Source organism: Allobosea vaviloviae (assembly GCF_001298265.1).
GTDB lineage: Bacteria > Pseudomonadota > Alphaproteobacteria > Rhizobiales > Beijerinckiaceae > Allobosea > Allobosea vaviloviae_B.
This window is the reverse complement of sequence record NZ_LGSZ01000015.1, coordinates 1-42,956: the sequence shown is the minus strand read 5'-3', so window position 1 is coordinate 42,956 and position 42,956 is coordinate 1. Positions and strand designations below refer to the sequence as shown.

The following is a 42,956-nucleotide window of genomic DNA, read 5'->3' as shown; positions in this document are numbered from 1 at the left end:
GCGCAGCGAGAATGGGCAACAAACTATCCAGCGCAGCGGGAGGTGAGCCCCCCTCCCTCTGCCCACTGGAGGGTGGGGGAAGGGGGGGGGGTGGGGGGCCGCAAAGCCAGAGCCCTGTCCTTGATCGTCGCGCCGAGCGGCACTGCCCCCCACCCCAGCCCTCCCCACCGCAAGCGGGGGGAGGGAGAAGAAAGACCCACGCTCGACAAGCGCCGCCATCTCCTGTATGGCCCGCGCACTCAACTGAAAACAGCGTGCCGAACGCCCGCGCAGCCAAGCGCGACAGCGGCAATTGGAGATACCCGTGAACATCATCGAACAGCTCGACAAAGAGCAGATCGCCAAGCTCAGCGAAGGTCGCGAGATCCCGCACTTCCAGCCCGGCGACACCGTCCAGGTCAATGTGAAGGTCAAGGAAGGCGAGCGCAGCCGCGTTCAGGCCTATGAAGGCGTCTGCATCGCCCGCAACGGCGGCGGCCTCAACCAGAGCTTCACCGTTCGCAAGATCAGCTATGGCGAGGGCGTCGAGCGCGTCTTCCCGCTGTTTTCGCCGAACCTCGATTCCATCAAGGTCATCCGCAAGGGCAAGGTGCGCCGCGCCAAGCTGTATTACCTGCGCGATCGCCGCGGCAAGTCGGCCCGCATCGCCGAGCGCGTCGAGGCCCGTCCGGCCAAGGGCGCCAAGGGCGCTGCCAAGTAAGCTTCGGCTTCAGGCGAGAGAGTTTTCAAACGCGGTCCTTCGGGGCCGCGTTTTTTTGTCGTTGCTCCTGGCGTTCATCATGAGCCGCGCCGTCATCCCGGACGCAGCGCAGCGGAGATCCGGGATCCATTCCGGAACGGGTCCGGCATGGATCCCGGATCGGCGCGGCTTCGCCGCTTGTCCGGGATGACGTTGGAGGGAAGCGCGAGCACGGCTCCCGGTCGCGAAAAGAACCGCCCTACTCCTGCCGGTCGAAGGTCATGTCGCGCCGCGCCGTCAGGATGCTGATCGAGTAGCCCGCGACGACATCGACCAGCGCCATCAGCGTGATGATCAGGAAGGTGCCGGTGCCGAAGGCCGGAACCAGCAGGAAGCCGACGAAGCAGCCGATGAAGACCAGCATCGACAGGCCGTGATTCAGGATCGAGTTCGACTTCGCGCTGGCGGCGTTCATGATCTCGAAGAACAGCACGATGGTCGAGACCGCGAGCAGGAGTTCGCTGACCGTCACGGAAAAGCGCGCGCCCGATGGCAAGGCGAAGCCGAGCAATTCGGCTCCCAGTGACAGCCCCATGACCGAGATGGCGACGGCATAGGCGGCGATCGCCAGCACCATGAAGGGAAAGAACCTCAGCATCGCGTCACCGTCCCGTTGCAGGCGCTTTGCACGCCGCCTCCTGCATAGCAGCCGCGCGGGACGCACGCACGCGGCACGCATCGGCTTCGTTGCCGCCGCAGTCTGGAACTGGTAGAGACAGCGCCATGATCGCAGTCCGCGCCGTCGAGGATGGGAGGCTTTGCATCGTTCGCCGTGAGGTGAACATGCGTCGCATTCCCACGACGCAAAGCTTTGCCGCGCTGCACGACCATGCCCGCCTGCCCTGGCGCTTCTTCGGCCGCTTCACGGCCTCGCTCGCAGGCCTTGTTCGCGCCTGAGACATGCGCTCGCGCAGGCGACAGGCCGACGCCAGACCACGCCCGGTTGCCGACGCGCCGGGCCTTGCCAGATTTACCGTTCCGCTTTCGAGACCCCAAAAGGCTTCACGCCATGACCGCGACCTCCGCCCCCCGCACGCTCTACGACAAGATCTTCGACGACCACATCATCGACAAGCAGGATGACGGCACCTGCCTGCTCTATATCGACCGCCACCTCGTCCATGAGGTGACGAGCCCGCAGGCCTTCGAGGGCCTGCGCATGACCGGCCGCACCGTCCACGCGCCGGAAAAGACGCTGGCCGTCGTCGACCACAACATCCAGACGACCGACCGCTCCAAGGGCATCGTCGAGGAGGAAAGCCGTATCCAGGTCGAGGCACTCGCGAAGAACGCCAAGGAGTTCGGCGTCGAGTATTTCGACGAGCTCGATATCCGCCAGGGCATCGTCCACATCATCGGCCCCGAACAGGGCTTCACCCTGCCGGGCACCACCATCGTCTGCGGCGACAGCCACACCTCGACCCATGGCGCATTCGGGGCGCTGGCGCACGGCATCGGCACCTCCGAGGTCGAGCATGTGCTGGCGACCCAGACGCTGATCCAGAAGAAGGCCAAGAACATGCTCGTCCAGGTGGACGGCACGCTGGCCAAGGGCGTCACCGCCAAGGACATCACGCTGGCGATCATCGGCGAGATCGGCACGGCAGGCGGCACCGGCTCGGTGATCGAATATGCCGGCGACGCCATCCGCGCGCTCTCGATGGAAGGGCGCATGACGCTCTGCAACATGTCGATCGAGGGCGGCGCCCGCGCCGGCATGGTCGCCCCCGACGAGAAGGCCTATGCCTATCTCAACGGCAAGCCCAAGGCGCCCAAGGGCGCCGCCTGGGACGAGGCGATGCGCTACTGGGAGACGCTCTACAGCGACGAGGGCGCGCATTTCGACCGCATCGTCAGGCTCGACGCCAACAACCTGCCGCCGATCGTCTCCTGGGGCACGTCGCCTGAGGACGTGATCTCGGTCGCAGGCAGCGTGCCCGACCCGGCGCTGATCGAGGACGAGACCAAGCGCACCTCCAAGCAGCGCGCGCTCGACTATATGGGCCTGACCGCAGGCACCAGGATGGTCGATATCCCGCTCGACGTGATCTGGATCGGCTCCTGCACCAATGGCCGCATCGAGGATCTGCGCGCGGTGGCGAAGATCGTCGAGGGCAAGAAGATCGCCGGCTCGCTCGACTACGCCATGATCGTGCCGGGCTCCGGCCTGGTGAAGCAGCAGGCAGAGGAGGAAGGGCTGGACAAGATCTTCCTAGCGGCGGGCTTTGAATGGCGCGAGCCGGGCTGCTCAATGTGCCTGGCGATGAACCCCGACCAGCTCAAGCCGGGCCAGCGCGCGGCCTCGACCTCGAACCGCAATTTCGAGGGCCGCCAGGGCTTCAAGGGCCGGACGCATCTGGTCTCGCCGTCGATGGCGGCAGCTGCCGCGCTGGCGGGCCACTTCGTCGATGTGAGGCAGTTGGGCTGACCGGTATCGCGGGGAGAGAGCGCTATGTCGAACGATCCCCGCGAAGCCGCCCGCGCCGCCGAGGCGCAAGCCGCGCTCGACCGCGTCAAGCGCGACAGCGAAAGCCTGCTCGGCTCCTCGATGGGCCGCGCCGCCGAGCATTTCTCCGGCGGCGATGCGCCTGATGGCGACAAGATCGAGCTCTGGGGCCGGCGCATCGGCCGGTCGCTCTCGCTCGTCGGTGTCATCGTGCTGGCGTGGTGGCTCGGCCATCAGTTGAAGGTCTGGTGATGGGCAGCGTTCCCGACACGCGTGCATCTGACGATGCCGGATTGCCGTCGCAGGCCTCTCCGGAGATCGACTGGGACGGCGCCAGGGCGCCCTCCGCCGAGGCCTTCGAGGTCATGGCGCAGGCGGCCTTCGACCGGCTGCCGGACGCATTCCGCGCGCTCTGCGCCGACGTGATCTTCAACGTCAGCGAATTCCCCGAGGACGATGTCTGCAAGGAGCTGGAGGCCGAGAGCCCCTTCGACATCCTCGGCCTGTTCACCGGCATTGGCCTGCCGCAGCAGGGCTATGCCCCGCAGACCGGGCAGATGCCCAACATGATCCATCTCTACCGCCGCCCGATCCTGGACTACTGGGCCGAGCATGACGAGACGCTGGGCCACATCGTCACCCATGTGCTGATCCACGAGATCGGCCACCATTTCGGCTTTTCGGACGAGGACATGGAAGCCATCGAAGCCCAGGTCGACGCTCAACTGGAAGCCGAGGCGGAGCGCTAGACGATGCTCGACGATCTGATCTGCCATCTGCCCGGTCTCGCGCTGACCTATGCCGCGTTTGTCCTGGCTGTCGCCAGTCCCGGCCCGAGCAATCTTGTGGTCATGGCGACCGCGATGGAGCGTGGCCGCCGCGCCGGTGCGACTTTGGCGCTGGGCGTCACCGCCGGCTCCCTGACCTGGGGTATCCTGGCCGCGATCGGCGTCACCGGCCTGATCGTGGCCCATCCCGAAGCGCTCTACGCCATCAAGATCGTTGGCGGCCTCTATCTGCTGTTCCTGGCCTGGCGCTCGGCGCGTTCGGCGATGCGGGTCGAGATGCCGCCGCCGAAAGCCGCCATCTCCGGCGGTCGTGCGTTCCTGCGCGGCTATCTCATGCACCTGACCAACCCCAAGGCGATCCTGAGCTGGACGGCGATCATCGCGCTGGGACTGCGCCCCGACACGCCGCCGGTCGTGGTCTACGCCATCATCGCCGGCTGCATGCTGATTTCGCTCGGCATCAACCAGTTCTACGCGGTGCTGTTCTCCACCGCCTCGATGATCTCCGGCTATCGCCGCATCCGCCGCAAGGCGGAAGCCTGCCTCGCCGCCTTCTTCGCCTTCGCCAGCTTCAAGCTGCTGACCTCGCAGCTCTAGCCGCCATCGCAGCCAACGAAACACCATTGCCAGACCGACGATTGGAGTTACCCGCCATGCAGCCCTTCACCACCCTGACCTCGACCCCCGCACCCTTGAAGGTGATCAATGTCGACACCGACATGATCATCCCCAAACAGTTCCTCAAGACGATCAAGCGCACCGGTCTCGGCACCGCGCTCTTCGCCGAGATGCGCTACAAGGAGGATGGCTCGGAGAACCCCGATTTCGTGCTGAACCAGCCGGCCTATCGCAAGTCGGAGATCCTGGTGGCCGGCGACAATTTCGGCTGCGGCTCCTCGCGCGAGCATGCGCCCTGGGCGCTGCTGGACTTCGGCATCCGCTGCGTGATCTCCACGAGCTTTGCCGACATCTTCTACAACAACTGCTTCAAGAACGGCATCCTGCCGATCGTCGTCAGCCCCGAAGACCTCGAGAAGCTCTTCGACGATGCCGATCGCGGCTCCAACGCCACCCTGACGGTCGATCTCGAGAAGCAGCAGATCACCGGCCCCGATGGCGGCACCGTGAGCTTCAACATCGACCCCTTCCGCAAGCACTGCCTGATGAACGGCCTCGACGACATCGGCCTGACCCTGGAGAAGGCTCCGAAGATCGCGGCCTTCGAAGAGAAGCTGAAGCAGCGCGCCTGGGCGTGAGTCCCTTCTCCCCTCGGGGGAGAAGGTGCCGAACGCAGTGAGGCGGATGAGGGAAGGGTCCGCAGCGGCCCTTCTTTTGTTGGGGCTGAGGCTCTTTCCCTCATCCGTCAGCGCTTCGCGCTGCCACCTTCTCCCCCGAGGGGAGAAGGAAACCCTACCCCACCAGCCCCGCCATCGGCCCGATGCCGCCGCTACCCGGAAACACCTTTTCCGCCAGCACCGGCCCCGACAGCCCGAACAGGTCGGAGACCACCCCCTTCGCCACGGCGCGGATATCGGTCGTCGGCTTCAGGTCGCGCTTCTCGTAAAGCTGCTCCGGCTTCAAGCCCGGCCAGTCGACGATCATCCGCCCGCCCTTGACCGCACCGCCGACCAGAAAGGCGACCGTGCCGGTGCCGTGATCGGTGCCGACCGTGCCATTGACCCTCGCGGTGCGGCCGAACTCGGTCACCACCATCACGACGGTGTCCTTCCAGACCGGCTTCAGCCCCTGCTCGAAGGCAGCCAGAGCGCCATCGAGACCGCCCAGCAACTGCGCCAGCCGGCCCTTGGCGCCGCCTTCATTGGCATGCGTATCCCAGCCCTCGAAGGCCAGCGCCGCGATGCGCGGTCCGTCATCGGCACCCACCAGCGCGGCGGCCCCCTCGGCGATACGCTTCATGCCGTCGGTGCTGTCGGGTCCGCCGCCGCCCTTGATCTCGCTGCCCATGCCGCGCCGCTGCGCGATCTCCTCGGTCATCTTCGCCTGCGCCAGCGCACGGGCCAGTCCGGGATCGCGCTGGCCGTAGAGGTCTTCCAGTCGCTGGATCAGATCGGTGCCCGCCCGGTCCATGCGCGGCGGCGCCCAGCCGAGGATCGGCGCGTCGCCACGCACGACGAGCGGCGGCACGACGCCGACGCCGAGCACGCCCTTGCGGCTGATCCCCTCTCCTGCGGGCAGGCTGGCCAGAAGCCGGTTCAGCCAGCCGCTGGCGGTGTGGCCCGGCCCGGCCTGCCCGCTCTCCAGCACGTCCTGCCCGTCGAAATGCGAGCGCTCGCGATAGCCGGTGGCCGCCGCATGGACGATCGCGGCCTGTCCGGAGGCATAGAGCCGCGCGAGGTTCGGCATCGCGGGATGCAGATAGAAGAAACCGTCGAGCGGCAGCGCCGCATCCGTCCCGTCTCGCGTCAGCGCGATGTCGTCACGCAGCGCGGCATAGTCGGGATCGCCGATCGGCGGCACGGCCGACAGACCATCGAGCGCACCGCGCAGCACCACCAGGAGGAAACGTGGATCGCGGGCGCCGGCCGCCGCATAGGCGAATGTCGGCACGAAGGACCAGGCGAACAGCGCGCCGGCCGCACCGAGCACGGCCCGGCGCGATGGCGTCATCCGTTCGCAATCGTCGTCGTCATCGACCATCGGGATTACCTCCGCTGGAATTCGGGCGACATCAGAAGCAGGGCGAGGGCCTGGGGCTTGCTGTCGGCCCGCGCGACCGCCTGCCGCGTCTCGGCCGAGAGCAGCGGGCCGAGAATGTCCTCGGTCAAGGCACGCGGGTCGGGCACGGTCCCCGCAGCCTGCCGACCCCAGCCTGCGGCGACGTCGATGCGGGTCTTGATGCCCTCGGGCGAGGCCCAGGCGTCGTTCGTATCGGGATAGCCATTGGGGCCCGACGGCTGCCAGAAGGGCTGGCCCATCGCATTGAGCGGCCCGGCGATCTGGCCGAAATCGGGCTTGCGGCCGAGCGCCCTGAAGGCTGCGATCAGGAACTCCTGCGGCGAGCGGATCTTGGTCGGCTCGGCCTTCCAGGCGCTGTTCGACGTGATCAACGCCCGCGAGACGGCTGCGAGATCGCCCTGTGTGCGGCGGAACTCCGCCGACAGATCGCGCACCAGTGCTGCTGGAGGATCATCCGCCACGAAATGCCGGACGAGCTTCAGCGCGATGAAATCGGCCGTGGCGGGATGGTTCGCCAGATCGCTGAACGCCGCCAGCCCCTGCGCCTTGCCGGGCTGGCCGTAATGCCTGCCGAGCATGGCCGGCGCGCCCGGCTCGTGCAGCCCGGCGTTGAAGGCAAAGGAGCCGGGAAAGCCCAGCACCGCCTCGCGTCCCACCACCGTCCAGCCGGTGATGATGCGGGCGAGGTTGGTGACGTCGACCTGGGCATAGCCGCCGGAGACGCCGAGCGTGTGCAGTTCCAGGATCTCGCGGGCGAGGTTCTCGTTCAGCCCGCGCCCGCGCCTCTTGCCGGCCGGCGAAGACGGGCCGATCGAGAGCCGGTTGTCCAGGAAGTCGAGCATCGCCGGATGGCTCTCGGCCGCAACCAGCATATCCTCGAAGCGGCCGAAGACATGCGGGCGGATGGCCTCGCGCTCATAGGCGCCGGCCATGATCCGGGTCATGTTGCTCTTGGTCGCACCGATGCAGAAGTGGTTCGACCAGAACTGGACCATGCGCTCGCCAAGGCCCGTCTCGGCCTCCAACGCGAGGCGCGTGCGCGCCAGAACCTCGTCGCGATAGGTCCGGTAGGGCAGCGCGGGCTCGTTGACAGGCTTCGCGTTGGCAGGCTTCGCATTGGCAGGGTTGGGCTGCGCCATCTGGTTCTGGCTTGTCGCAGGAACCGATGGGCCAGGCACAGGCGGCGCGGCGGCGACCTTCGTTTCGGCCGCCCGGCGCGCCTCGCGCTCGATTTTCTCGCGATCCTCGAAGGCATAAAGCGCAGACCCGATCTCGGCCGCCCCAGAAAACGGCACGCCGGCCGGCTGCGGCAGCACGCGCCGATCGATTTCGGCGAGCAATCTGTCGCGTGCGGACACCCGCAGCTCGGCACGCGCGCCCAGAGCGGAGCCCAACCCGAAGCGCTGCAATCCCACGCTGTCGCTGCGTGCGTCGGACGGGCTCGCCATGCGGTCGCCTCCGGCCCTCTTCGTCGGAGCCTGCAGAGTGGCCGCAAGACTGTGGCGAAAACCAGAAACTAAACCCGAAAATGTCGCGCTTCGGCGGATTGGCCATGAGCCACGAGCGCGGCCCACGCTCGAAAAAAACCGCCGCCTCTTGCGAGGCGGCGGCTCTCGGTTGGTCGGTCAGGATCAGGCTGGTCACATCGCCGGTAGCGCCGCGACATCACGCACCGACGCGCTCAGCCCCGTCACCTTTCCAACCATCGAGGCTTTGCCGGTGGCGAGGTCGACCTTGTGAAGGGCGCCATCCGCGAGGAGCCAACCGGTATTCGTTCCGTCTGCCGCGGTCTCGATATCGAAGGCGATGGCCTTCGGCATCACGCCGAGCTTGCCGATGGCGCCGAGCACGCCGTCATTGGGCGGCGCCTGCTTGATCAGGCCGCCGATCTTGCCGTCGATGTCGTAGAGCGCCGTTTCCTTGGTGCCCTTGACGGAGTTGCTGTAGGCGCCGGCAACAATCATCGGGGCCTCGCCCTTGTGCATGTCGGCCTCGGCGAACTTCAGCTTGCCGTCGACCGTCGTCTTGCCGTCCTCGACATTGACGCGAAGATTGGTGCCATCGGAGCCGATGACGCGCAGGCGGTCGGCGGCCGGGTTGAAATCGACGGTCGCCATCGCGCTGGCGGCGAGCACGGTGTCCATCTTGGACTTCATCGTCGCCTTGCCGTCCTTGTCGACGGTGTAGATCGTGCCATCGACGGTCAGCGCGTAGAGCATGCCGTCGGCGGGGCGGACGTCGATGCCGGCGATCTTGCCGGAGACGCCCGTGACCTTCATCGACTTGCCGGCCTTCTGGGTCGCGGTGTCGATCATGGTCAGGGTGTCGTCGCCGGTCAGCGCGGCCAGCATGCCGGCCTGGGCGGACAGCGAGGCGGAGAGGGAGGCGCCGAGGATGGTCGAGGCGATCAGTGCAAGCCGTGTTGTCCGGGTCATGTCGTTGTCCTCCGATTCGTGTAGAGCTGCCGCTCGGGCCTGTCGGGCCGCGGCGCTCGGAGGGGTTAAGCGAGGGGCTGCGGGCCGGATGCAGACTGAAAAATAAAGACAAAGGACGCATCCGGGCGGGAACCCGGCGCGTAATCCAAGGTTGCCGTTAGGGCCCCGGACAGGCGCTCGGGGCACGGATGGTGGGGGACACAAGCGTTGACGCAGACGGCTGGTGAGATCGAGGCGGCGCTGCTGGCTTGCGCGGCAGGAGATAAATCCGCGCTCCGCCGCATCTATGACGCCGAGTCGGCGCGTATGATCGGTGTGGCGCAGCGTATGCTGAAGCGCCGCGCGCTGGCCGAGGAGGCGGTGCAGGATGCCTTTGTCCTGATCTGGCGGCATGCCGCGCGGTTCGATCCGCAGCGCGGCGCCGGCCTGACCTGGATCTATGCGATCCTGCGCAACCGCTCTCTTTCGATCCTGCGTGATGAGAAGCGGACGGAAACGAGCGATGCCCCCATTGGCGAAGAGACCGCTAGCGAAGAGGACGATCCCGAGACCGTGATGTCGAAGCTGTCGGACGCCAAGGCGCTGCACGCCTGCATGGAGACCCTGCCGCCTCAGCGGCGCGGCCTCGTGCTGCTCGCCTTCGTCCAGGGCCTGACCCATGGCGAAATCGCCGGCAAGCTCGCCCTGCCGATCGGCACCGTCAAATCCTGGATCAGGCGCTCGCTGATCTCCCTGAAGGAGTGCCTCGGATGAACCCCTCGTCGGATATGAACGCGACACCGCAGGAGCGAGACGCGCTCGCAGGTGAATATGTGCTCGGCCTCGTCGAAGGCGCTGACCGCACTGCGCTGGAGCAGCGCATCGAGCGCGAGCCTGCGCTCGCGGCCTCCGTCGAGAGTTGGCGCGGGCACCTTGCCGCGATCGACGCCACCGCTCGGCCGATTCCGCCCTCGCCCGGCCTCTGGCCCCGGATCGAGGCCGAGATCGCGGCGATCCTGCCCGCAGCCGAACGCGGCCGGCTCAAGGCGCTCAAGGCTGGCAACACGCTTGCCGATTGGTGGAACAACCTGTTCATCTGGCGCGGCGCCGCGCTCGCCGGCGCGCTGGCGGCGATCCTGCTCGCCATCGGCCTGAATGGCGCGCTCGATCGCGCCAAGCGCCAGCCGGTCATGGTCGCGGTGCTGCTGACCGAGGCGAGCGTCGCGGCCGCCGTCGTCAACACTTATCCCGATGGCCGCGTCGAGATGGTGCCGCTGCAGAACATCGCGGTGCCCGAAGGCAAGGCGCTGGAAATCTGGACGCTCTGGGACCGCACTGTGGGCCCCCGCTCCGTCGGGCTGATCGACCGCGCCCGCACCACGCCTCTGCGGCTCGACCAGCTGCCGCTGGGCACCAACCAGCTCTTCGAGATCACGATCGAGAACGCGACAGGCTCGCCGACAGGCCGCCCGACCGGCCCGATCGTGGCGAAGGGGACGACGTCGCAGGCGTTGTGAGGGTCAACAGCCCCTGATCCGAGCGTCATTCTCGGGCCTGACCCGAGAATCTCATGACCAGTTAGCTGGTTTCCGAGATGGTCGGGTCAAGCCCGACCATGACGAGGCTCTCAAACCACCACGGTGATCGTCTCCGCAGCTCGCGTCAGCCCGGTATAAAGCCACCGTGCCCGGTGCTCGCGGAAGGCGAAGCTCTCGTCGAACAGAACGATGTCGTTCCACTGCGAGCCCTGCGCCTTGTGGACGGTGAGCGCGTAGCCGAAGGTGAATTCGTCGGTGTGCTTGCGCAGCTCCCAGGGGATTTCGTCCTCGGTGCCGTCGAAGAAGTTGGGCAGTACGGACACCTTGACCGGCTTGGCGGATGCATCGTCCTCCGGCGTGACCCGCATGCTGACGAGCCCCTTCTTCGAGGTCTTCAGCTCCTGCACGATCCAGGAGCCGCCATTGAGCAGCCCCTTGCTCTTGTCGTTCCGCAGGCAGACGAGCTTTTCGCCCGCGACCGGCACGGTCTCGGTCCGGCCCATGATCTGCCGCATGCGGGCATTGTAGTTGCGCCGCGTCTTGTTCATGCCGACCAGAACCTGGTCGGCGCTCATCACCAATTGCGGATCGACCTCGCTGCGGCGGATCACACGGCTGGGCCCATACTCGCCGACATCGAGCCGCCCGCCCTCGCGCACCGTCATCGACATCCGCACGATCGGGTTATCGGCCGCCTGGCGGTGAACCTCGGTGAGCATGATGTCGGGCTCGGTCTCGGTGAAGAAGCCGCCGCCTTTGACGGGCGGAAGCTGCGCCGGGTCGCCCAGCACCAGCACGGGCGTGCCGAAGGAGAGCAGGTCGCGGCCGAGATCCTCGTCGACCATCGAGCATTCGTCGATGATGATGAGCTTGGCCTTGGCCGCCGCGCTTTCGCGGTTGAGCACGAAGGTCGGGCTTTCCTCGTCGACGCCGCGCGAACGGTAGATCAGCGAGTGGATGGTCTGCGCGCCGACGCAGCCTTTGTTGCGCAGCACCAGTGCGGCCTTGCCGGTGAAGGCGGCGAAGACGACATCGCCGTCGACCGCCTCGGCGATGTGGCGCGCAAGCGTGGTCTTGCCCGTACCGGCATAGCCGAACATCCGGAACAGCTGCGGCTCGCCGGCCTGCAGCCAGCGCGCGACCGCGCTCAGCGCAGCATCCTGTTGCGGCGACCAGCTCATGCTTGAAAGGGGAAAAGCGGAATCATGCCGCAGATGGGGACGAGTCGCGCGCCGAAGGCAAGAGTGGTGACGGAAAGAGCGGTGACGGCAGGAGAGATGAAGACAGGAGAGATGACGAGAGCGATGGCGCCGACTCTGCTCACGCGGCGCGCAGTCGCCGCACGAAATCGAAGGCCTCGCGCTGCAACGTCCCGATGCGCTCGTCGAGGGCCCGCGCGCTGGCCGCCCCCATGTCGGCCTGGCTGACGCTCTGGGCGTTGGCGACCGCGATCTCCTCCATGGCGCCTGCGGCGGTTCCGGTCACGTCGGAGATGCGCGATACGGTCTCGCCGAGCGAGCCGAGCAGTTCTGCCTGGGAGCCGACCATCGTCGAAATCTCGGTACTGGTCTGCTCCACCGCGCCGACGCTGGTCGCGATCGCCGAAACCGCCCCGGCAGCATGCGACAGCGCCTCCTTGACGAGCGAGATCCGCGCGACGATCTTGGCCGTCGCCTCGCCCGTCTGGCTCGCCAGATCCTTGACCTCGTTTGCGACGACCGCAAATCCGCGACCATGGGCGCCGGCGCGCGCCGCCTCGATCGCAGCGTTGAGCGCCAGCAGATTGGTCTGGCGCGCGATCGCCTCGATGAGCCCGACCACGTCGCGGATCTGCGAAGCATTGTCGGTCAGGCGCTCGACGAGGGCGGAGGTGCCTGCCGCCTCCTGCGTCGCCGCCGTCGCCATCACCGAGACCCGCCTGACCTCGGCATTGATCTGTCCGATGACATGCTCCAGCCGCAAGGCGGCCTCGGTGCTGTTTTGCGCATCGATGCCGGCGCCTTTCACGGAGGAAGCCGCCGTCGCGGCACTTTTCGAGACCTGATGGACCCGCACGGCCGAGTCCTGCAGCGCAGCGCGCAACACCTCACTTGAATCGGCGATCTCGCCAAGCAACGCCCCCAGGCGCAGTTCGAACTCGTCCGCGATGCGTTCGAGATCCTGCGTCCGCGCCTGCCGGTGCTGCTGCGCCAGATCGGCCTCGGCCTCGCGGGTCACCAGGGTCGCCCGAACCTCGCTAAGCGTCCGGACCGTCCTGGCGAGTTGTCCGATCTCGTCGGCCCGGCCCTGATGGGGAACATCGATCAACGTATTGGACGAGGTGGCGCGGGCGATCACCGCCATCAGATCACGCAGCGGGCGGGTCAGATGCGCCCTGAGCAGGAGGAACGCCAGAAAGCCCCCGGCCAGCGGCAGCAGCAATGCGATCGCGATGGTGCGCTGCCGAACCTCATTGGCCAGATCGGTGGCCCTTCTGGTGGCGTCACGAGCCATGCGCCCGAGGTCGTCGCGCATCGTCGATGTCGTCCCGATGATCTGGCGCACGTTCTCCCGCGCAGCGTCCGCTCCCGCCTCCACCCGCGCCGCCTTGGTGGAAATGCGACGCCCGATCTCGACGATGTCGCGCTGGAAAGACATGAAGGTTTTCAGGCTCGGATCAAGTGTCGGGTTCGCGTCCACCATAGCCGCCGGCAGCGACGACATCAGGCTAGACCGCGCCGAATCGACCAGCTCCACCGCGCCGTCGAGCTGGTCGAGCGCCGCCTCGATGTCACGGGCGGTCGCGCCTTCCTCGAAGCGGCTGAGCAGTGAGGCCTGGGTCACCCGGTTGGTCAGCAACGCCGCGCGGTTGGCGAGTTCGAGCTGGTCGAGGCCTTCCCGGTCGATGCGCCGCACGGCATCGAAGCCGCTCACCGCGCTGATCAGGCCAAGACCGGCTGCCACGCTCAGAAGCGCGAAGAGCACCGTGATCTTCGCCGTCAAACCCAGTCTACGCATCGTCATGGCCGCCATCGTCGAAGAGGTCTGTTCTTTCGCAGATGCGAACGAACGCGAGGTTAACGCAGGCCACAAAAGCGATGAAACTCAATATGTTAGCCGGTTATCGACCTTGCCGCCAAGGAGCGCTCTACCAGGGAATCGTCTCGCCCTGCCAGGTCCGGAAGCTCTGGGTCTGCGCCATGCCTGACCCATCGATCGTCGCGATCAGGCCCGCCGCGCTCTCCGACGGTGCGATATCGGCGCCGCCGCCGCCCATGTCGGTGCGGACCCAACCGGGATGGAACAAGAGCACGCTGACATTACGGTCCTTCACCGCATCGCCGAACGCCACCATCGTCATGTTCACCGCCGCCTTCGACGAACGATAGGCGATGTTGCCGGCCGGGTTGCTGCCGATCGAGCCCATGCGGCTGGAGATCGTCGCGATCTTGCGGCCCGCCCCCGCCTCGACATTCGGCAGGAAGGCCTGCGCGACCCGAAGCGGCGCATAGACATTGACCTCGAAGACCTCGCGCCAGGCGTCGAAATCCATCTCGAAGGCGCTCTGCCGGTCGCGCGGACCATAGACGCCGGCATTGTTCAGGAGCACGTCGATGGGCTTGCCCGCGAGCGCCGCACTGGCCGCGGCGACGCTCTCATCGGAGGTCACGTCGAGTTCCAGCGGCGTGATGCCGCCGACACGCTCGGCCGCGAGTTCGGCCAGCGCGCCGCCCCAGGGATCGCGCGCCGCGGCGACGACATGGTCGCCCCGGCGTACCAGTTCCATCGTCAGCGCGAGCCCGATGCCGCGATTGGCGCCGGTGATCATCCAGGTCTGGGGCATGGGCCGTCTCCATGTTGGAAGGCTTTGAGCTAAGCCCGTTTCGGCAGGCTTTCCAGAGCGCCCGGTGCGCGGCCGTCATGCTCGGGCTTGACCCGAGCATCTCGTGACGAGAAATCTACGGCGCCTTCTTCGGTCCTGAGATTCTCGGGTCTGCGCTTCGCTTCGCCCGAGAATGACGCGCAACTCAGCCGTCAGCCCTTCGCCTTGCCATACCCCCCGGCCGTCGGCGTGAGCACCGTCACCGCCTCGCCGGCTTCGAGCCAGGTCTGGTCTGAGGGTTTCAGCTCTTCAACCACGCCCGTCAGACGTCGCACCGTCGTCTTGCCGACCTGCCCCGCCTCGCCACCCTTCACGCCGAAGGGCCGGACCTTGCGGTGCGAGGCCAGGATGGCGCAGTCCATCGCCTTGCGGAAACGGATGGTGCGGCTCGTGCCGTCCCCGGCGTTCCACTCGCCGCGCCCGCCCGAGCCGGCGCGGATGTGGAAATCCTCCAGCACGACGGGAAAGCGCGTCTCCAGGATCTCCGGGTCGGTCAGGCGCGAATTGGTCATGTGCACATGGACACCCGACGTGCCGTGGAAGCCCGGTCCGGCCGGCGAGCCCGAGCAGATCGTCTCGTAATACTGGTACTGGTCGTTGCCGAAGGTCAGGTTGTTCATCGTGCCCTGCGAGGCCGACATCGCCTCCAGCGCGCCAAACAGCGTGTTCGTCACGGCCTGGGAGACCTCGACATTCCCCGCCACGACGGCGGCGGGATAGCGCGGCGACAGCATCGAGCCATCGGGGATGATGATCTTGATCGGCCGCAGGCAGCCGGCATTCATCGGGATGGCATCATCGACCATGACGCGGAAGACATAGAGCACGGCGGCCCGGGTCACCGGGGCCGGCGCGTTGAAGTTGTCGGGCCGCTGCGCGGAGGTGCCGGTGAAATCCACCGTCGCCTCGCGCTTGTCGCGGTCGATGCTGATTTTGACCTTGATCGCGCAGCCCTGGTCCATCGGATAGGTGAATTCGCAATCGTGCAGCTTGGCGAGAAGCCTTGCGACACTCTCGGCCGCATTGTCCTGGACATGGCCCATATAGGCTTGCACGACATCGAGCCCGAAGGAGGCGATCATCTTCTCGAGTTCGGCGACGCCCTTCGCATTGGCTGCGATCTGCGCCTTGAGATCATTGACGTTCTGCACGACGTTGCGCACCGGATAGCGCGCGCCGGTCAGGATCGCGACCAGCTCGTCCTCGCAGAAGCGGCCCTGGTCGACGATCTTGAAGTTGTCGATATAGACTCCCTCCTCCTCGATCACGGTCGCCAGCGGCGACATCGAGCCCGGCGCCGTCCCGCCGACATCGGCATGGTGGCCGCGGCTGGCGACCCAGAACAGGATCTCCTTGTCCTGCGCATCGAAGACCGGCGTGCAGACCGTGATGTCGGGCAGATGCGTGCCGCCATTATAGGGCGCGTTCAGGCAGTAGACGTCGCCCGGCTTGATGACGGGGTTGTTCTTGATGACGGTCTCGACCGACTTGTCCATCGAGCCGAGATGCACCGGCATATGCGGCGCGTTGGCAACGAGCGAGGCGGTGGGGTCGAACACCGCGCAGGAGAAGTCGAGCCGTTCCTTGATGTTCACGGAATAGGCTGTGTTCTGCAGCGTCACGCCCATCTGCTCGGCGATCGACATGAACAGGTTGTTGAAGATCTCCAGCATCACCGGGTCGGCCCTGGTGCCGATCGCGGCGTTCTGGACCAGCGCCTTGGAGCGCACCAGCACGAGGTGGTCCTTGGCCGTGAGCTTCGCGCTCCAGCCATCCTCGACCACAACGGTCTGGTTCGGCTCGATGATGATCGCGGGTCCGGCGACGCCCTGACCGGGCTGCATCGCCTCGCGCCGGACGATGCGCGCCTCGTGCCATTGTCCCCTGGAGAAGACGCGCGTCGTCTCGGCCGCGACGGGTTCGCCCGCCGTCTCCGCCGCGGACGCCTCCTCGAACTTCGCCCCGCCGCCGATCGCCTCGACCTCGACCGCCTCGATGACGAGTGCCTTGGTCTCGTCCATGAAGCCGAAGCGCGCCTTGTGCGCGGCCTGGAAGGCGGCCTTCATCGCATCGGTCGGGCCGGCCGCCACCGCGATCGCAGTGTCCGTGCCGGCATAGCGGACATGAGCGCGGGTCAGGATGACGATGTCGCCATCCGGCACGCCCTGCCCCGACACCTCCGCCCTCGTCTCCGCGGCAAGGCCTGCCGCGAGCGCCTCGACGGCAGCCGGAGCGGCACCGTCCAGTGCGACATCGAGCGCCGCCGTCCGCGTCGAGCGGATTTCGGCGAGGCCCATGCCATAGGCCGACAGCAGCCCCGAAAACGGATGCAGCAGCACCGTCTTGATGCCGAGCGCATCGGCCACGAGGCAGGCATGCTGACCGCCCGCGCCGCCGAACGAGTTCAGCGCATAGCGCGTGATGTCGTAGCCGCGCTGCACCGAGATCTTCTTGATCGCCTCGGCCATGTTGGCGACCGCGATCTGGATGAAGCCGTCGGCGACTTCCTCAGCTGAACGGCCATCGCCGACCTCGGCTGCGAGCGCTGCAAACTTCGCCTTCACCGCCTCCACATCGAGCGGCTGATCGCGCTTCTCGCCGAAGATCGGCGGGAAATAGGCCGGGATCAGCTTGCCGACCATGACATTGGCATCGGTGACGGCGAGTGGCCCGCCGCGCCGATAGGCGGCAGGCCCCGGATTGGCGCCGGCCGAATCCGGGCCGACGCGAAACCGCGCGCCGTCGTAATGCAGGATCGAGCCGCCGCCGGCCGCGACCGTGTGGATCAGCATCATCGGCGCGCGCATCCGCACGCCGGCGACCTCGGTCTCGAAGGCGCGCTCATATTCGCCGTCGAAATGCGCGACGTCGGTCGAGGTGCCGCCCATATCGAAGCCGATCACCTTGTCGAAACCGGCCGAGCGGCCGGTCTCGGCGAGGCCGACGACGCCGCCAGCGGGGCCAGACAGGATCGCGTCCTTGCCCTGGAACAGCTCGGCTGCGGTGAGACCGCCCGAGGACATCATGAACATCAGCCGCGCGCCGGTGCGGGCGATGTCGAGTTCCTCCGAAACCTGCGCCACGTAGCGGCTGAGGATCGGCGAGAGATAGGCATCGACCACCGTGGTGTCGCCGCGCCCGACCAGCTTGATCAGCGGCGAGACCTCGTGGCTGACGGAGACCTGCGGGAAGCCGATCTCGCGCGCGATCCTGGCCGCGAGCTGTTCATGAGCGGGATAGCGATAGGCATGCATGAAGGCGATGGCGACAGCGCGGAAGCCGGCATCGTACTGCGCCTGCAGCGCCGCGCGGATCGCGGCTTCGTCCGGCGCCTGCTCGATCACCCCGTCCGACAGAACCCGCTCGTCGATCTCGACGACGTCGTCATAGAGCTGCTCGGGCTTGATGATCTCCTTGGCGAAGATATCGGGCCGCGCCTGATAGCCGATGCGCAACGCGTCGCGGAATCCCTTCGTGGTCACCAGCAGCGTGCGGTCGCCCTTGCGCTCCAGCAGCGCGTTGGTCGCGACGGTGGTGCCCATACGGACCTCGCCCACGAGTCCTGCCGGGATCGGTTCGCCGGCCTTCAGGCCGAGATGGTCGCGGATTCCCTGCACGGCCGCGTCGCGATAGGCCCCCGGATTCTCGGACAGAAGCTTTCTGGCGTGAAGTTTGCCTGAGGGATCACGGCCGATCACATCCGTGAAGGTCCCGCCCCGGTCGATCCAGAAGTCCCAACGCGAAGACGACATCCCCAGCATCCCTCTCGCTCTGCGTCAGCCAGTGGTCGCTGACGTTTCATCGATAAATTGTCGATGTGTTGTTGACAAGGAGGATTCGGGGGGTACGATCGCAATTGTGACGGGAACATGGCTGAGGGGCCGGCCTGTTATGAGACGGAGGATGCGATGATGCAACGAGTCCTGGCAACCGGCAGCGCATGGGGCGCGCCCTCTGTGGAATCGCAGGCATGATCCGCCGCGCACTCGATCTGCTGTACCTTTCCGCCGGCTATCTCGCCGGATTGTCGCTGATCACCATCTTCGTGCTGATGATGATCCTCTCCGTTGGCCGGGAGATCAATTTCAACGTGCCGTCGGGCGACGATTTCGCCGGATGGTCTCTGGTCGCGATGGCCTTCCTCGGCCTGGCGCACACCTTCAAGCGCGGCGAGATGATCCGCGTCGGCCTGCTTCTGGAGCGTCTGCATGGCCGGGCGAAGCGCGCAGCAGAGCTGTTCTCCCTCGCTGTAGCCGCCACATTCATCGCCTATTTCACCTTTCAGGCCAGCAAGCTCGCCTATGATTCCTGGCAGTATTTCGACATGTCGACCGGCGTCGTTTCGGTTCCGCTCTGGATTCCGCAGATGGGCATGGTGCTGGGCCTCGCGATCCTGCTGATCGCCATCATCGACGAGTTCGTCATCGTCGTCCGCACGGGCAAGCCGACCTATGAGCCGGAGCCGCCGAAGACCACGGAAGAGCTGATCGAGCGGATCGCTCAGGGCGGAGGCGTTTGACATGACCTTGCCGGTTCTCGCCATCGTCCTCCTCGGCTTCCTCGTCATCATCCTGGCCAGCGGCGTCTGGATATCCGTCGGCCTCGGCCTCGTCGGCCTGCTGGCGATGATTCTCGTGACCGACGTTCCCATCGGCCAGGTCCTGGCCACGACGGTCTGGAGTGCCTCCAACTCCTGGACGCTCGCCGCTTTGCCGCTGTTCATCTGGATGGGCGAGATCCTGTTTCGGACCCGACTCTCCGAGCAGATGTTCAAGGGCCTTTCTCCCTGGCTGCAATGGCTGCCCGGCCGCTTGATCCACACCAACATCATCGGCTGCGGCATCTTCGCCGCCGTCTCGGGCTCCTCGGCCGCGACCGTGGCGACGATCGGCAAGATCTCGCTGCCGGAACTGAAGAAGCGCGGATACGATGAGAAGCTAAGTCTTGGAACCTTGGCAGGCTCCGGCACGCTCGGACTGCTGATCCCGCCCTCGATCCCGATGGTGGTCTACGCGGTCACCGCCAACGTCTCGGTGCTGCAGGTCTTCCTCGGCGGCTTCCTGCCCGGCCTGCTCGTGATGGCGCTCTATATGGGCTACGTCATCATCTGGTCGCTGCTCAACCCCGACAAGACGCCGCCGCGCGACCCGGTGTTGCCCTTCATGGAGAAGGTGCGCCAGTCGGCCAAGCTGATGCCGTGCCTGATCCTGATCGCGCTGGTCTTCCTGTCGCTGGTCCTTGGTTTCGCCACGGCGACGGAATGCGCGGCCTGGGGCGTCACGGGCGCGCTCTTCTTGGCCTGGTGGAGTGGGACGCTGACGCGCGCGACGCTGTTCGAGAGCATCATGAGCGCGACGCGGCTGACCTGCATGATCATGCTGATCCTGGCGGGTGCTGCCTTCTGCACGGCGGCGATGGCCTATACCGGCATTCCGGCAGCGCTGGCCGACTGGGTCAAGGGCAAGGACCTCTCGCCGCACATGCTCGTGCTGGCCCTGACCTGCATGTACATCATCCTCGGCTGCCTGATCGACGGCATCTCGATGATCGTGCTCACCGCAGTCATCGTGCTGCCGATGGTCAAGGAGGCTGGCTTCGACCTGGTCTGGTTCGGGGTCTATCTCGTCATCCATGTCGAGATGGCGCAGATCACCCCGCCGGTCGGTTTCAACCTGTTCGTGCTTCAGAACATGAGCGGCAAGGATACGATGACGATTGCGAAGGCGGCGTTTCCGTTCTTCCTTCTGCTGAACGTCGCAGTTCTGATCATCACGACCTTTCCGCAGATCGTGCTCTACCTGCCCAAGCTCGCTTTCCCGGACTAAACCCGTCTCTACAAAGCAAACAAAGAGGGAATGACACCATGATCAATCGCAGGACCGTTACAGCCGCCGTTCTCGCCTTCGGCGTCAGCGCGCTCGCATTCGCTGCACCCGCGGCGGCGCAGACGAAATGGAATCTTCCAGCCGCATACCCGGCCGACAACCCGCACAGCGAAAACCTCTCCCTGTTCGCCAAGGACGTCGAGGCGGCCACCGGCGGCAAGCTCGCCATCACCGTCCATCCCGGCGCCTCGCTGTTCAAGGCCCCCGAGATCAAGCGCGCCGTGCAGAGCGGCCAGGCCCAGATGGGCGAGGTCCTGATCTCGATCCACGAAAACGAGGATGCGGTCTTCGGCATCGATACCGTGCCCTTCCTCGCCACGTCCTTCTCCGACGCGATGAAGCTCTACAAGGCCTCGAAGGCCGCCGTGGAGAAGAAGCTCGATGCCCAGGGCATCAAGCTGCTGTTCATGGTGCCGTGGGCGCCGCAGGGGGTCTACGCCAAGAAGGACCTGAACACGATCGACGACATGAAGGGCATGAAGTGGCGCTCCTACAATGTCGGCACGGCACGGCTGGGCGAGTTGCTCGGCATGCAGTCGGTCACCATTCAGGCCGCCGAGCTGCCGCAGGCGCTGGCCACAGGCGTCGTCAACTCCTTCATGTCCTCGGGCGGCACCGGCTATGATTCCAAGGTCTGGGAGTCGCTGACCCATTTCTACGACGTTCAGGCCTGGATCCCGAAGGACGCGACCTTCGTCAACAAGGCCGCTTTCAATGCCCTCGACAAGGCGACTCAGGATGCGATCCTGAAGGCCGCCGCCACCGCCGAGGAGCGCGGCTGGAAGATGTGGCAGGACAAGGCCGGCTGGTATCTCGATCAGCTCAAGGCCAAGGGCATGAAGGTCCAGCCTCCGAGCGCCGAGCTCGCGGCGGGCTTCAAGAAGGCCGGCGACACGCTCACCGCAGACTGGCTGAAGAAGGCCGGCGCGGATGGCCAGGCCGTCGTCGACGCCTACAAGAAGATGTGATCAGCCGCGTCATGGTCGGGCTTGACCCGACCATCTCCTGCAGGAGTTTCTCGGGTCGGCGCTCTGGCGCCGCCCGAGAATGAGGGGCGCTTCATTCATGCCAGAATCACTCCCCCCCTCCGAGGATCTCGGCCCTATTGTCTCCTCCGGCCATCTGGCCGCGGGCGCAATGCCGGCTTTGTCGGAGTTCGAATTCGCAATAAGCATGACCGTGCATGCCTTCCACCGCTGGATGGTGCGCGGCATGGCGGCCGCCGGCATGGCGGATCTGTCGCCGCTCGACGTGCTGGTGCTGCACAACGTCAACCACCGCGCCAAGCCCAAGCGCCTGGCCGATATCTGCCTCGTCCTCAACATCGAGGACACGCATCTGGTGAACTATGCGCTCAAGAAGCTGGAGCGCCTGAAGCTCCTGAAGTCCGGCCGCAAGGGCAAGGAGAAGACCGTCACGGTGACGCCCGCCGGCGAGGAGGCCTGCCGTCGCTATGCCCATATCCGCGAGCAGCTTCTGGTCAAGTCCGTGCTTGCCACGGGCCTCGACCCCGTGCGCCTGTCCGAGATCGCTGCTGCGATGCGCTCGCTCTCGGGCCAGTATGACCAGGCGGCGCGGGCCGCCGCGAGCCTGTGACGGGGAAGGCTGCAGACGGCGTCCGCGAACGATCGTCAGTCTGAAACCGCGCCGGCCACGCTCTCGGACGCGATCTTGACCACCGCCCGCGTACCCTTGGGCTGCTGCGCATACGCGATCGTGGTTGCAAGGCTCCTGGCCATTGCGCCGATGATCTTGCCGCCGAGCCCCGTCCCCGAGATCGGCCCCTGCCCCGACCAGCCGATGCCGTCATCGGCGACGACGAGGACCGTCGCGCCCTCCGCGTCGCGCGACAGCGAGACCCGGATCTCGCCCTCGCCATCGGGATAGGCGTATTTGATCGCGTTCGTGACCAATTCCGTGACGATCATGCCGATCGAGACCGCCTTGTCCGTCTTGGTCAGGATCGGCGTCGCCTCGAATCGGATGGTCGGGGTCCGCCCGGCCGACGACATCGACTGCCCGAGTTCGCCGACGAGCGATTCCAGATAGGCGGAGAGATCGACCGTCCTGACATCGTCGGAGGTGTAGAGGCTGCGATGCAGATTGCCGATCGCCGTGATCCGCGCCTGGGTTTCGGCGAGCGCGGCGCGCGCGCCGGCATCCCTGACCGCCGACGCCTGCATCCGCACCAGCGAACTGACCAGCGACAGGCTGTTGGCGACGCGGTGGTTGACCTCCGCCAGCAGCACGATCGCCCGGTCTCGCGCGGCGCGCACCTCGCGCTCGGCCGACTCCTTCGCGCGCATCAGCCGCGCCCGCTCGACTGAATGTTCCAGGGCGGAGACGAGCAGGATCTCGAAATCCTCGCCGATCGTCTTGACGACATAGTCGATCGCGCCGGCCTTCAGCGCCTGGACGGCGATCGACAGCTCGGACGAAGCGGTGACGTAGACCACGGGGGGAGAATTCTCGATGCCGCCCAGCTGCGCCAGTACGTCGAGCCCCGACATCGTGCCCAGATCATGGTCGAGGATGACCACGTCGATGCCGCCCTGGCCGATGCGGGCCAGGCCTGCCGCGGCATCGAGGACATGCTCGACCACATAGTGGCGGCGGCCGAGAATCCTCTGCACGAGACGGCCGAGCGCGGCGTCGTCGTCGATGTAGAGGACAGTGGTCGTGCTGTTGGGCATCGGTGCGGTCGCGGGGCGTCAGGGCGTCTCGGGCACTTGCATCACCGAGAAGAACAGCCCGAGCTGCCTGATCGCGTTGGCGAAGCCCTCATAGTTCACCGGCTTGGTGATATAGACATTGGCGCCGAGATCGTAGCAGCGCTGGATTTCGCGGCTGTCGTCGGTCGTGGTCAGCACCACCACCGGCGAGCGCTTCGTGTGCACATTGCTCTTGATCTTCTCGAGGATATCGACCCCTCCCATGTCGGGCAGGTTGAGGTCGAGCAGGATCAGCAACTGGCGCCCGGAACTCACAAGGCCCGAACCGTCGGCGCCGAAGAGATAGGCCAGTGCGTCCGTGCCATTGGTGAACGGGATGATCTCGTTGTTGACGCCGGCACGCCGGATGTTCTTTTCGATCAGCCGGGCATGGCCCTCATCGTCCTCGATCATCACGATCGACACCGGCTTGGCATTCGTCATGTCTGGCTGCTCCGTTTCACGGTCCTGAGATCGGCCGGCAGCAGGATCGTGAAAGTCGTTCCCACGCCGAATTCCGAGCGTACGGTGATGTCTCCGCCGAGGTTGCGCACGAGCGTGCGCACATGCGCAAGGCCGATTCCCTCGCCTGGCGTATTTTGCGTTCCCGAGCGGCGAAACAGCTCGAAGATTCGCTCGTGATCGCCGGCCGCGATGCCGCGGCCATTGTCCTCGATCTCGATCGCGACCCAGCCGGAGCGGGCGTTGCGCGTGCGTGCGACGATCGCGAGCGGACGGTCTGGCGCGCGGTACTTGATCGCATTGTCGAGCAGGTTGCCAACGATCTGGTCGAGCGAGAACTTGTCGCTGACGATGCTGTCGACCTTTGCGTCGATGGTGATGCCGCCGCCGGTCTCGCTCGCCTGATGATGCACCGCCGCAGCCGCGGCCTCGAGCTGCGCATCGAGAGCAACCCGCGCTGGCTTCAGCGTGCGGCTGCCCTCGCGCGAGATCTTGAGGATGGCGTTGATGAGCCCGTCCATCTTGCGGGTCGATGAGCGGATGAAGCCGAGCGCTTCGGGCGCATCGGCTTTCAGCGCCGTTTCCGCCTCGGCTCTCAGCACCTCGGCCTGGGCACCCTGCGCGTCGACATAGGCCTCGATCGGCTTGAAGGTCGATTCCAGCTCGCTGGTGAAGCCCATGATGTTCACCAGCGGCGCCCGCAGATCATGCGTCACGATATAGGCGAAGCGCTGGATCTCATCATTGGCCTTGACGAGAGCATCCGTGCGTTCGCGCACCCGTTCCTCGAGGCCGACATTGAGACCTTCGAGCTCCTTGCGGGCCGCCATGATTTCGGTCGTGTAGCCGAGGATCGTCCAGGTCGCCGCCCCGGCAAGCCCAAGGATGACGATCGCGCCGATGATCGTGACCCAGCGCAGCCAGAGGGACGTCCTTTCCTGCGCGGCGATAGCGGCGACGAGCGCCGCCTCGGATCGTTCGAGAATGCTGGCAAAGCCGGCACGCGCCTGATCCATCAGCGCCTTGCCGCGTCCGTCGCGGACGGCAGCGAGTGCCCCATCGAAATCTCCGCTCTCAGCCATCGCAACCGTCGCGGACAGTTCGGCCAGCTTGGCGGTGATCGCCGTCTGCAGCCGCTCGACGAAAGGTCCGATGTCGGGAAGGCCGCCGACCGCCGCCGACAAACGCCTGAAACGCTCGTCCAACCGTGCAACGGCGTCGGTATAGGGCGCCAGATAGGCGCGGTCTCGCGTGAGCAGAAAGCCTCGCTGGCCGGTTTCGGCATCCTGGACGAGCGACATCAGGTCGGCCGAGGCGCTGCGCACTTCGCGGGCTCCCACGACGTCGTCGAAATTGCGCTCGGTCGCCAGCGTCAGCCACAGCGAACTGGCGACGATCGCAATGAGGGCTGCGATGCCGGCCGCCAGCAGCAGCAGGTTGGTTCGCCGGAAGAAGGCTTGGCTGATCGGCATGGACGGTCCGGAGTGCGACGGCGTCTCGATGACCGCTCGCACGCCGGCTCGCAAGGTAAAATGACATGACAGCGAATGTCATGCTCCGGGAAATGCATGACGAACGGCCTGTGCATGCGCCCGGGACGCGCCGGGATGTCCCACGACGAGCCAGCCGCCCGCTCACCCCACGTCGCGCTGCCGCTCCACATACTCCGCCTTCAGCGCCTCATGCGCCGACCAGAAACCGCGCGGCGTCTGTCCCAGGAGCTGGTCTTCCAGCAGGCCCAGATGCAGGTGCCAGCCGCTGGAGACTATCGCCATCCGGTCCTTGGTCACCAGCCTGCGATGCGTCAGCACGAGCCGGACCTTGTCGCCAGCCTGCGACAGCACGAACTCGATATCGGAATCGGGTTCACCCATGCCGACCCAGTTGAAGGCGAAGCGGTGAGGCGGCTCGAAAGCCGTGACCGTGCCGCCCGAAAGCCAGCCCTCGTCGTTCATCTTGCGAGCGCTTTCGGGCGGTCGCTCCCCGGTGATCCGCGAATGCATGAAGAACAGGTCGAGCTTGCCGCCGGTCCGCGGCTCGGCGTCGCCGCCGCAGAACCAGGTCGCGCGCTTCTCGCCCTCGACCAGATAGGCCCAGACCCGCTCGATCGGCCCGGGCAACAGCCGCTCGAAGCGCACCGCGCCGCTCTCCAGCACGGTTCCATAAGCATTGTCGGCAATCGCTTGGATCTTATTCGCTCGCATCACGCCTCCTCGCCCGGTTCGGGCTTCAACAACGCGGCTTCGAGAGCCGCCAGACGGTCGGGCCAGAAGGCGCGCACCCGCCGCACCCAGTCATCGAAGGCGTCGATGCCCTCGGGATCGAGCGTGTAGATGCGCCGCTGGCCGGCGACGGTGACCTTGACCAGCCCGGCCTCGCGCAACGTCTTGAGATGCTGCGAGATCGCCGGCGCCGACACCGTGAACCGCTCGCCGATCTCGCCGGCCGAAAGCGCCCCTTGAGCCAGCATCTCGACGATGCGGCGGCGGGTCGGGTCGGCGAGAGCGGTGAAACTGTCCATGCCCAGATAATTCGGTATTCACTTAATTAAGTCAACAGGAAATTATTGTGCAGCGCTCCGGGTCTGCCCCCTGCGCGGCCGGAGTGCTTGATCGCGACGCTCGCCTCGGCCATTGCGGGAGCCCCGCCACGGTAGTCCTGCGACCCATGCCCACCCGAAATGCGACCCTCGCCGGCATAGGCATGATGCTGCTGGGCATCCTGATGTTCTCGCTCAACGACGTGATGGGAAAATGGCTGGTGGCAACCTACACGGTCGGCCAGGTGTTGCTTCTGCGCAGCGCGGCGGGGCTGGCGGTACTCATGCCCTTCGTCGTCCGGCAGGGTGTGATGCGGACGCTGCGGCCCGAGCGGCCCGGCCTGCAGTTTCTGCGCGTGGCGCTCGGTTCAGGCGAGGTCGCACTGTTTTATCTCGCGGTCTCCTATCTGCCGCTGGCCGACACCATGACGATCTGGCTTGCAGCTCCGGTCTGGGCAGCGGTTCTGGCGGCGCTGCTGCTGGGCGAGCGCGTCGATGCCGGGCGCTGGCTCGCCATCGCAGCCGGTTTCGCCGGCGTCGCGATCGCCCTCGATCCGACCGGTGCGAGCCTGTCCATGCCCGCCTTGCTGGCTTTGCTCGGCAGCGTCCTGTTCGCGGGCATGATGATCGCCGGACGGCAGTTGCGCAGCACGCCCGACGTCACCCTCGTCGCCTGGCAGACGCTGGGCGCGCTGCTGATGGGGCTCGTCTTGCTGCCCTTCGGCTGGGTGACCCCGACCTGGGCGGATGCCGGGCTGCTCGGCCTGCTCGGCATCGTGGCTATGGTCGCCCATCTCTGCGTCACGCGCTCGCTCAAGCTGGCGGAGGCATCCGTCGTGGTGCCCTACCAATATACGCTGATCGTCTGGGCGCTGGTCTTCGGCTGGCTCGTCTTCGGCGACTGGCCGACACCGGCGATGCTGACGGGTTCGGCCCTGATCATCGCGGCCGGCATCGCCTTGCTCGCGCTGGAACGGCGGGCAGAGCCAACGAAGACCGTGCTTGATATGCCCTGACGGGCAGCGCGACACTCTCCGTACACCCAAGCAAGGACACCACGATGGCCCTGATCACCTACCTCACCACCGTCAAGTTCGGTTTTGGCGAGATCGCCGGCATCGAGGCGGATCTGGCCGGCCTCGGCGTCAAGAAGCCGCTGATCATCGCCGACAAGGGCATCGTCGCGGCGGGCATCGTCGCCACCGTGCAGGCACTGTCCCCGGCCCTGGCCGCCGCGCCCGTCTTCGACGGCACGCCGACCAATCCGACCGAGGAGGCCGTCGAGGCCGCGCTCGTGGTCTATCGCGAGCACGCATGCGACGGGCTTGTCGCCATCGGCGGCGGCTCGCCGATCGACCTCGCCAAGGGCGTGGCGTTGCTGGCGACGCATCCCGGTCCGCTCGAGACCTACGCCGCGATCCTCGGCGGCATCCCGAAGGTGACGTCCACTGTGGCTCCCGTGATCGCCGTGCCGACGACCTCGGGCACTGGCAGCGAGGTTGGACGCGCCGCCCTGATCTCCCTGAAGGACGGTCGCAAGCTCGGCTTCATTTCTCCGCATCTGATCCCGCGCCTGGCCATCTGCGACCCTGAGCTCACGCTCGGCCTGCCTGGCTGGCTCACCGCCGCGACCGGCATGGACGCCGTCACGCACTGCATCGAGACCTATCTCAGCCCGCGCGAGAACCCGCCCGCCGATGCGATCGCGCTCGACGGCCTCAAGCGCGCCGCAGCCTTCATCGAGCGCGCCGTCAAGGACGGCTCCGACCGCGAGGCCCGCAAGGAGATGATGATGGCGGCGCTGCAGGGCGGCATGACCTTCCAGAAGGGGCTGGGCGCGGTGCATGCCCTCTCCCATCCGCTCGGCGGGCTGAAAGAGGTCTCGCTGCATCACGGCACGCTGAACGCGGTGCTGCTGCCGGCCGTGCTGCGCTTCAACGAGCCGGAAGCGCGCACGAAATATGCCGAGATCCGCAAGACCCTCGGCCTGGCCGCCGATGCCGACCTCGCAGCCTGGATCGCGGAGCTGGTCAGCCGGCTCGGCCTGCCCGGCAACCTGACCCAGATGGGCGTTCCGCGCGGGGTCGTCGCCGCGATTTCGGAAGCGGCCGTCAAGGACCACTCGACCGCAAGCAATCCGCGCCCTGCAACGGCAGCCGACTATGCGGCGATGCTGGAGGCGTCGTTCTGATCGCCCACTGACGCGACCCACCAACGCGCGGGCGGGCAGCCCGCGCATCGTCGAGCACAGGGCCGGCCGACGCACGATCGACAGGCCTGGAACAACAAGAACACAGGGAGAAGACGCAAATGACCGACAGACGCAGCATGCTGAAGGGTGGAATTGCCGGCGCAGGAGCCGCCATCGCCGCCGGAGCGACGCCAGCCGCAGCCCAGACGGGCGGCGCCCCGATCAAGTGGCGCATGACCTCGAGCTATCCGAAGGCGCTCGACGCCGTCTTCGGTGCCGGCGACATCTTCCTCAAGGCCGTGTCCGACATGACCGGCGGGCGCATCCAGCTCCAGCACTTCGCCGCCGGCGAGGTCGTGCCCGGGCTCCAGGCGCTCGACGCGGTCCAGAACGGCACCGTCGAATGCTGCGACACGGCCGCCTTCTACTATATCGGCAAGGATCCCTCCTTCGCCTTCGGCGCGGCGGTGCCCTTCGGCCTGAACACCCGCCAGCAGAACGCCTGGTTCTTCCAGGGCGGGGGCCTCGCGCTCTTCAACGAACTGCTCGCACAATACAATGTCGTCGGCCTGCCGATCGGCAACACCAATGCCCAGATGGCCGGCTGGTTTCGCAAGGAAATCAAGACGGTCGACGACCTCAAGGGCCTCAAGATGCGGATCGGCGGGCTCGCCGGCCAAGTCATCGCCAAGCTTGGCGCCGTACCCCAGCAGATCGCCGCTGGCGACATCTACCCGGCGCTGGAACGCGGCACGATCGACGCGGCCGAATGGGTCGGCCCCTATGACGACGAGAAGCTCGGCTTCAGCCGCGTCGCGCCCTATTACTACTATCCCGGCTGGTGGGAAGGTTCCTCCGCCATCCTGTTGATGATCAACAGGAGCAAGTGGGACGAGCTCAGCGCCACCGACAAGGCCATCTTCACCGCCGCGGCCCATCAGGCCCACTCGATGACCATCGCCAAATATGACGACGTCAATCCGGCCGCGATCAAGCGCCTGATCGCCTCGGGCACGCAGCTGCGCGCCTTCTCGCCCGAGATCATGGACGCCTGCTCCAAGGCCGCCAACGAACTCTACGAGGAGATCGGCGCCAAGAACCCGATGTTCAAGAAGCTGCACGACCACATGATGGCGTATCGCAACGAACAACTGCTCTGGCAGCAGGTCGCCGAGTTCAATTACGACGCCTACCAGATCCGCTCGCGTACCAGGCGCTGACAACACCAAGCCGGGTCGCCGCCTCGGGTGGCGGCCCGGTTTCGATGTCGCGTACGGCCACCCTCAATAGAGGCGCGTCCGGTAGCCCTCTTCCATCGTGGCTTCAGCCTCCGCGACCCCGATCGCCCGGGTCTGTTCGGCGACGATGCGGCCGAGCGTCGGGAAGCTGCCGCGCTCGACCTGCGAGGACGGATCCCACAGCTTCGAGCGGATCAGCGCCTTGCCGCAATGGAAGAAGGCCTCGTCGACCTCGACCAGAAGCCCAAGCGTTGGAGTCCGCTCCTGCACCGTCGACGGTTCGAGCAGGGCCGGATCGCGCGTCAGCCGGGCCCGGCCGTTGACCCGCAGCGTCTCGGCAATCCCCGGCACCATGAAGATCAGCCCGACACCGGGCGCTGCGAGGATGTTGCCGAAGGAGTCGACGCGGTTGTTGCCGCGCCTGTCGGGAATCAGCAGCGTGTGGTCGTCGAGCACCTGCACAAAGCCCGGCGCGTCGCCGCGCGGACTCGCATCCGCCCTGCCCTGCGCATCGGCGGTGGCGAGCACCAGGAAGGGCGAAAGCGCGATGAAGTCGCGGCAGAATGGATCGAGCCGGTCGAGCACCTTGCGTTCGGCCAACGGATTGACCGCACCCATATGCGCCCGCAGATCCGCCGGATCGTCGATGAGAGCCGCTGGATCGGTGGGTTGCGTCGTCATGCCGTCCTCCTTGAAAGCCGTCGCGGCTGTGCCTGTCCGTGCGCGCTGCGCCAGCCGGGCCTTCATGCCGCTGATGCATCGCCAGATCGAAATGCCACAGCCGGCGCGTCGATGCACGGATGATGCGCCATGCGCTTGACCCCCACCGCCGCCGTCGCCATCGTGCGCCATCCTGTCTTTATCCTCTGCACGAGGCCTGCCCCATGCGCCGCGTTTTGCTGCGAACCGCCCTTGCCTCCCTCGCCCTCCTGACCGCTGCGCTGTCGGCGGATGCCTCGGGCCGCCGCATCAACCCGGCCGACGCCGCCGAGAACCGCATCAATCCGATGTCTGGCAACCTGCCAGCCTGCGACGACCCTGCCGTGCTCGGCCAGATCACGAGCTGGTTCAATTCGCGCGAGGCGAAGTTCTGGGGCCCGCTCCAGGCCGTCGCCTATGACAGGATCAAGCCGATCGGCTTCCGCCCGCTCGGCGACGATTTCATTCCGCGCCGCTTCTGCAGCGGCCGCATGGCGCTGAACAATGGCACGCTCCACCGCGTCGATTATTCCGTGCGCGAGAATCTCGGCCTCTTCGGGCTGACCTGGAACGTCAACTGGTGCGTCAGCGGGCTCGACCGGCACCGCAGCTACGCTCCAGACTGCAAGATGGCCCGCCCCTGAGCGGCGGTCGCGCCATGGCCTTCGCCCGCACCGCCCTTTTCGTCGCAGCGGCCTTCAGCCTGCTGATCGGCGACGTCGCGGCGCAAGGGCGCAACCAGCGTGGCGGCGAGCCCGGCAGTTTCGATTTCTACGTTCTGGCGCTGTCATGGTCGCCGGGCTTCTGCGAACTCGATGGCGGCGGCGAGCGCAATCGCGAGCAATGCGCGCAAGGAGCGGGCCTGCGCTTCGTCGTGCATGGCCTCTGGCCGCAGAACGAGCGCGGTTATCCCAGCGAATGCGGCCCGTCCGGGCGCACGCCCTCGCGAATCGCCCTCGACCAGGCGAAGGGCCTGTTCCCGACCGAAGGCCTTGCCCGCTACGAATGGCGCAAGCACGGCACCTGCTCCGGATCGAGCCCGAGCGACTACTTCGCCGATGTCAGGCGTGCCCGCGAGAAGATCGTGATTCCCCCCGTTCTCGCCAAAGCCGAACGCGACCAGAGCTGGACCGCGATCGATCTCGAGCGCGCCTTCGTCGCCGCCAATCCCGGCCTGCGCACCGACATGATGTCGGTCGCCTGCAAGCGCGGCGTGCTGCAGGAGGTCCGCATCTGCCTGTCGAAGGATTTGCGCGATTTCCGCATGTGCGGCGAGGTCGACCGCTCCGGCTGCCGCACCCGCGACATCACCGTCGTCGCGCCGCGCTGACAGATGCCGCAAACCCGCGTAAGAGCGCGGGATGAACTACCGCCACGGCTTCCATGCCGGCAACTTCGCCGATGTCCTCAAGCACGTCGTGCTGATGCGCATCCTGACCCATCTCAACGGCAAGGCGACGCCCTACCGCGTAGTCGACACCCATGCCGGCGCGGGCCGCTACGACCTCGGCTCCGAGGAGGCGCTGCGCACGCATGAATGGAAGGACGGCGTCGCGCGAATCGACCGCTCGCCCCTGTCCGCCCCCGTCGAGGCGTTGCTGAAGCCCTGGCGCGACGCGGTCTCGGGCGCGCGGAGCTTGTATGGTGCCGATGCCTATCCGGGCTCGCCCTGGCTCTGCCGGCAGATGATGCGTCGCGATGACCGCCTGATCGCGGCCGAATTGCATCCGCAAACCCATAAGAAGCTCGTGCAGGCCATTGGCCGCGACGAGCGCTGCAAGGCCCTGGCGATCGACGGCTGGAACGCGCTGCGCGGCAATGTCCCGCCCAAGGAGCGACGCGGCCTCGTGCTGATCGACCCTCCCTTCGAGGAGAAGGACGAGTTTGCCACGCTCGAGGCGGAGTTGATCGCCGCCCATCGCAAATGGCCAACCGGAACCTACGCGCTCTGGTATCCGGTGAAGGACCGCCGCGCGGTCGAGAACCTGCTCGCCGCCATCCTGGCCGCCGGTATCGGCCGCCTGCTGAGGCTCGAGATCGACGTCGATCGCCCGGAGGCGGCAGGCGGGCTCAGCGCCACCGGCATGCTGGTGGTCAACCCGCCCTGGATGCTCTCCGAGGAAGCGCGGATTCTGCTGCCGGCCCTGACGGAGCGCCTCGCGCAAGGTCCGCACCCGCGCTATCTATGCGAGCCGATCCGCTCGGACGGCTGAACCAACCGCTCCTGCCCGAGGCCTTGCCGATGCTGATCCTGCGCTCCTCCCCCGCTTCCCCGTTCGGCCGCAAGGTCAAGATCGCAGCGCTCGAACTTGGATTGATGGACCGCATCGAGATCGTGGTCGCCGACACCAACGACCCCGCCGAACCGCTGCGCCAGCAGAACCCCCTCGGCAAGATTCCGACGCTGGTCCTGGAAGACGGCACCACTCTGTTCGATTCCCGCGTCATCGTCGATTATCTCGACCATATCGCCGGTGGCGACCGTCTGATTCCCGCTGGCGACGAGCGCTTCGCGCAGCTTCGCCTCCAGGCCTTGGCCGACGGACTCTGCGATGCTGCCCTGCTGCAGGTCTACGAGACCCGTTTCCGCCCCGAAGACGGCCGCAACGCCGCCTGGGTCGCCAACCAGGCTGGCAAGGTTTCGCGAGGTCTGGCCTCTCTCGAAGCAGCCCCTCCCGCCTATCCCGACAGGCCCCGCATCGGCGAAATCGCGCTCGCCAGCGCGCTCGGCTATCTCGACCTGCGATTCGCAGGGGCGTGGCGCAGCGATCACCCCCGCCTGGTCGCCTGGCTCGACAGCTTCGCCGCCAAGGTCCCGGCCTTCGAATCGACGCGCTTCAAGGGCTGAATGGGCTGCCGCCCTGTCATTCCCACGACACGGCATCGAGACAACAAAAAACCCGGTGGCCGAAGCCACCGGGTTTCTCTTTTCCCCGAATGGGGAGGCAGACTAGAACTTGTAGTTCAGGCCGGCGCGAACGACCGAGAAGTCAGTGCCGACCTTCACGCCCGAGTTCAACACGTTCTTCTCGCCGAGATCGACGTAGAGATATTCAACCTTGGCGGTCCAGTTGTTGGTGAAGGCGTACTCAAGACCACCGCCGACGGCGTAGCCGCCGGTGTGCGTCTTGTCGGTCGAGCCGAGGCCGCCGATCGTGGTCTTCACGTTGCCGTAAGCCCAACCACCAGTGATGTAGGGCAGGAACCGGTCGACGGCGAAGCCGACACGAGCGCGGACCGTGCCGAAATACTCGGTGCGGACGCTATCGCCGAAGGCGTTGGAGCCGGTGCTCAGATCGGCGCCCTGGAAGTCGGCCTCAGCGCCGAGGACGATCTGGCCAACCTGATAGTTGTAACCGACCTGCCCACCGCCGACGAAGCCATCGAGGTCGCCGATCGAGACCGTGCGGCCACCGAACACGGTGCCGGCATTGACGTTACCGAAGCCGTAACCAGCGTTGGCGCCGACATAGAAGCCGGTCCAGGTGAAGATCGGCGCATAGACCGGAGCCACAACCGGGCCCTTGCGGGACGGCAGATCGGCGGCAGAGGCGGCACCAGCGCCGACGAGGACGATCGCCGCAACGCTCGAGAGCAGAAACTTCTTCATGATGGAACTCCTAGGTGTCGCTTTTGCCGGCGGGGCCGGCGGGTGATTTCGATGAGATGGTTATAAGACCAGAAGCCGACTTTGTCTGTTGCGTCAGGAGCACATCTGCCTTGCAGACCGCGGCAGAAATGCGGCACGATTGGGATGACTGAGGCAAATGAGTAAAAACGCATTAATGATTGTTAAAGCACGATAAATGGTAAATCGAATACTAATAAAGCCATCACGTCTCGCGTTAGTCCGTGAGACAAACGCCGCCCCTCCCGTAAGGTTCCCATTCTCGCCACATTTTCTCCCCGCTTGCTTGCGGCCCCTTCTGACGCGTGCTTAAGCCTTGATCGACAACGCAAAAAACGAGAGCTGAGGGTGCCGCACCTTTCGATTTTCATCATCGCGCGAGACGAGGCCGACCGCATCGCGCGCACGATTCAATCCGTTCGCGCGCTCAGCGACGATATCGTCGTAGTCGATTCCGGCTCGACCGATGGCACCCAGTTGATCGCCGAGCAGCACGGAGCGCGTGTGATCTTCAACCCCTGGCCCGGCTATGGCCCGCAGAAGCGCTTCGCAGAAGAACAATGCCGCCACGATTGGCTCCTCAACCTCGATGCCGACGAGGTCGTGCCGCCCGACCTCGCGGCCGAGATCGCGGGTCTCTTCGCCGGGAACGGCCCTCTGGCGGACGCCTATGAACTGCGAATCGCCGAAATCTTCCCCGGGGAGCCGGCCCCGCATCGCTTCGCCTATGCCCTGGCTCCCGTCAGGCTCTATCGCAAGGACAAGGGCCGCTATTCGCCCTCCCCGGTTCACGATCGCGTCGATCTCGACCCGCAGGCGACGATCGCGCGGCTCAAGGGCACGGTGCATCACTATTCCGTGCGCTCGCTCGGCGAACAGATGGCCAAGCTCAACGCTTACAGCGACGCCCAGGCCGACGATCTCGACAAGCGCGGCATGACGCTCTCGGTCTTCCGCCTCGTCGTCGAATTCCCGGCGAACTTCATCAAGGCCTATATCGGCCGCCGCCATGCGCTGCGCGGCGTCTATGGCTTCATGACCGCGATGAACTATGCCTTCTATCGCTACCTTCGTGTCGCCAAGCACTGGGAGAGACGGCTTCAGCGCCGCGCAGGCGCATCCGTCACGCCGCCGGCCCCGGACAAGCGCGATGCCTGAGGTTGCGCTTGTCACGGGTGGAGCCCGGCGGATCGGACGCGCCATCGTCGAACGGCTTGCCGGAGCCGGCTATGCGGTGGCGATTCATTGCGGCAGTGCGCGCGCCGAAGCGGAGAACCTCGCGCAGGAGATCGGCCGGCGCGGCGGCCGTGCTGCGGTGGTCACGGCCGACCTCGCCGACGCGGCTGACGTCGACGCACTCATGCCAGCGGCGGAAGCCGTGCTCGGTCCGATCACGCTGCTCGTCAACAATGCATCGAGCTTCCTGGTCGACGATGTCGCCGCAATCGACGTCGCGACCTGGAACCGGCAGTTCTCGATCAACCTGCGCGCGCCCTCGGTTCTCGCCGGCGCGCTGGCCAATCGACTGCCCGACGGGCGCCAGGGCGCGATCGTCAACATCATCGACCAGCGCGTCTGGAAACTGACGCCGCAATATTACTCCTACACCCTGACCAAGTCCGCCTTGCTGACGGCGACCAAGACCATGGCGCAGGCCCTGGCGCCGCGCATCCGCGTCAATGCCGTAGGCCCCGGCCCGACGCTGCCCAACCCCCATGACGGCGCCGACGCCATGGAGCAGGAGGCCGCCGCCACGCTGCTGCGGCACAAGGTCGAGGCCAGCGAGATCGCCGATGCGGTGCTCTATCTGGCGCAGGCGCGCTCGGTGACCGGTCAGATGATCGCCGTCGATGCCGGCCAGCATCTCGGCTGGCGCACGCCCGACATTATCGGCTGACCGGCTCAGGCGCTGGCGTCGGGTCGATAGGGCGCACGGCCGCTGGCGAGCGCGCTGTCGAGCAGCTCGAGCCGGTCCTGCCCCCAGAACACCTCGCCGTCGAGCACATAGCTCGGCGCACCGAAGACGCCGGCCTCGATCGCGGCTGCGATCGTGCTCTCGTAATTCTGGCGCACCGCCTCACTGTCCGCTGCAGCGGCGAGCGCCTGTGCGTCGAAGCCTGTCGCCTGGGCCACCTCGGCGACCGCCTCCGGCCGAGTCATGTCGTCGTTGCGCGCCCAGACGCCGGCCATGATCTCGGCCATGAACCGGCCGGGATCGCCGCCCGCCTGCACGATTGCGATCAGGAAACGGTCGGCCAGGTTGGGATCGAACGGGAAATGCTTCGGCTGCAGCACGAGCGGAACGCCCCGGCGCTCGCGCCAGCGCTGCAGATCCATCAGCCGGTAGCGCTGGCGCACGGGATGGCGCTTCGGCAACGGCAGGCCGCCGGTCTCGTCGAACACCGCCCGCAGCGGCACCGGCCGATAGACGATCGTGCAGCCATGGCTCGCGGCGATGTCGAGGAAGGTCGCGTGGCCGAGATAGGTCCAGGGCGAGTGCAGGGAGAAGAAGTAGTCGATGGAGCGGGGCATTGCGGGCTTTCGGACAGGCGCATAGCCGTCACCGTAGTGGATGGTCCCGCAAGGAGTCACGCGCGGTGGAACTGGATTTTGGGCGCAAGGCGCGTATACTAAACCTTGGTAACAGTCGAGAGGGTGACCATGGGGAAGAACACGTCTGTCAGCCTGAGCGATCACTTCACCGCCTTCGTCGAGGCTGAAGTGGAAAGCGGCCGTTACGGGTCGGCCAGCGAGGTCGTGCGAGCCGGGCTGCGTCTGCTCGAAGAGAGTGAGGCACGCCTCGCAGCCTTGCGCGCCGCGCTCGACGAGGGCGAGGTCAGTGGCCCATCGACGCCGTTTGATTTCGACGCCTTCATCGCGAAGAAGCTTGCGGCCTTGGACGCCAGCAGGTGAGGGAAATTGTCATCTCACCGGCCGCGCAACGCGATATCGACGACATCTGGACGAGTTCTATTGCTGAATGGGGTAGTGCTCGCACGATCAAGTATGTAACCGCACTCCGTGACACAGTCGCGCGGCTAGCTGAAATGCCTGAAATTGCCCCTGCGTGCGACCATGTCAAAGCCGGGCACCGCAAGTATGGTGTAGGCTCCCATATTATCTTCTTTACTGCGACACCTGATCAGATCGATATCGTTCGTATCCTGCATCAGCGCATGGACGTCGGACGACATCTGACCTGACGTCCGTCAATCCAGCGCGATAGCCGAGATCAGCCGCCCGTAGTCCGGCTCGGCGTTATGCGTGGTGCGTCGATAGCTGAAGAAGCGCTGCGGATCGCCATAGGTGCAAAGGCCCAGATCGACGAAGCGGCCGATGCCGGCCTCCTGCGCCCGCAGACCGATGAAGGCCGGCAGGTCGAACATCGCATGCGCTGCCCGTTCGGAGGCCGTGAAGAACCGCGCATAGGTCGGGTTGGCGGATTTGAAGCGCTCGACGAATTCCGGGCCGACCTCATAGGCGCCAGCGCTAATCGTCGGACCGAGCACGGCCAGGATGCGCTCGCGCCGCGCGCCGAGCTTCTCCATCGCCGTGACCGTCGAGGCCACGATTCCCGTGAAGGCGCCCTTCCAGCCGGAATGGGCCGCGCCGATAACGCGGGCCTCGCTGTCGGCGAACAGGATCGGTCCGCAATCGGCCGTGGATATGCCGAGCGCCACGCCGGGCGCGACGCTGACCATCGCGTCGGCCTTGGGCCGTTCGGCCTGCCAGGGTCCGCCGACAATCTCCACATCCGCCGAATGCACCTGATAGAGGCTGACCAGATGCGAAGGCTCGACCGCCAGATGCGCTGCCATGCGCTTGCGGTTCTCGGCGATCGCTTCGGGCGCGTCAGAGGACCCGAGCCCGCCATTCAGCGAAGCATAGATCCCGGTCGAGACGCCGCCCTCACGGGTGAAGAAGGCGTGGCGGATGCCGGGCTCGGCGGCGAGATCGGGAGAGGTGATGAACATGCTGTCGTCCGGTTCGCGGCGGGGCGGTCGTCAGCCCTGCTCTGGCAGCCGATGAAGGTCAAATCCGGGCAGCGGCGGCAGGTCCGGATGCGATAATGCCAGAACCTTGAACAAATCGCCCATGCCGGTCTCGCCGGCTTGCGTCAGGCGATCGAAGGCGGCGGCGATCGCCCGCGCCTGCTCCAGCGTCGCCCGGGCGGAAAGCGCCTGCGCCCGCTCGGCCAGCCCCAGCGCGAGCAGGAAGGCGGCCTGGGTCACAGGGCCATGGACCGCGCTACCGCCACGCAAAGCCGCCTGCCCCATCCGCGCGAAATCGACATGCACGGTAAGATCGGCCTCACCGGGCTCGGCCAGCGGATCGACGAAGCCATGCCGTTTCATCGCCTGCAGCGTATCGCCGAGCCCAGACTGAGCCGAGCCGTAATCGATGAACAGGGCCGCGCCGCCGGCCTGCCGGAGATGGCGCGAGAGCGTCGCGACGATGTCGAAGGCGATCGTCGGTTGCTCGAGGACGGCGTCGACTGGGGCGGCCAGCGACAGCTCGGCGGTCATGGCCGAGAGCCCGAAGCCGAGCCCGCCTTGCCCGTCGAGCCCGACAAGCCGCTCGCGCCAGCCTTGCGGCGTCATCACGAACTGATGGACTGGCAGGGCGTCGAGGAATTCGTTGGCGATGACGAGGACCGGCCCGTCGAGCGCCGTCGCCATAGTCTCATGCCAGACCGGCTCGGCCTTGCCGGCCAGCGTCCGGCCTTGCGCCGCCCGCAGCACCGGGCTGGTCTCGACGAGATGGACCGACAGCGCCACGCGGAAGGCGGGCAGCCCTGTCGCGACACGCAGCACATCCGCCATCAGCGTACCGCGGCCCGGACCGAGCTCGATCAGGCGGATCGCAGCCGGAGAGCCCATCGCCTGCCAGACATTGGCCGCCCAAAGCGCGATCAGCTCGCCGAACATCTGGCTGATCTCGGGCGCGGTGGTGAAATCACCCGCCGCACCGAACGGATCGCGGGTCATGTAATAGCCGTGGCGCGGATGGCCGAGGCAGAGCGCCATATAGCGCGAGACCGGGATCGGCCCTTCGTCGAGAATCAGGCGGATGAGCTCCGCCTTCAGCCCGCTCACCGGCTCTCACCAAAGCGTTGAAGCATGATGTCGTCCGAAAACCGCTTCGCACTTTTCGGCATCATGCTTTAGCCCGCCTGGCGCGCAGCACGAGCCACAACCCGGCCACGAAGAGCGGCAGCGACAGCAGCATGCCCATGGTCACACCGCCCGAGAGCGCGTCGACCGAGGCGCCGAACAGGAAGCCGAGCTGCGGATCCGGCTCGCGAAAGAATTCGCAGACGATGCGCGCGACCGCGTAGCCCATGCCGAATACGCCCGCGACCAGTCCCGGCCGCTTCAGCCCGCCTGCCCGCACCAGCAGCGACAGCAGGAGGAACAGCAGAATGCCTTCGGCGAAAGCCTCATAGAGCTGGCTCGGATGGCGCGGCAGCGGCCCGCCATTCGGGAACTCCATGGCCCAGGGCACGTCGGGCGCCGGACGGCCCCAAAGCTCGGCATTGATGAAATTGGCGATACGCCCGAGGAACAGCCCGATCGGCACGACGGCCGCGGCGAGATCGAACACGGAGAGCGCAGGATAGCCGCGCCGGCGCGCGAACAGCCACAAGCCGGTCGCCGCGCCGATCAACCCGCCATGGAAGGACATGCCGCCCTGCCAGATCGCGACGATGTCCTGCGGCCGGGAGAGATAGCGCTGCAGATCGTAGAACAGCACGAAGCCGAGCCGCCCGCCGAGCACGACGCCGAGCGCAACGAAGAGCAGCATGTCGTCGAGTTCCTCGGCCCTGGGCCGCGCCCGTCCGGCCCAGAGCGGCTCTGCCGACACCAGCCGGCGCGCATACCACCAGCCGCCGAGCAGTCCCACGACATAGGCCAGCCCATACCATTTGACCGAAAGTGGCCCGAGCTGCAGCGCGACCGGGTCGATCACCGGGAAGGCGATGGCGAATGTGGGCATGGCGAGGTCCAGTTGGCGGTGCAGGCGCTTTTATGCGTTCGCCCCAACGCGCCGTCATCCCGGACAAGCCGCAAAGCGGCGCCGATCCGGGATCCAGTCCGGAGCCCTCACGAAGAAGGCTCAGGCATGGATCCCGGGTCTCCCTTCGGTCGCCCGGGATGACGGCGCGGGAGGATCAAGGTCGGCGGGACTTGGGCAAGGCAGTCCCGGCAGGTCAAGCGAAAAGGCCTCGCCGCCCCGCCCAACTTCACAGCTTGACGATCAGCTTTCCGAAATTCCCGCCCTCGAGCAGTCCGATGAAGGCCTCTGGCGCCCGGTCCAGCCCCTCGACAATGTCTTCCTTGTACTTCACCGCGCCGCTGGCGATCCAGGCCGCCATCTCCCGCTCGAAATCCGGGCGCTGGGCGATGAATTCGCGCTGGATGAAGCCGCGGATCAGCAGGCTCTTGGACAGAACCTGCCGCATCAGCACCGGCAGCCGGTCAGGCCCCTCGAAATCGCCGCTGGCGTTATACTGCGCGACCAGCCCGCAGACCGGGATGCGCGCAAACGTATTCAGCAGCGGGAACACCCCGTCCCAGACCTTGCCGCCGACATTCTCGAAATAGACGTCGATGCCATCCGGACAGGCCGCCGCGAGCTGCGCCGCGAAATCCGGCGCGCGATGGTCGATGGCCGCGTCGAACCCGAAGGTGTCGCGCACGACAGCGCATTTCTCCGGCCCGCCTGCGATGCCCACCGCACGCGCGCCCTTGATCCGCGCGATCTGCCCGACCGCCGAACCGACGGGACCGCTGGCGGCGGCGACGACGACCGTCTCGCCCGGCTTCGGCTGGCCGATCGTCAACAGGCCCGCATAGGCGGTGAAGCCCGGCATTCCGAGGACGCCGAGCGCGGTCGTGACGGGCGCGGCGGCCGGATCGAGCTTGCGCAGCTGATCGCCCTTCGCCAGCGCATGAGACTGCCAGCCGGAATGGGAGAGCACGATGTCGCCTGCCACGAAGCCCGGCTGGCGGCTCTCCAGCACCTCGGCGACCGTGCCACCCTCCATGACGGCGCCGATCTGCGTCGGCGCGGCATAGCTCTTCGCCGCGCTCATCCGCCCGCGCATATAGGGGTCGAGCGAGAGATAGAGGATCTTCAGCAGGACCTCGCCCTCGCCGGGAGTCGGGATTGGCGCTCGCGCCACCCGAAAATTGGCCGGCGCAGGACGTCCGTCGGGGCGCGAGGCGAGAACGATCTGCAGATGATCAGACAGGGACATGAGGCGCTTTCGATCTCATTTCGGCCACCCGCAGATGGCGACGCAGGCCGCAGCGATCAAGCGACGCGCATGGGACCAGCCCCGTTGACCGCCGGATCGCGACTGCTGACATGACGAAACGCCTCGCGCATCCTACATGCGAGCCATGAATCGCGAACCGACCCAGCCTCTGCCCGAACCCGACCTGCCCGACACCGGTGCCGGCATCGAGCCCGAGGCCGAGGACGCCCTCCCGACCCCGGCGCTCGATCTCGGCGAGACCGCGCCGGGCGCGCTGAAGCACGGCATCGAGGTCATCGCCGGCTTTGCCAAGCATCTGCCCAACAAGCCCGGCGTCTACCGGATGTTCGATTCGGCCGGCGAGGTTCTCTATGTCGGCAAGGCCAAGAGCCTGAAGAACCGCGTCACCGCCTATGCGCGGGGCATGGCGCACACCAATGCGGTGGCGCGGATGATCGCCGAGACGGCGAACATGGAATTCGTCACCACGGGGACGGAAACCGAGGCGTTGCTGCTCGAATCCAACCTGATCAAGCAACTGCGGCCGCGCTACAACGTGCTGCTGCGCGACGACAAGAGCTTCCCCTACATCCTGCTGAGCGGCGACCACGAGGCCCCGCAGATCGCCAAGCATCGCGGCTCGCGGCAGCGCAAGGGCGACTATTTCGGCCCCTTCGCCTCGGTCTGGGCGGTCGAGCGCACCATCGACGCGCTGCAAAAGGCCTTCCTGCTGCGCTCCTGCACGGATTCCTTTTACGAGAACCGCACCCGCCCCTGCCTGCTCTTCCAGATCAAGCGCTGCGCCGGCCCCTGCACGGGCGAGATCGCGATTCCCGACTATCAGGCGCTGGCGAGCCAAGCGCGGGACTTCCTCTCGGGCCGCTCCTCCAACGTCAAGCAGTTGCTCTCGACGCGCATGCAGGAGGCGGCCGAGGAGCTCGAATTCGAGAAGGCGGCGCGCTACCGCGACCGGCTGGCCGCGCTCTCGGCCGTGCAGGCCGGGCAGGACATCAACACGCAAGGCGTCGAGGAGGCCGATGTCTTCGCCATCGACGAGCAGGCCGGGCAGTTCTGCGTCGAGATCTTCTTCTTCCGCAACAAGCAGAACTGGGGCAACCGCGCCCTCTTCCCCCGCGCCGACCGCAGCCTGACGCCCGCCGATGTGCTGGCCTCCGTCGTCACCCAGTTCTACGATGACAAGCCGCCGCCGCGCCTCGTGCTGCTCTCGCATGAACTGGCGGAAATGGACCTGATCACGCAGGCGCTGTCGGCGCGCGCCGGCCGCAAGGTCGAGGTCGCCCATCCCAAGCGTGGAGAGCGGGTCGACCTGATCGAGATGGCGCGCAAGAACGCGCGCGAGGCGCTGTCACGCAAGCTCGCCGACAATGCCGGCCAGACCTCGCTGCTGGCGGCGCTGGGCGCCGCCTTCGGCCTGGCGAAACCACCGCGCCGCGTCGAGGTCTACGACAACTCGCACATCATGGGCACGAACGCGGTGGGCGGCATGATCGTGGCGGGGCGGGGCGGCTTCATGAAGAGCCACTACCGCACCTTCAACATCTCCGCCGACACCATCGCCGGCGACGATTTCGGCATGATGCGCGAGGTGCTGCAGCGGCGATTTGCGCGGCTGGCGAAGGAGGCGGGCGTTGCCCTACCCTCCAGCCCTGATCCTGAGGAGGCCGCGCAAGCGGCCGTCTCGAAGGATACTCCAGCTGGCGACGGAGCCTCGACCGGTCCCCTTCCCCCCGCTTGCGGTGGGGAAGGGTTAGGGATGGGGGGGCGTTCAGGAGAAGCCTCCCCTGTCGAGCCAAGCGGAACCGCCCCCCACCCAACCCTCCCCACCGCAAGCGGGGGG

At 66.5% G+C, this 42,956-nt stretch carries 44 protein-coding genes; 24 read left to right on the top strand and 20 right to left on the bottom strand.

Translation table 11 applies throughout. The features are described from left to right. Positions 1-304 precede the first annotated feature (304 nt). Complete coding sequence (gene rplS / locus AE618_RS02440; protein ID WP_054207472.1) at positions 305-700, top strand: 50S ribosomal protein L19; 396 nt, start codon at positions 305-307, stop codon at positions 698-700. 238 nt (positions 701-938) lie between these two features. Here the strand turns inward: rplS and AE618_RS02435 are convergent, their stop codons facing one another. Beyond that, positions 939-1,337 (bottom strand): hypothetical protein, encoded by a 399-nt coding sequence (locus tag AE618_RS02435; protein ID WP_054207471.1) that lies wholly within the window; start codon positions 1,335-1,337, stop codon positions 939-941. A 411-nt stretch (positions 1,338-1,748) separates the two neighbouring features. Between AE618_RS02435 and leuC the strand changes: the two genes are divergently transcribed. The 5 genes from leuC to leuD all read left to right on the top strand — a co-directional run bounded on the left by leuC (position 1,749) and on the right by leuD (position 5,229). Next, positions 1,749-3,167 (top strand): 3-isopropylmalate dehydratase large subunit, encoded by a 1,419-nt coding sequence (leuC, locus tag AE618_RS02430; RefSeq protein ID WP_054207470.1) that lies wholly within the window; start codon positions 1,749-1,751, stop codon positions 3,165-3,167. Between the two features lie 24 nt (positions 3,168-3,191). Continuing rightward, positions 3,192-3,437 carry a hypothetical protein gene (locus AE618_RS02425; RefSeq protein WP_054207469.1) on the top strand — a complete coding sequence of 82 codons (246 nt, stop codon included), beginning with the start codon at positions 3,192-3,194 and terminating at the stop codon, positions 3,435-3,437. Positions 3,438-3,550: 113 nt separating this feature from the next. After that, positions 3,551-3,934, top strand: coding sequence for a metallopeptidase family protein (locus AE618_RS02420; protein WP_054207479.1), 384 nt, complete (start codon positions 3,551-3,553; stop codon positions 3,932-3,934). A 3-nt stretch (positions 3,935-3,937) separates the two neighbouring features. After that, a complete protein-coding gene (locus AE618_RS02415; RefSeq protein ID WP_054207468.1) occupies positions 3,938-4,570 on the top strand; it encodes a LysE family translocator in 633 nt (210 codons plus the stop codon). Between the two features lie 56 nt (positions 4,571-4,626). Further along, positions 4,627-5,229, top strand: coding sequence for a 3-isopropylmalate dehydratase small subunit (gene leuD, locus AE618_RS02410; RefSeq protein ID WP_054207467.1), 603 nt, complete (start codon positions 4,627-4,629; stop codon positions 5,227-5,229). Positions 5,230-5,383: 154 nt separating this feature from the next. On the opposite strand, the gene AE618_RS02405 is transcribed toward leuD, so the two are convergent. The 3 genes from AE618_RS02405 to AE618_RS02395 form a co-directional block, all read right to left on the bottom strand. Then, on the bottom strand, positions 5,384-6,631 hold the full coding sequence (locus tag AE618_RS02405; RefSeq protein WP_054207466.1) for a DUF1501 domain-containing protein: 1,248 nt from the start codon (positions 6,629-6,631) through the stop codon (positions 5,384-5,386). A 5-nt stretch (positions 6,632-6,636) separates the two neighbouring features. Next, positions 6,637-8,118 carry a DUF1800 domain-containing protein gene (locus AE618_RS02400; RefSeq protein WP_054207465.1) on the bottom strand — a complete coding sequence of 494 codons (1,482 nt, stop codon included), beginning with the start codon at positions 8,116-8,118 and terminating at the stop codon, positions 6,637-6,639. 192 nt (positions 8,119-8,310) lie between these two features. After that, entirely contained in the window at positions 8,311-9,105 is a 795-nt protein-coding gene (locus AE618_RS02395; RefSeq protein WP_082364937.1) for a DUF4394 domain-containing protein, read from the bottom strand. A gap of 207 nt (positions 9,106-9,312) precedes the next feature. On the opposite strand from AE618_RS02395, the gene AE618_RS02390 reads away from it, so the two are divergent. Together AE618_RS02390 and AE618_RS02385 are read left to right on the top strand one after the other, a co-directional pair. Further along, positions 9,313-9,858 (top strand): sigma-70 family RNA polymerase sigma factor, encoded by a 546-nt coding sequence (locus AE618_RS02390; RefSeq protein WP_054207464.1) that lies wholly within the window; start codon positions 9,313-9,315, stop codon positions 9,856-9,858. After that, positions 9,855-10,601 (top strand): anti-sigma factor, encoded by a 747-nt coding sequence (locus tag AE618_RS02385; protein ID WP_082364936.1) that lies wholly within the window; start codon positions 9,855-9,857, stop codon positions 10,599-10,601. Before AE618_RS02390 ends, AE618_RS02385 begins: the two co-directional genes overlap by 4 nt. Positions 10,602-10,711: 110 nt before the next feature. Here the strand turns inward: AE618_RS02385 and AE618_RS02380 are convergent, their stop codons facing one another. From AE618_RS02380 to AE618_RS02365, 4 genes are all read right to left on the bottom strand, one after another. Beyond that, entirely contained in the window at positions 10,712-11,803 is a 1,092-nt protein-coding gene (locus AE618_RS02380) for an ATP-dependent DNA helicase (protein WP_054207462.1), read from the bottom strand. 139 nt (positions 11,804-11,942) lie between these two features. Further along, positions 11,943-13,625 (bottom strand): methyl-accepting chemotaxis protein, encoded by a 1,683-nt coding sequence (locus tag AE618_RS02375; protein WP_197280658.1) that lies wholly within the window; start codon positions 13,623-13,625, stop codon positions 11,943-11,945. Positions 13,626-13,749: 124 nt separating this feature from the next. Next, entirely contained in the window at positions 13,750-14,445 is a 696-nt protein-coding gene (locus AE618_RS02370) for an SDR family oxidoreductase (protein ID WP_054207460.1), read from the bottom strand. Positions 14,446-14,636: 191 nt separating this feature from the next. Continuing rightward, entirely contained in the window at positions 14,637-18,245 is a 3,609-nt protein-coding gene (locus tag AE618_RS02365) for a hydantoinase B/oxoprolinase family protein (RefSeq protein ID WP_432704480.1), read from the bottom strand. A 209-nt stretch (positions 18,246-18,454) separates the two neighbouring features. Between AE618_RS02365 and AE618_RS02360 the strand changes: the two genes are divergently transcribed. From AE618_RS02360 to AE618_RS02345, 4 genes are all read left to right on the top strand, one after another. Beyond that, a complete protein-coding gene (locus AE618_RS02360; protein WP_156330060.1) occupies positions 18,455-19,003 on the top strand; it encodes a TRAP transporter small permease in 549 nt (182 codons plus the stop codon). A gap of 1 nt (position 19,004) precedes the next feature. After that, positions 19,005-20,309 (top strand): TRAP transporter large permease, encoded by a 1,305-nt coding sequence (locus AE618_RS02355; RefSeq protein ID WP_054207457.1) that lies wholly within the window; start codon positions 19,005-19,007, stop codon positions 20,307-20,309. A 38-nt stretch (positions 20,310-20,347) separates the two neighbouring features. Further along, positions 20,348-21,337, top strand: a complete 990-nt coding sequence (locus AE618_RS02350) for a TRAP transporter substrate-binding protein (protein ID WP_054207456.1) — start codon at positions 20,348-20,350, stop codon at positions 21,335-21,337. Between the two features lie 97 nt (positions 21,338-21,434). Further along, on the top strand, positions 21,435-21,965 hold the full coding sequence (locus AE618_RS02345) for a winged helix DNA-binding protein (protein WP_082364934.1): 531 nt from the start codon (positions 21,435-21,437) through the stop codon (positions 21,963-21,965). A gap of 35 nt (positions 21,966-22,000) precedes the next feature. On the opposite strand, the gene AE618_RS02340 is transcribed toward AE618_RS02345, so the two are convergent. From AE618_RS02340 to AE618_RS02320, 5 genes are all read right to left on the bottom strand, one after another. Then, a complete protein-coding gene (locus tag AE618_RS02340) occupies positions 22,001-23,062 on the bottom strand; it encodes a sensor histidine kinase (RefSeq protein WP_054207455.1) in 1,062 nt (353 codons plus the stop codon). 18 nt (positions 23,063-23,080) lie between these two features. Then, positions 23,081-23,524 carry a response regulator gene (locus AE618_RS02335; RefSeq protein WP_054207454.1) on the bottom strand — a complete coding sequence of 148 codons (444 nt, stop codon included), beginning with the start codon at positions 23,522-23,524 and terminating at the stop codon, positions 23,081-23,083. Next, positions 23,521-25,014 (bottom strand): sensor histidine kinase, encoded by a 1,494-nt coding sequence (locus tag AE618_RS02330; protein WP_054207453.1) that lies wholly within the window; start codon positions 25,012-25,014, stop codon positions 23,521-23,523. Before AE618_RS02330 ends, AE618_RS02335 begins: the two co-directional genes overlap by 4 nt. Positions 25,015-25,176: 162 nt before the next feature. Then, on the bottom strand, positions 25,177-25,746 hold the full coding sequence (locus AE618_RS02325; RefSeq protein WP_054207452.1) for an SRPBCC family protein: 570 nt from the start codon (positions 25,744-25,746) through the stop codon (positions 25,177-25,179). Beyond that, positions 25,746-26,063: an ArsR/SmtB family transcription factor gene (locus tag AE618_RS02320; protein ID WP_054207451.1), complete on the bottom strand. Its 318-nt coding sequence runs from the start codon at positions 26,061-26,063 to the stop codon at positions 25,746-25,748. The genes AE618_RS02325 and AE618_RS02320 overlap by 1 nt, the downstream gene beginning before the upstream one ends. 146 nt (positions 26,064-26,209) lie before the next feature. Between AE618_RS02320 and AE618_RS02315 the strand changes: the two genes are divergently transcribed. From AE618_RS02315 to AE618_RS02305, 3 genes are all read left to right on the top strand, one after another. Continuing rightward, positions 26,210-27,097, top strand: coding sequence for a DMT family transporter (locus AE618_RS02315; protein ID WP_054207450.1), 888 nt, complete (start codon positions 26,210-26,212; stop codon positions 27,095-27,097). Positions 27,098-27,141: 44 nt separating this feature from the next. Further along, a complete protein-coding gene (locus tag AE618_RS02310; RefSeq protein WP_054207449.1) occupies positions 27,142-28,272 on the top strand; it encodes an iron-containing alcohol dehydrogenase in 1,131 nt (376 codons plus the stop codon). 119 nt (positions 28,273-28,391) lie between these two features. Continuing rightward, positions 28,392-29,492, top strand: coding sequence for a TRAP transporter substrate-binding protein (locus tag AE618_RS02305; RefSeq protein WP_054207448.1), 1,101 nt, complete (start codon positions 28,392-28,394; stop codon positions 29,490-29,492). A 63-nt stretch (positions 29,493-29,555) separates the two neighbouring features. On the opposite strand, the gene AE618_RS02300 is transcribed toward AE618_RS02305, so the two are convergent. Then, positions 29,556-30,191 (bottom strand): pyridoxamine 5'-phosphate oxidase family protein, encoded by a 636-nt coding sequence (locus AE618_RS02300; protein WP_054207476.1) that lies wholly within the window; start codon positions 30,189-30,191, stop codon positions 29,556-29,558. Between the two features lie 203 nt (positions 30,192-30,394). Here AE618_RS02300 and AE618_RS02295 point away from each other — a divergent pair, with 203 nt between their 5' ends. Genes AE618_RS02295 through AE618_RS02280 form a run of 4 tightly spaced genes read left to right on the top strand, consistent with a single transcriptional unit; the run spans position 30,395 to position 33,057 of the window. Further along, positions 30,395-30,853, top strand: coding sequence for a hypothetical protein (locus tag AE618_RS02295; protein ID WP_054207447.1), 459 nt, complete (start codon positions 30,395-30,397; stop codon positions 30,851-30,853). Positions 30,854-30,867: 14 nt separating this feature from the next. Further along, complete coding sequence (locus tag AE618_RS02290; RefSeq protein ID WP_082364933.1) at positions 30,868-31,539, top strand: ribonuclease T2 family protein; 672 nt, start codon at positions 30,868-30,870, stop codon at positions 31,537-31,539. 31 nt (positions 31,540-31,570) lie between these two features. Further along, positions 31,571-32,422: a 23S rRNA (adenine(2030)-N(6))-methyltransferase RlmJ gene (locus AE618_RS02285; RefSeq protein ID WP_054207446.1), complete on the top strand. Its 852-nt coding sequence runs from the start codon at positions 31,571-31,573 to the stop codon at positions 32,420-32,422. A 29-nt stretch (positions 32,423-32,451) separates the two neighbouring features. Further along, the gene (locus tag AE618_RS02280; RefSeq protein WP_054207474.1) at positions 32,452-33,057 is read left to right on the top strand and encodes a glutathione S-transferase family protein; all 606 of its coding nucleotides are present in this window, start codon (positions 32,452-32,454) and stop codon (positions 33,055-33,057) included. A 102-nt stretch (positions 33,058-33,159) separates the two neighbouring features. Here AE618_RS02280 and AE618_RS02275 read toward each other — a convergent pair whose 3' ends face one another. Beyond that, positions 33,160-33,819 (bottom strand): outer membrane protein, encoded by a 660-nt coding sequence (locus AE618_RS02275; protein WP_054207445.1) that lies wholly within the window; start codon positions 33,817-33,819, stop codon positions 33,160-33,162. A 360-nt stretch (positions 33,820-34,179) separates the two neighbouring features. On the opposite strand from AE618_RS02275, the gene AE618_RS02270 reads away from it, so the two are divergent. Further along, the gene (locus AE618_RS02270) at positions 34,180-34,995 is read left to right on the top strand and encodes a glycosyltransferase family 2 protein (RefSeq protein WP_054207473.1); all 816 of its coding nucleotides are present in this window, start codon (positions 34,180-34,182) and stop codon (positions 34,993-34,995) included. Continuing rightward, positions 34,988-35,734: an SDR family oxidoreductase gene (locus tag AE618_RS02265; RefSeq protein WP_054207444.1), complete on the top strand. Its 747-nt coding sequence runs from the start codon at positions 34,988-34,990 to the stop codon at positions 35,732-35,734. The genes AE618_RS02270 and AE618_RS02265 overlap by 8 nt, the downstream gene beginning before the upstream one ends. A 5-nt stretch (positions 35,735-35,739) precedes the next feature. Here the strand turns inward: AE618_RS02265 and AE618_RS02260 are convergent, their stop codons facing one another. Next, positions 35,740-36,369: a 2-hydroxychromene-2-carboxylate isomerase gene (locus AE618_RS02260; protein ID WP_054207443.1), complete on the bottom strand. Its 630-nt coding sequence runs from the start codon at positions 36,367-36,369 to the stop codon at positions 35,740-35,742. A 129-nt stretch (positions 36,370-36,498) separates the two neighbouring features. On the opposite strand from AE618_RS02260, the gene AE618_RS02255 reads away from it, so the two are divergent. Then, positions 36,499-36,750, top strand: coding sequence for a type II toxin-antitoxin system ParD family antitoxin (locus AE618_RS02255; RefSeq protein ID WP_054207442.1), 252 nt, complete (start codon positions 36,499-36,501; stop codon positions 36,748-36,750). Beyond that, positions 36,747-37,040, top strand: a complete 294-nt coding sequence (locus AE618_RS27155; RefSeq protein ID WP_082364932.1) for a type II toxin-antitoxin system RelE/ParE family toxin — start codon at positions 36,747-36,749, stop codon at positions 37,038-37,040. Before AE618_RS02255 ends, AE618_RS27155 begins: the two co-directional genes overlap by 4 nt. A gap of 6 nt (positions 37,041-37,046) precedes the next feature. On the opposite strand, the gene pgeF is transcribed toward AE618_RS27155, so the two are convergent. The 4 genes from pgeF to AE618_RS02235 form a co-directional block, all read right to left on the bottom strand. Then, entirely contained in the window at positions 37,047-37,811 is a 765-nt protein-coding gene (pgeF, locus tag AE618_RS02250) for a peptidoglycan editing factor PgeF (RefSeq protein WP_054207441.1), read from the bottom strand. Between the two features lie 30 nt (positions 37,812-37,841). Then, positions 37,842-38,933 (bottom strand): class I SAM-dependent methyltransferase, encoded by a 1,092-nt coding sequence (locus AE618_RS02245; RefSeq protein ID WP_054207440.1) that lies wholly within the window; start codon positions 38,931-38,933, stop codon positions 37,842-37,844. A gap of 61 nt (positions 38,934-38,994) precedes the next feature. Beyond that, the gene (gene lgt, locus AE618_RS02240; protein WP_054207439.1) at positions 38,995-39,834 is read right to left on the bottom strand and encodes a prolipoprotein diacylglyceryl transferase; all 840 of its coding nucleotides are present in this window, start codon (positions 39,832-39,834) and stop codon (positions 38,995-38,997) included. 247 nt (positions 39,835-40,081) lie between these two features. Continuing rightward, the gene (locus tag AE618_RS02235) at positions 40,082-41,098 is read right to left on the bottom strand and encodes an NADP-dependent oxidoreductase (RefSeq protein WP_054207438.1); all 1,017 of its coding nucleotides are present in this window, start codon (positions 41,096-41,098) and stop codon (positions 40,082-40,084) included. 145 nt (positions 41,099-41,243) lie between these two features. Between AE618_RS02235 and uvrC the strand changes: the two genes are divergently transcribed. Further along, positions 41,244-42,956: excinuclease ABC subunit UvrC (uvrC, locus tag AE618_RS02230; RefSeq protein WP_156330058.1), on the top strand; the 1,713-nt coding region annotated here is incomplete at its 3' end.

What these genes read in the sequence shown, in the direction of transcription:
- lgt (WP_054207439.1), bottom strand. Translation starts at nt 39,834, where the DNA reads ATGCCCACATTCGCCATCGCCTTCCCGGTGATCGACCCGGTCGCGCTG.
- AE618_RS02330 (WP_054207453.1), bottom strand. Translation starts at nt 25,014, where the DNA reads ATGCCGATCAGCCAAGCCTTCTTCCGGCGAACCAACCTGCTGCTGCTG.
- AE618_RS02380 (WP_054207462.1), bottom strand. Translation starts at nt 11,803, where the DNA reads ATGAGCTGGTCGCCGCAACAGGATGCTGCGCTGAGCGCGGTCGCGCGC.
- AE618_RS02375 (WP_197280658.1), bottom strand. Translation starts at nt 13,625, where the DNA reads ATGACGATGCGTAGACTGGGTTTGACGGCGAAGATCACGGTGCTCTTC.
- leuD (WP_054207467.1), top strand. Translation starts at nt 4,627, where the DNA reads ATGCAGCCCTTCACCACCCTGACCTCGACCCCCGCACCCTTGAAGGTG.
- AE618_RS02285 (WP_054207446.1), top strand. Translation starts at nt 31,571, where the DNA reads ATGAACTACCGCCACGGCTTCCATGCCGGCAACTTCGCCGATGTCCTC.
- AE618_RS02425 (WP_054207469.1), top strand. Translation starts at nt 3,192, where the DNA reads ATGTCGAACGATCCCCGCGAAGCCGCCCGCGCCGCCGAGGCGCAAGCC.
- AE618_RS02350 (WP_054207456.1), top strand. Translation starts at nt 20,348, where the DNA reads ATGATCAATCGCAGGACCGTTACAGCCGCCGTTCTCGCCTTCGGCGTC.
- AE618_RS02310 (WP_054207449.1), top strand. Translation starts at nt 27,142, where the DNA reads ATGGCCCTGATCACCTACCTCACCACCGTCAAGTTCGGTTTTGGCGAG.
- AE618_RS02360 (WP_156330060.1), top strand. Translation starts at nt 18,455, where the DNA reads ATGATCCGCCGCGCACTCGATCTGCTGTACCTTTCCGCCGGCTATCTC.
- AE618_RS02325 (WP_054207452.1), bottom strand. Translation starts at nt 25,746, where the DNA reads ATGCGAGCGAATAAGATCCAAGCGATTGCCGACAATGCTTATGGAACC.
- AE618_RS02295 (WP_054207447.1), top strand. Translation starts at nt 30,395, where the DNA reads ATGCGCCGCGTTTTGCTGCGAACCGCCCTTGCCTCCCTCGCCCTCCTG.
- AE618_RS02435 (WP_054207471.1), bottom strand. Translation starts at nt 1,337, where the DNA reads ATGCTGAGGTTCTTTCCCTTCATGGTGCTGGCGATCGCCGCCTATGCC.
- AE618_RS02395 (WP_082364937.1), bottom strand. Translation starts at nt 9,105, where the DNA reads ATGACCCGGACAACACGGCTTGCACTGATCGCCTCGACCATCCTCGGC.
- AE618_RS02355 (WP_054207457.1), top strand. Translation starts at nt 19,005, where the DNA reads ATGACCTTGCCGGTTCTCGCCATCGTCCTCCTCGGCTTCCTCGTCATC.
- AE618_RS02315 (WP_054207450.1), top strand. Translation starts at nt 26,210, where the DNA reads ATGCCCACCCGAAATGCGACCCTCGCCGGCATAGGCATGATGCTGCTG.
- pgeF (WP_054207441.1), bottom strand. Translation starts at nt 37,811, where the DNA reads ATGTTCATCACCTCTCCCGATCTCGCCGCCGAGCCCGGCATCCGCCAC.
- AE618_RS02275 (WP_054207445.1), bottom strand. Translation starts at nt 33,819, where the DNA reads ATGAAGAAGTTTCTGCTCTCGAGCGTTGCGGCGATCGTCCTCGTCGGC.
- AE618_RS02340 (WP_054207455.1), bottom strand. Translation starts at nt 23,062, where the DNA reads ATGCCCAACAGCACGACCACTGTCCTCTACATCGACGACGACGCCGCG.
- AE618_RS02415 (WP_054207468.1), top strand. Translation starts at nt 3,938, where the DNA reads ATGCTCGACGATCTGATCTGCCATCTGCCCGGTCTCGCGCTGACCTAT.
- AE618_RS02365 (WP_432704480.1), bottom strand. Translation starts at nt 18,245, where the DNA reads ATGCTGGGGATGTCGTCTTCGCGTTGGGACTTCTGGATCGACCGGGGC.
- AE618_RS02400 (WP_054207465.1), bottom strand. Translation starts at nt 8,118, where the DNA reads ATGGCGAGCCCGTCCGACGCACGCAGCGACAGCGTGGGATTGCAGCGC.
- AE618_RS02260 (WP_054207443.1), bottom strand. Translation starts at nt 36,369, where the DNA reads ATGCCCCGCTCCATCGACTACTTCTTCTCCCTGCACTCGCCCTGGACC.
- AE618_RS02405 (WP_054207466.1), bottom strand. Translation starts at nt 6,631, where the DNA reads ATGGTCGATGACGACGACGATTGCGAACGGATGACGCCATCGCGCCGG.
- AE618_RS02320 (WP_054207451.1), bottom strand. Translation starts at nt 26,063, where the DNA reads ATGGACAGTTTCACCGCTCTCGCCGACCCGACCCGCCGCCGCATCGTC.
- AE618_RS02235 (WP_054207438.1), bottom strand. Translation starts at nt 41,098, where the DNA reads ATGTCCCTGTCTGATCATCTGCAGATCGTTCTCGCCTCGCGCCCCGAC.
- AE618_RS02385 (WP_082364936.1), top strand. Translation starts at nt 9,855, where the DNA reads ATGAACCCCTCGTCGGATATGAACGCGACACCGCAGGAGCGAGACGCG.
- AE618_RS02420 (WP_054207479.1), top strand. Translation starts at nt 3,551, where the DNA reads ATGGCGCAGGCGGCCTTCGACCGGCTGCCGGACGCATTCCGCGCGCTC.
- AE618_RS02265 (WP_054207444.1), top strand. Translation starts at nt 34,988, where the DNA reads ATGCCTGAGGTTGCGCTTGTCACGGGTGGAGCCCGGCGGATCGGACGC.
- AE618_RS02280 (WP_054207474.1), top strand. Translation starts at nt 32,452, where the DNA reads ATGCTGATCCTGCGCTCCTCCCCCGCTTCCCCGTTCGGCCGCAAGGTC.
- AE618_RS02370 (WP_054207460.1), bottom strand. Translation starts at nt 14,445, where the DNA reads ATGCCCCAGACCTGGATGATCACCGGCGCCAATCGCGGCATCGGGCTC.
- AE618_RS02290 (WP_082364933.1), top strand. Translation starts at nt 30,868, where the DNA reads ATGGCCTTCGCCCGCACCGCCCTTTTCGTCGCAGCGGCCTTCAGCCTG.
- AE618_RS02300 (WP_054207476.1), bottom strand. Translation starts at nt 30,191, where the DNA reads ATGACGACGCAACCCACCGATCCAGCGGCTCTCATCGACGATCCGGCG.
- AE618_RS02305 (WP_054207448.1), top strand. Translation starts at nt 28,392, where the DNA reads ATGACCGACAGACGCAGCATGCTGAAGGGTGGAATTGCCGGCGCAGGA.
- AE618_RS02345 (WP_082364934.1), top strand. Translation starts at nt 21,435, where the DNA reads ATGCCAGAATCACTCCCCCCCTCCGAGGATCTCGGCCCTATTGTCTCC.
- leuC (WP_054207470.1), top strand. Translation starts at nt 1,749, where the DNA reads ATGACCGCGACCTCCGCCCCCCGCACGCTCTACGACAAGATCTTCGAC.
- AE618_RS02335 (WP_054207454.1), bottom strand. Translation starts at nt 23,524, where the DNA reads ATGACGAATGCCAAGCCGGTGTCGATCGTGATGATCGAGGACGATGAG.
- AE618_RS02255 (WP_054207442.1), top strand. Translation starts at nt 36,499, where the DNA reads ATGGGGAAGAACACGTCTGTCAGCCTGAGCGATCACTTCACCGCCTTC.